This is a genomic window from Nonomuraea glycinis, from assembly GCF_014646515.1.
In the GTDB taxonomy this organism is placed as follows: domain Bacteria; phylum Actinomycetota; class Actinomycetes; order Streptosporangiales; family Streptosporangiaceae; genus Nonomuraea; species Nonomuraea glycinis.
Genome location: NZ_BMNK01000002.1, coordinates 1 through 54,062, shown reverse-complemented (window position 1 = coordinate 54,062; position 54,062 = coordinate 1). Strand labels below are relative to the sequence as shown.

At 67.5% G+C, this 54,062-nt stretch carries 64 protein-coding genes and 2 tRNA genes (1 of these 66 running past the window's edge); 32 read left to right on the top strand and 34 right to left on the bottom strand.

What is annotated here, in order from left to right; all coding sequences use genetic code 11:
- The 3 genes from IEY87_RS05325 to IEY87_RS05320 all read right to left on the bottom strand — a co-directional run.
- Positions 1–477, bottom strand: partial view of an FAD-binding protein gene (locus tag IEY87_RS05325; RefSeq protein ID WP_225277171.1) — the 5' end (the start) only. 552 nt of this gene lie to the left of the window's left edge; the window shows 477 of its 1,029 coding nt (coding positions 1–477); the start codon lies at positions 475–477; its stop codon lies beyond the left edge, outside the window.
- A gap of 134 nt (positions 478–611) precedes the next feature.
- Entirely contained in the window at positions 612–941 is a 330-nt protein-coding gene (locus IEY87_RS46585; RefSeq protein ID WP_225277172.1) for an FAD-binding protein, read from the bottom strand.
- Between the two features lie 8 nt (positions 942–949).
- Positions 950–1,783 carry a helix-turn-helix transcriptional regulator gene (locus IEY87_RS05320; RefSeq protein WP_225277173.1) on the bottom strand — a complete coding sequence of 278 codons (834 nt, stop codon included), beginning with the start codon at positions 1,781–1,783 and terminating at the stop codon, positions 950–952.
- Positions 1,784–1,966: 183 nt separating this feature from the next.
- On the opposite strand from IEY87_RS05320, the gene IEY87_RS05315 reads away from it, so the two are divergent.
- Both IEY87_RS05315 and IEY87_RS05310 read left to right on the top strand, forming a co-directional pair.
- Complete coding sequence (locus tag IEY87_RS05315; RefSeq protein WP_189137378.1) at positions 1,967–3,376, top strand: aldehyde dehydrogenase family protein; 1,410 nt, start codon at positions 1,967–1,969, stop codon at positions 3,374–3,376.
- A 135-nt stretch (positions 3,377–3,511) separates the two neighbouring features.
- A complete protein-coding gene (locus tag IEY87_RS05310; protein WP_189137377.1) occupies positions 3,512–4,414 on the top strand; it encodes an RNA polymerase sigma-70 factor in 903 nt (300 codons plus the stop codon).
- Here the strand turns inward: IEY87_RS05310 and IEY87_RS05305 are convergent.
- Positions 4,377–5,570 carry a low temperature requirement protein A gene (locus IEY87_RS05305; RefSeq protein ID WP_225277174.1) on the bottom strand — a complete coding sequence of 398 codons (1,194 nt, stop codon included), beginning with the start codon at positions 5,568–5,570 and terminating at the stop codon, positions 4,377–4,379. The genes IEY87_RS05310 and IEY87_RS05305 overlap by 38 nt on opposite strands.
- A 239-nt stretch (positions 5,571–5,809) precedes the next feature.
- Between IEY87_RS05305 and IEY87_RS05300 the strand changes: the two genes are divergently transcribed.
- The 3 genes from IEY87_RS05300 (at position 5,810) to IEY87_RS05290 (ending at position 7,423) form a co-directional block, all read left to right on the top strand.
- Complete coding sequence (locus tag IEY87_RS05300) at positions 5,810–6,514, top strand: DUF4097 family beta strand repeat-containing protein (protein WP_189137376.1); 705 nt, start codon at positions 5,810–5,812, stop codon at positions 6,512–6,514.
- A gap of 103 nt (positions 6,515–6,617) precedes the next feature.
- Complete coding sequence (locus IEY87_RS05295; protein WP_189137375.1) at positions 6,618–7,091, top strand: hypothetical protein; 474 nt, start codon at positions 6,618–6,620, stop codon at positions 7,089–7,091.
- Positions 7,091–7,423 carry a winged helix-turn-helix domain-containing protein gene (locus IEY87_RS05290; RefSeq protein ID WP_189137374.1) on the top strand — a complete coding sequence of 111 codons (333 nt, stop codon included), beginning with the start codon at positions 7,091–7,093 and terminating at the stop codon, positions 7,421–7,423. The genes IEY87_RS05295 and IEY87_RS05290 overlap by 1 nt, the downstream gene beginning before the upstream one ends.
- Before the next feature lie 34 nt (positions 7,424–7,457).
- Here the strand turns inward: IEY87_RS05290 and IEY87_RS05285 are convergent, their stop codons facing one another.
- Entirely contained in the window at positions 7,458–8,633 is a 1,176-nt protein-coding gene (locus IEY87_RS05285) for a cytochrome P450 (protein ID WP_189137373.1), read from the bottom strand.
- A 127-nt stretch (positions 8,634–8,760) separates the two neighbouring features.
- Between IEY87_RS05285 and IEY87_RS05280 the strand changes: the two genes are divergently transcribed.
- Positions 8,761–9,405 carry a TetR/AcrR family transcriptional regulator gene (locus tag IEY87_RS05280; protein ID WP_189137372.1) on the top strand — a complete coding sequence of 215 codons (645 nt, stop codon included), beginning with the start codon at positions 8,761–8,763 and terminating at the stop codon, positions 9,403–9,405.
- 68 nt (positions 9,406–9,473) lie between these two features.
- Here IEY87_RS05280 and IEY87_RS05275 read toward each other — a convergent pair whose 3' ends face one another.
- Entirely contained in the window at positions 9,474–10,337 is an 864-nt protein-coding gene (locus IEY87_RS05275) for a LysR family transcriptional regulator (RefSeq protein WP_189137371.1), read from the bottom strand.
- A gap of 91 nt (positions 10,338–10,428) precedes the next feature.
- On the opposite strand from IEY87_RS05275, the gene IEY87_RS05270 reads away from it, so the two are divergent.
- Entirely contained in the window at positions 10,429–11,163 is a 735-nt protein-coding gene (locus IEY87_RS05270) for an SDR family oxidoreductase (RefSeq protein ID WP_189137370.1), read from the top strand.
- 44 nt (positions 11,164–11,207) lie between these two features.
- Here IEY87_RS05270 and IEY87_RS05265 read toward each other — a convergent pair whose 3' ends face one another.
- Both IEY87_RS05265 and IEY87_RS05260 read right to left on the bottom strand, forming a co-directional pair.
- On the bottom strand, positions 11,208–12,224 hold the full coding sequence (locus tag IEY87_RS05265) for a radical SAM protein (RefSeq protein WP_189137369.1): 1,017 nt from the start codon (positions 12,222–12,224) through the stop codon (positions 11,208–11,210).
- Complete coding sequence (locus tag IEY87_RS05260) at positions 12,221–12,430, bottom strand: hypothetical protein (protein WP_189137368.1); 210 nt, start codon at positions 12,428–12,430, stop codon at positions 12,221–12,223. Before IEY87_RS05260 ends, IEY87_RS05265 begins: the two co-directional genes overlap by 4 nt.
- A gap of 230 nt (positions 12,431–12,660) precedes the next feature.
- On the opposite strand from IEY87_RS05260, the gene IEY87_RS46580 reads away from it, so the two are divergent.
- Together IEY87_RS46580 and IEY87_RS05250 are read left to right on the top strand one after the other, a co-directional pair.
- Positions 12,661–14,106, top strand: coding sequence for a multicopper oxidase family protein (locus IEY87_RS46580; protein WP_268241352.1), 1,446 nt, complete (start codon positions 12,661–12,663; stop codon positions 14,104–14,106).
- Between the two features lie 33 nt (positions 14,107–14,139).
- Complete coding sequence (locus tag IEY87_RS05250) at positions 14,140–16,140, top strand: WD40 repeat domain-containing protein (RefSeq protein WP_189137366.1); 2,001 nt, start codon at positions 14,140–14,142, stop codon at positions 16,138–16,140.
- 58 nt (positions 16,141–16,198) lie between these two features.
- Here IEY87_RS05250 and IEY87_RS05245 read toward each other — a convergent pair whose 3' ends face one another.
- The 6 genes from IEY87_RS05245 to IEY87_RS05220 all read right to left on the bottom strand — a co-directional run bounded on the left by IEY87_RS05245 (position 16,199) and on the right by IEY87_RS05220 (position 20,204).
- The gene (locus tag IEY87_RS05245) at positions 16,199–16,771 is read right to left on the bottom strand and encodes a helix-turn-helix domain-containing protein (RefSeq protein WP_189137365.1); all 573 of its coding nucleotides are present in this window, start codon (positions 16,769–16,771) and stop codon (positions 16,199–16,201) included.
- Between the two features lie 10 nt (positions 16,772–16,781).
- The gene (locus IEY87_RS05240; RefSeq protein WP_189137364.1) at positions 16,782–17,435 is read right to left on the bottom strand and encodes an SAM-dependent methyltransferase; all 654 of its coding nucleotides are present in this window, start codon (positions 17,433–17,435) and stop codon (positions 16,782–16,784) included.
- Between the two features lie 109 nt (positions 17,436–17,544).
- A complete protein-coding gene (locus IEY87_RS05235; protein WP_189137363.1) occupies positions 17,545–18,543 on the bottom strand; it encodes an NAD(P)/FAD-dependent oxidoreductase in 999 nt (332 codons plus the stop codon).
- A gap of 87 nt (positions 18,544–18,630) precedes the next feature.
- Positions 18,631–19,194 carry a hypothetical protein gene (locus IEY87_RS05230; protein WP_189137362.1) on the bottom strand — a complete coding sequence of 188 codons (564 nt, stop codon included), beginning with the start codon at positions 19,192–19,194 and terminating at the stop codon, positions 18,631–18,633.
- 143 nt (positions 19,195–19,337) lie between these two features.
- Positions 19,338–19,940 (bottom strand): hypothetical protein, encoded by a 603-nt coding sequence (locus IEY87_RS05225; RefSeq protein WP_189137361.1) that lies wholly within the window; start codon positions 19,938–19,940, stop codon positions 19,338–19,340.
- An 87-nt stretch (positions 19,941–20,027) separates the two neighbouring features.
- Positions 20,028–20,204 carry a hypothetical protein gene (locus IEY87_RS05220; RefSeq protein ID WP_189137360.1) on the bottom strand — a complete coding sequence of 59 codons (177 nt, stop codon included), beginning with the start codon at positions 20,202–20,204 and terminating at the stop codon, positions 20,028–20,030.
- 491 nt (positions 20,205–20,695) lie between these two features.
- Between IEY87_RS05220 and IEY87_RS45345 the strand changes: the two genes are divergently transcribed.
- From IEY87_RS45345 to IEY87_RS05210, 3 genes are all read left to right on the top strand, one after another.
- Positions 20,696–20,857, top strand: a complete 162-nt coding sequence (locus IEY87_RS45345; protein ID WP_194511307.1) for a hypothetical protein — start codon at positions 20,696–20,698, stop codon at positions 20,855–20,857.
- Positions 20,858–20,976: 119 nt separating this feature from the next.
- Complete coding sequence (locus tag IEY87_RS05215; protein WP_225277175.1) at positions 20,977–21,816, top strand: S1 RNA-binding domain-containing protein; 840 nt, start codon at positions 20,977–20,979, stop codon at positions 21,814–21,816.
- A gap of 150 nt (positions 21,817–21,966) precedes the next feature.
- Positions 21,967–23,316 carry a DUF4303 domain-containing protein gene (locus IEY87_RS05210; protein ID WP_189137359.1) on the top strand — a complete coding sequence of 450 codons (1,350 nt, stop codon included), beginning with the start codon at positions 21,967–21,969 and terminating at the stop codon, positions 23,314–23,316.
- Positions 23,317–23,366: 50 nt separating this feature from the next.
- On the opposite strand, the gene IEY87_RS05205 is transcribed toward IEY87_RS05210, so the two are convergent.
- Positions 23,367–23,981, bottom strand: a complete 615-nt coding sequence (locus IEY87_RS05205) for a TetR/AcrR family transcriptional regulator (protein WP_225277176.1) — start codon at positions 23,979–23,981, stop codon at positions 23,367–23,369.
- A 144-nt stretch (positions 23,982–24,125) separates the two neighbouring features.
- On the opposite strand from IEY87_RS05205, the gene IEY87_RS05200 reads away from it, so the two are divergent.
- From IEY87_RS05200 to IEY87_RS05185, 4 genes are all read left to right on the top strand, one after another.
- Positions 24,126–24,491 (top strand): nuclear transport factor 2 family protein, encoded by a 366-nt coding sequence (locus tag IEY87_RS05200; RefSeq protein ID WP_225277177.1) that lies wholly within the window; start codon positions 24,126–24,128, stop codon positions 24,489–24,491.
- Positions 24,492–24,741: 250 nt separating this feature from the next.
- Positions 24,742–25,956 (top strand): helix-turn-helix domain-containing protein, encoded by a 1,215-nt coding sequence (locus IEY87_RS05195; RefSeq protein ID WP_189137357.1) that lies wholly within the window; start codon positions 24,742–24,744, stop codon positions 25,954–25,956.
- Positions 25,957–26,141: 185 nt separating this feature from the next.
- A complete protein-coding gene (locus IEY87_RS05190) occupies positions 26,142–26,339 on the top strand; it encodes a hypothetical protein (protein WP_189137356.1) in 198 nt (65 codons plus the stop codon).
- Positions 26,329–26,613, top strand: coding sequence for a hypothetical protein (locus tag IEY87_RS05185; RefSeq protein WP_189137355.1), 285 nt, complete (start codon positions 26,329–26,331; stop codon positions 26,611–26,613). Before IEY87_RS05190 ends, IEY87_RS05185 begins: the two co-directional genes overlap by 11 nt.
- A 409-nt stretch (positions 26,614–27,022) precedes the next feature.
- Here the strand turns inward: IEY87_RS05185 and IEY87_RS05180 are convergent.
- Positions 27,023–27,111, bottom strand: a tRNA-Ser gene (locus IEY87_RS05180).
- A 160-nt stretch (positions 27,112–27,271) separates the two neighbouring features.
- The gene (locus tag IEY87_RS05175; RefSeq protein ID WP_189137354.1) at positions 27,272–27,832 is read right to left on the bottom strand and encodes a YceI family protein; all 561 of its coding nucleotides are present in this window, start codon (positions 27,830–27,832) and stop codon (positions 27,272–27,274) included.
- Positions 27,833–27,941: 109 nt separating this feature from the next.
- Between IEY87_RS05175 and IEY87_RS05170 the strand changes: the two genes are divergently transcribed.
- Positions 27,942–28,430, top strand: coding sequence for a MarR family winged helix-turn-helix transcriptional regulator (locus IEY87_RS05170; protein ID WP_225277178.1), 489 nt, complete (start codon positions 27,942–27,944; stop codon positions 28,428–28,430).
- Here IEY87_RS05170 and IEY87_RS05165 read toward each other — a convergent pair.
- Positions 28,387–28,893, bottom strand: a complete 507-nt coding sequence (locus IEY87_RS05165) for a SigE family RNA polymerase sigma factor (RefSeq protein WP_189137353.1) — start codon at positions 28,891–28,893, stop codon at positions 28,387–28,389. The two genes, IEY87_RS05170 and IEY87_RS05165, sit on opposite strands and share 44 nt — an antisense overlap.
- A gap of 219 nt (positions 28,894–29,112) precedes the next feature.
- Here IEY87_RS05165 and IEY87_RS05160 point away from each other — a divergent pair, with 219 nt between their 5' ends.
- Both IEY87_RS05160 and IEY87_RS05155 read left to right on the top strand, forming a co-directional pair.
- Positions 29,113–30,045, top strand: a complete 933-nt coding sequence (locus IEY87_RS05160; RefSeq protein WP_189137352.1) for a hypothetical protein — start codon at positions 29,113–29,115, stop codon at positions 30,043–30,045.
- Between the two features lie 5 nt (positions 30,046–30,050).
- Entirely contained in the window at positions 30,051–30,842 is a 792-nt protein-coding gene (locus tag IEY87_RS05155) for a MauE/DoxX family redox-associated membrane protein (protein WP_225277179.1), read from the top strand.
- A 114-nt stretch (positions 30,843–30,956) separates the two neighbouring features.
- Here IEY87_RS05155 and IEY87_RS05150 read toward each other — a convergent pair whose 3' ends face one another.
- Positions 30,957–32,138, bottom strand: a complete 1,182-nt coding sequence (locus IEY87_RS05150) for an ATP-binding protein (RefSeq protein WP_189137351.1) — start codon at positions 32,136–32,138, stop codon at positions 30,957–30,959.
- A gap of 234 nt (positions 32,139–32,372) precedes the next feature.
- Between IEY87_RS05150 and IEY87_RS05145 the strand changes: the two genes are divergently transcribed.
- From IEY87_RS05145 to IEY87_RS05125, 5 genes are read left to right on the top strand one after another with little or no spacing between them, the layout of a single operon-like run.
- Positions 32,373–32,843, top strand: a complete 471-nt coding sequence (locus IEY87_RS05145) for a SigE family RNA polymerase sigma factor (RefSeq protein ID WP_225277180.1) — start codon at positions 32,373–32,375, stop codon at positions 32,841–32,843.
- On the top strand, positions 32,840–34,075 hold the full coding sequence (locus IEY87_RS05140; protein ID WP_189137350.1) for a TolB family protein: 1,236 nt from the start codon (positions 32,840–32,842) through the stop codon (positions 34,073–34,075). Before IEY87_RS05145 ends, IEY87_RS05140 begins: the two co-directional genes overlap by 4 nt.
- Before the next feature lie 11 nt (positions 34,076–34,086).
- Positions 34,087–34,548, top strand: a complete 462-nt coding sequence (locus IEY87_RS05135) for a MaoC family dehydratase (protein ID WP_189137349.1) — start codon at positions 34,087–34,089, stop codon at positions 34,546–34,548.
- Between the two features lie 54 nt (positions 34,549–34,602).
- Positions 34,603–35,088, top strand: a complete 486-nt coding sequence (locus IEY87_RS05130) for a SigE family RNA polymerase sigma factor (protein WP_189137348.1) — start codon at positions 34,603–34,605, stop codon at positions 35,086–35,088.
- Entirely contained in the window at positions 35,085–36,473 is a 1,389-nt protein-coding gene (locus IEY87_RS05125) for a hypothetical protein (protein ID WP_189137347.1), read from the top strand. Before IEY87_RS05130 ends, IEY87_RS05125 begins: the two co-directional genes overlap by 4 nt.
- Here the strand turns inward: IEY87_RS05125 and IEY87_RS05120 are convergent.
- The 7 genes from IEY87_RS05120 to IEY87_RS05090 form a co-directional block, all read right to left on the bottom strand.
- Positions 36,457–36,714 carry a hypothetical protein gene (locus IEY87_RS05120; RefSeq protein WP_189137346.1) on the bottom strand — a complete coding sequence of 86 codons (258 nt, stop codon included), beginning with the start codon at positions 36,712–36,714 and terminating at the stop codon, positions 36,457–36,459. The genes IEY87_RS05125 and IEY87_RS05120 overlap by 17 nt on opposite strands.
- A complete protein-coding gene (locus tag IEY87_RS05115; RefSeq protein ID WP_189137345.1) occupies positions 36,711–38,264 on the bottom strand; it encodes a radical SAM protein in 1,554 nt (517 codons plus the stop codon). The genes IEY87_RS05120 and IEY87_RS05115 overlap by 4 nt, the downstream gene beginning before the upstream one ends.
- Positions 38,261–38,995: a prolipoprotein diacylglyceryl transferase gene (locus tag IEY87_RS05110; protein ID WP_189137344.1), complete on the bottom strand. Its 735-nt coding sequence runs from the start codon at positions 38,993–38,995 to the stop codon at positions 38,261–38,263. Before IEY87_RS05110 ends, IEY87_RS05115 begins: the two co-directional genes overlap by 4 nt.
- 2 nt (positions 38,996–38,997) lie before the next feature.
- Positions 38,998–39,306: a hypothetical protein gene (locus IEY87_RS45500; RefSeq protein ID WP_225277181.1), complete on the bottom strand. Its 309-nt coding sequence runs from the start codon at positions 39,304–39,306 to the stop codon at positions 38,998–39,000.
- Between the two features lie 338 nt (positions 39,307–39,644).
- Positions 39,645–39,965, bottom strand: a complete 321-nt coding sequence (locus IEY87_RS05100) for a hypothetical protein (protein ID WP_225277182.1) — start codon at positions 39,963–39,965, stop codon at positions 39,645–39,647.
- Between the two features lie 10 nt (positions 39,966–39,975).
- Entirely contained in the window at positions 39,976–40,611 is a 636-nt protein-coding gene (locus IEY87_RS05095; protein WP_189137343.1) for a response regulator, read from the bottom strand.
- A gap of 61 nt (positions 40,612–40,672) precedes the next feature.
- Positions 40,673–41,821 carry a histidine kinase gene (locus tag IEY87_RS05090; protein WP_225277183.1) on the bottom strand — a complete coding sequence of 383 codons (1,149 nt, stop codon included), beginning with the start codon at positions 41,819–41,821 and terminating at the stop codon, positions 40,673–40,675.
- Between the two features lie 118 nt (positions 41,822–41,939).
- Here IEY87_RS05090 and IEY87_RS05085 point away from each other — a divergent pair, with 118 nt between their 5' ends.
- The 3 genes from IEY87_RS05085 to IEY87_RS05075 all read left to right on the top strand — a co-directional run bounded on the left by IEY87_RS05085 (position 41,940) and on the right by IEY87_RS05075 (position 43,255).
- Positions 41,940–42,500 (top strand): hypothetical protein, encoded by a 561-nt coding sequence (locus IEY87_RS05085; protein WP_225277184.1) that lies wholly within the window; start codon positions 41,940–41,942, stop codon positions 42,498–42,500.
- Positions 42,501–42,557: 57 nt separating this feature from the next.
- Positions 42,558–42,630 (top strand) — tRNA-Arg (locus IEY87_RS05080).
- Between the two features lie 121 nt (positions 42,631–42,751).
- Complete coding sequence (locus IEY87_RS05075; RefSeq protein WP_189137342.1) at positions 42,752–43,255, top strand: DUF4265 domain-containing protein; 504 nt, start codon at positions 42,752–42,754, stop codon at positions 43,253–43,255.
- A 40-nt stretch (positions 43,256–43,295) separates the two neighbouring features.
- Here the strand turns inward: IEY87_RS05075 and IEY87_RS05070 are convergent, their stop codons facing one another.
- The 3 genes from IEY87_RS05070 to IEY87_RS05060 all read right to left on the bottom strand — a co-directional run bounded on the left by IEY87_RS05070 (position 43,296) and on the right by IEY87_RS05060 (position 47,335).
- A complete protein-coding gene (locus tag IEY87_RS05070) occupies positions 43,296–44,081 on the bottom strand; it encodes a hypothetical protein (RefSeq protein ID WP_189137341.1) in 786 nt (261 codons plus the stop codon).
- 199 nt (positions 44,082–44,280) lie between these two features.
- Complete coding sequence (locus IEY87_RS05065; RefSeq protein ID WP_189137340.1) at positions 44,281–45,345, bottom strand: site-specific integrase; 1,065 nt, start codon at positions 45,343–45,345, stop codon at positions 44,281–44,283.
- A 712-nt stretch (positions 45,346–46,057) separates the two neighbouring features.
- On the bottom strand, positions 46,058–47,335 hold the full coding sequence (locus IEY87_RS05060) for an FAD-dependent monooxygenase (RefSeq protein ID WP_189137339.1): 1,278 nt from the start codon (positions 47,333–47,335) through the stop codon (positions 46,058–46,060).
- Positions 47,336–47,400: 65 nt separating this feature from the next.
- Here IEY87_RS05060 and IEY87_RS05055 point away from each other — a divergent pair, with 65 nt between their 5' ends.
- Complete coding sequence (locus tag IEY87_RS05055) at positions 47,401–47,991, top strand: TetR/AcrR family transcriptional regulator C-terminal domain-containing protein (protein WP_189137338.1); 591 nt, start codon at positions 47,401–47,403, stop codon at positions 47,989–47,991.
- 83 nt (positions 47,992–48,074) lie between these two features.
- On the opposite strand, the gene IEY87_RS05050 is transcribed toward IEY87_RS05055, so the two are convergent.
- Together IEY87_RS05050 and IEY87_RS05045 are read right to left on the bottom strand one after the other, a co-directional pair.
- Positions 48,075–49,001: a hypothetical protein gene (locus IEY87_RS05050; protein ID WP_225277185.1), complete on the bottom strand. Its 927-nt coding sequence runs from the start codon at positions 48,999–49,001 to the stop codon at positions 48,075–48,077.
- Positions 49,002–49,050: 49 nt separating this feature from the next.
- Positions 49,051–49,554: a hypothetical protein gene (locus IEY87_RS05045; RefSeq protein ID WP_189137337.1), complete on the bottom strand. Its 504-nt coding sequence runs from the start codon at positions 49,552–49,554 to the stop codon at positions 49,051–49,053.
- 177 nt (positions 49,555–49,731) lie between these two features.
- Between IEY87_RS05045 and IEY87_RS05040 the strand changes: the two genes are divergently transcribed.
- The gene (locus IEY87_RS05040) at positions 49,732–50,379 is read left to right on the top strand and encodes a TetR/AcrR family transcriptional regulator (RefSeq protein ID WP_189137336.1); all 648 of its coding nucleotides are present in this window, start codon (positions 49,732–49,734) and stop codon (positions 50,377–50,379) included.
- A 185-nt stretch (positions 50,380–50,564) separates the two neighbouring features.
- Here IEY87_RS05040 and IEY87_RS45495 read toward each other — a convergent pair whose 3' ends face one another.
- Together IEY87_RS45495 and IEY87_RS45490 are read right to left on the bottom strand one after the other, a co-directional pair.
- A complete protein-coding gene (locus tag IEY87_RS45495; RefSeq protein ID WP_225277186.1) occupies positions 50,565–50,936 on the bottom strand; it encodes a hypothetical protein in 372 nt (123 codons plus the stop codon).
- Between the two features lie 163 nt (positions 50,937–51,099).
- Positions 51,100–51,414, bottom strand: coding sequence for a hypothetical protein (locus IEY87_RS45490; protein WP_225277187.1), 315 nt, complete (start codon positions 51,412–51,414; stop codon positions 51,100–51,102).
- Positions 51,415–51,485: 71 nt separating this feature from the next.
- Here IEY87_RS45490 and IEY87_RS05030 point away from each other — a divergent pair, with 71 nt between their 5' ends.
- The 3 genes from IEY87_RS05030 to IEY87_RS47110 all read left to right on the top strand — a co-directional run bounded on the left by IEY87_RS05030 (position 51,486) and on the right by IEY87_RS47110 (position 53,446).
- Positions 51,486–52,046, top strand: coding sequence for an RNA polymerase sigma factor (locus IEY87_RS05030; RefSeq protein WP_189137335.1), 561 nt, complete (start codon positions 51,486–51,488; stop codon positions 52,044–52,046).
- Positions 52,043–52,723, top strand: a complete 681-nt coding sequence (locus IEY87_RS05025) for a hypothetical protein (RefSeq protein ID WP_189137334.1) — start codon at positions 52,043–52,045, stop codon at positions 52,721–52,723. The genes IEY87_RS05030 and IEY87_RS05025 overlap by 4 nt, the downstream gene beginning before the upstream one ends.
- A gap of 456 nt (positions 52,724–53,179) precedes the next feature.
- On the top strand, positions 53,180–53,446 hold the full coding sequence (locus IEY87_RS47110) for a CPCC family cysteine-rich protein (RefSeq protein WP_373294326.1): 267 nt from the start codon (positions 53,180–53,182) through the stop codon (positions 53,444–53,446).
- Positions 53,447–53,500: 54 nt separating this feature from the next.
- On the opposite strand, the gene IEY87_RS05015 is transcribed toward IEY87_RS47110, so the two are convergent.
- A complete protein-coding gene (locus IEY87_RS05015) occupies positions 53,501–53,797 on the bottom strand; it encodes a tyrosine-type recombinase/integrase (RefSeq protein ID WP_229699295.1) in 297 nt (98 codons plus the stop codon).
- Positions 53,798–54,062: the final 265 nt, after the last annotated feature.

The window sequence follows — 54,062 nt, the reverse complement described above, 5'->3', positions numbered from 1 at the left end:
GATGAGTGAGTTGCCGCCGAGGCGGTTGGCGCCGTGCAGGCCGCTGGCCGCCTCCCCGATCGCGTACAGGCCGTCGACGCCGGTGCCATGGTCCTCGGGCCGCACCCAGACGCCGCCCATCGAGTAGTGCGCGGTCGGCGCGATCTCGATCGGTTCCTTGGTGATGTCGAGCATCTGCAGTTCGAGGAGTGTCTGGTAGACGCGAGGCAGCCGCGTCATGATCGTCTCGCGGGGGAGATGGGACACGTCCAGCCACACGCCTCCGTCCGGGGTGCCGCAGCCTGCCTTGATCTCCGTATAGGCGGCCAGCGCGACACGGTCGCGGGTGGACAACTCCATCCGTTCCGGGTCGTACCTCGACATGAACCGCTCCCCGAGCTGGTTGCGCAGGATTCCTCCCTCGCCCCGTGCGGCCTCCGAGACGAGGGTGCCGGCGGCGTTCTCGGGCGCGATGAGACCGGAAGGGTGGAACTGCACCAGTTCGGGGCCGCATCGGCGTGGATGACATGGCGGGTGCCGTCGGTCAGGTCGAAGCCGTACGCGCCGAAGACCGCGTTGTCGCGGACGAAGATACGGGTGATGTGGACGCTGTCGAGAATGGGGACGTCGAGCTACGCCGCACGGTTGATCAAAGTGCGCTGGATCTCGAGCCCGGTGTAGTCCCCGGCGTAGGCGGTGCGCCGGTAGGTGTGGGCGCCGAAGAAGCGCTGTGAGATGCGCTCGTCCTGTTCGCGGGCGAACGGCATGCCGTAGCGCTGCAGGTCTTCGATGCCGCGCGCGGCCCCTTCGGTGACGATGCGCACCGTCTCCGGGTTGGCGAGGTGCCGATGACCAGCACGGACGTGGCTATCTGGGTCTCCGGCGCATGCATGGTGTTCCTTCCCCGCGCTACGAAAGCAGTTCCCGGAAACAAGACCGGACAGCGGCGTGAGTTGTGACATCCCGCCTGTCAGACGCGCTGGTCGCCGATCACGGACAGCAGGCGCAGCTTGTCGTAGCTCTCACTGCCGGACGGCGCGGTGTAGACGACGAGCATCTGGGACTGATCGGGGTCGATCAGCGTCTGGCAGTGCAGTTCGAGCAGGCCGAGCTGCGGGTGCTGGACGCGCTTGGGCGGGCAGTACAGGCGGCTGACCGGATGCTCGCGCCACAGCGCGGCGAACTCAGTGCTCTCCGCCAGCAGAGCGTCGACGATCGCCGCCACGCGCGGGTCCTTACGGTCGCGGGTGTACAGCTCGTGCAGATTCGCGGCGATCAGTCTGCTGTGCGGCGCGTGGTCGTCCTCGGGATGGATCGACCGCGCGGTGGGGTCGGTGAACCATCGGTAGTGCGTGCTGCGGGCCATCCCGGTGCGTACTGTCTCGTCGCCGAGCAGCGCCTTCGACAGCCGGGTCTGCTTCAGCGTCTCTCCGAGGTAGTTCACCACCTGGGCGGCGGCGTCCTCAAGGCCGTCGAAAATGCGCATCATGCCCGGGTTGATGTGATCGGCGCGCAGGGTTCGCTGCGGGATGGCGTAACCCGCGAGACGGAACAGGTGATCGCGATCCTCCAGAGACAAGCGCAGGCCACCCGCGAGGGCGGCGAGCATCTGCTCGGACGGGTGCGGACCGCGTCGCTGCTCAAGTCTGCTGTAGTAGTCGACCGACATGTCGGACAGTACGGCGACCTCCTCGCGCCGCAGCCCGTCCGTACGCCGCCGCCCGCCACGAGGAAGCCCCACGTCCTCGGGCTGCAACGCCTCCCGGCGGCGGCGCAGGAATTCGGCGAGTCGTGCCCGGTCCACGATGGCCGACCCTCCTCTGCGCGACGACGGTGTCGAGTGACGACGGTTCGAGTATCGACGCGTCGGCCCCGCGTATCCATGTTCTGCCAGTCCCTGGATAGGCAGAACGGGGATCGGACCCCGCGGGATTCCCCGGATCGGGAGAACATTCCTCCGGCTTCGCCCGGCTGCCACGGTTCTCGCATGAACACAGCAACGCACTGGATCGGCGGCCGGCACGTCGCCGGAACCGCTGCCCTGATCAATGTGGTGAACCCGGCGACCGGCGAGGTCATCGCCCAGGTGCCGGCCGGCACCACCGTCGACGTCGACCACGCCGTCGCCGCGGCGAATGCGGCCTTCGCCGGCTGGGCCGCCACCGACCCCGCCGAACGCGCGCAGGTCGTCGGCCGTATCGCGGACGGACTGCGCGGCCGGACCGAGGAGATCGCCGCCACGATCACCAGCGAGATGGGCGCTCCCATCACCCTGTCCCGCACCGCGCAGGTGGCCTTCCCGGTCGCGGTGGCGGCGTCTTTCGCCGCGCTCGCCCCCGACTTCGCCTGGACCGAGCAGATCGGCAACTCGCTGGTGGTACGCGAGCCGATCGGCGTCATCGGCGCCATCACGCCATGGAACTTCCCGCTTCAGCAGATCGTCTCGAAGCTGGCGCCCGCTCTGCTGGCGGGCAACACGATGGTGTTCAAGCCCTCCGAGATCGCGCCTCTGACGGCGGCGATCCTGGCCGAGGTCGCGGCCGAGGCGGGGCTGCCCCCTGGGGTGTTCAACGTCGTCCATGGCACGGGCCCGACCGTCGGCGCGGCCATCGCGGCTCATCCCGGCATCGACATGGTGTCCTTCACCGGCTCCACCCGCGCGGGCAGGCAGGTCTCCGCCGCGGCCGCGGAGACCGTCAAGCGCGTCACGCTGGAGCTCGGCGGCAAGTCCGCCAACATCATCCTTGACGACGCCGACTTTCCCGAGGCGGTCACGCGTGGCGTCGCCATGGTCCTCACCAACGGCGGCCAGGTCTGCGGCGCGTGGCCGAGGATGCTGGTGCCGGCCGCGCGGCAGGACGAGGCGATCGAACTGGCCGTTGCCGCCGCCGCTGCCTACACCGTCGGCGACCCGACGGACGAAAGCGTCCACCTCGGCCCGATGGCCTCCGAGCAGCACCGGCAGCGTGTCAACGGTTACATCGAGCGAGGCCTCGCCGACGGCGCCCGGCTGGTCTTCGGCGGCCCCGGGAGGCCCGGCGGGCTGCCCGAAGGGGCCTACGTACGACCGACGATCTTCGCCGACGTCGTGCCGGACGCGGTGATCGCCCAGGAGGAGATTTTCGGCCCCGTCCTGACCATCACCCCGTACACCGGCGACGACCAGGCCGTGCAGATCGCCAACAGCACGATGTACGGGCTCACCGGCGCCGTGTTCGGCAGCCACGACCGCGCGATGGCGATCGCCCGCAGGCTGCGCACGGGTCAGGTGGACGTCAACGGTGCCCACTGGAACGTCCTGGCCCCGTTCGGCGGGTACAAGCAGTCGGGCAACGGCCGCGAGTTCGGCCGGCACGGCCTGGAAGAGTACCTCGAGACCAAGTCCATCCAGGGCTGACCCTCCTGCCGCCATGCCCGGCTTAGGGGGAAATCCTCCCTGGACGGTAACTTGACACTGGCCTGTCCTCGCTGCTCAAGCGGGAGGCAGGAGCAGTCCAGGGTCGGGCACTGCCGGGACAAGGGGATGACAGTGATGAGCGATTCCGGCGGACCGGGAGATCTCGAAGAGGCCGTGGCGGTGTTCACCGGTGTCCGGCGGCGCCTGTTCGGCATCGCCTACCGGATGCTGGGCAGCGCGGCCGAAGCCGAGGATCTGGTGCAGGACGTCTGGCTGCGCTGGCAGGCCTACGACCGCGCCACGGTGGACAGCCCGACCGCGTTCCTGGTGACGGTGACCACGCGGCTGGCGATCAACGCCGCCCGGTCCGCCCGCGCGCGCCACGAGACGTACGTCGGGCCCTGGCTGCCCGAACCCGTCGACACCGGCGCGGACCCCTACCTCGGCGCGGAGCGCGGCGAGGCCCTGGAGTTCGCGGTGCTGCTGCTCCTGGAGCGGCTCTCGCCCACCGAACGGGCGGCGTACGTGCTGCGGGAGGCGTTCGACTACCCCTACCGGCAGATCGCCGACATCGTCCGGCTCAACGAGGCGGCCGTACGCCAGCAGGTCAGCAGGGCCCGCAAGCGGGTGCTCGCCGAGCGTCGCGCCCCCGTGACGGGAGCCGAACAGCGCAGGCTGCTGACGGCCTTCGTCGCCGCCGCCCGCGCCGGCGACCTGACCGCGCTGGAGGAGCTCTTCACCGCGGACGTGACCAGCTACTCCGACGGCGGCGGCGTCGTACGCGCCTCTCGCGTCCCCGTGGCGGGGGCGTCGCGGGTGGCGAAGTACGTCAAGGCGTTCGCCGGCCACTTCTGGGCCGGCGTCGAGGTGACGTGGGCGAGCACGAACGGCCAGACCGCCGCGGTGCTGAGCCGCGACGGACAGGTGTTCGCGGTTCTCACGGTCAACGCCTCGGAGCAGGGCATCGACCAGGTGCTGTGGATGATGAACCCGGCCAAACTCACCGCAGTCTCCCCTGGCCGTGGGCCGCGGTCATGATCGTGACGGCGAGCAGCAGGACGCAGCTCGCCGTGATCGCCGCGACCACGGCGGCCAGGCCGATCCGGGACGCCGCCAGAGGAACCGACAGCATGACGGCGACGCAGCCCAGCACCGCGGCGGGACGGATGACCGGCTCTGCGGCGATCAGCGCGTGACCCGCCCACAGCAGGGCGAGATACGCACCGGCCGGGATGGCGACGGCATAGCCGAGTGCCACCGGTGATGCCGCCACGGCGTGCCCGGTCTGCTCCACCGCCACTTCGAGCCCGGCGCCGAGGGCCGCCAGGGCCGCGAAGATGCCGTAGTGGCCGTACCCCCACAGGTAGGACCGATTACGGCGATGATGGAGAGCTTCCCCCGCCTCGATGAGGAAGTAGAGCCACCAAAGAGCGAACAGCAGGACGAGAGAGCAGACGGCGATGACGACGAACGGACCGCCGATCCGGTCCGCTTCGAGCGCTCCTCCGACTCCCCGGCTCGCGGCCAGCACGCTCTCGCCGAGCACAATGATCGTGAACAGGCCGTAGCGCTCGGCGATGTGGTGCGGGTGCCAGTTGGTGGTCCGCACCCGCTCCGCCCACCGGGGCACCGCCAACTCCAGGACGACCAGGCAGAGGAAGAGCGGCAGGCCGAACGACGCGGGCAGGACGCCGGTGTCCACGAGGAAGTAGCGAAGAACCCATCCCAGCTGCGCGATGGTGATGCCGGCGGCGTAGCGCAGCGCGGTGCGGCGACCGGCCGGGTCTTCGCGACCGGCCCGCAGCCACTGGACGACGAGCCCGCTCCGCATGATGACGTAGCCCAGGGTGACGATCCCGTAGTCGGAGTGGTCGGCCGCGGTGGGCACCCCCGCGGCGAGGACCAGCACCCCGGCCATCTGCACCAAGGTCAGCAGCCGGTAGGCGACATCATCGGTGTCGTAGGACGAGGCGAACCAGGTGAAGTTCATCCACGCCCACCAGATCGCGAAGAACACCTGCAGGAACGGCACCAGCCCGGCCAGGCCATGACCATCGGCGATGCCGTGCGCGAACTGCGCGGTGATGGCCGCGACCGCGATCACGAAGGTGAGATCGAACAGCAGTTCAAGCTGACTCGCAGCACGGTGTGGCTCATCGATCGCACGAGCCACCATCCGGACCCGGATCCGCACGGTCTCGCCTCCTGTCGTTTCGTAACATTCCCTCTGAACAGACAGGGCGACAGGCCGATCTGTGACAACGCCACGCCGGGGTCACGGCACCTGTCTGCGGGGGCGGACACCACCAGCAAGTGACATGCCAGCCGCAATGTCGCAGCCGGCCTGTGCTTCTAGGGTTATCCCCATGAGCTGTGAAGCTCTGCCGCAGGTGGCCAGGCGGTCTTGACGTGACCCTCCGGAAGTGAGCGCTGATGAAGATGAAGAGAACGGCGATGATCGCGGGTCTTCTCGGCCTCGCGGCGCTGGTGACCGGGTGCGGCGGCAGTGGGCCGGCCCAGCAGGACACGGTGTCGTACGACGTCACCGGCAAGGTGGCGGCGCTGCACGTCGAGACCGACTCCGGCTCCGTGGCGGTGGTCGAGTCCGACCGCCAGGGCATCCGCGTGACCGAGCGGCTGACCTGGCACAAGAGCAGACCGGAAACCAGCCACGAGGTACGGGGCGACACGCTGGAGTTGGCGTTCACCTGTCCCAACACCTGGGGGTGGGGCGCCATCGGCACGTCCTGCGACGTGAGCTACCAGGTCGAGGTGCCCAAGGGACTCCGCGTCCAGGCGACCTCCGACTCGGGAGACCTGACGCTGAAGGACCTGTCCGGCGACCTGGAAGTCACGTCCGACTCCGGAGCCATCGAGACGAGCGGGCTGACGGGCAAGCAGGTCGTCACGAAGACCGATTCGGGCGACATGACCCTGGCCTTCACCGGGCGGCCCGACAAGGTCACCACGTCCACGGATTCGGGCAAGACCGTGGTCCACCTGCCGCAGGGGCCGTACGACATCGTGACCGAGACGGACTCCGGGGCCAAGGACATCAAGGCCGTCGCCGACTCCTCGGCGGCGAGCTCGATCGACCTGTCCAGCGACTCCGGGGACCTGTCGGTCGTGACGCCCTGACGTGGGTGCCTGATCGTGCGGACGCGGACACCGACCACTTGCCTATGAGGAAAGTAGTTGCTACTTTCCTCATAGGAAAGTAGTCGACCCTCAGGGATGGCCCATGAATCCTCAGGACGCTCAAGCCTCGCTCGACAGCATCCGCCGCCTTCAGGACAGGACGCGCGAAGAGATCGCCCGCCAGGTGTTCCCACTGCCCTACGTGATCATTTCGAGCCTCGGGATCTTCGCCGGGTTAGCCGCAGCCGACCTCCCCCGCCCATGGTTGACCGTCGTCACCCTGCTCGGATGGGGACTGTACGCGGGCATCGGAATCGCGTACGCGCACTGGGCCTCCGTCCGCCGGAAGCCCAATGGTCAGGAGGCGGGAATCTACGTGGCGTTGACGATCGTTCTCCTGCTGGTCTTCTTCGTGTCCCGGATCGGCGCCTTCGCCCTGTTCGGCGTGCCGGCGTACGGATTCCCGTCGCAGGCGGTCGTCGCCGCCGCCGTGACGGCGGTGGTGTACATCGCGATCGTGCCCCTGGTGCGCCGCGCCCTCAGGGCGATCATCCAGCGGGATGGCAGGCGCGGCTGATGGATCCGCTCTTCGACGAGTTCCTGCACGTCCCCGCGAGGCTGTCCGTCGTCGCGCTGCTGGTCCCGGCCGACCAGGTCGACTTCCGCCTCATCAGGGACACGATCGGCACCAGCGACTCGGCGCTGTCCAAGCAGGTCTCCGCCCTGGCCGCCGCCGGGTACGTCACCGTACGCAAAGACCAGGACAAGCGGGCGCGGCGTACGTACGTGCAGCTCACCCCCGCGGGGAGACAGGCCTTCCAGCGGCACGCGGCGGCGCTGGAACGGATCGTCGCGCTCGCCCGCACCCCGGCGGACCCGCCCACATCGGACGAACCCGCCGCGACCTGAGAACGGCCTCCCATCGCGGGTGTGCCGCGTCCTCTTACCAGGTGACCGGGAATTCGTGGATGCCGTAGATGTTCGCGTCGTTCTTGTACGGCAGCGTGTCGAGCGGCACGGCCGGGCGCAGGTCCGGGATCCTGCGGAACAGCGTGTCGAACACGATCTCCAGCTCCATCCGCGCGAGGTTCTGGCCCAGGCACTGGTGCGCCCCGAAACCGAACGCGAGGTGGTTGCGCGCGCCGCGTTCGATGTCCAGCTCGTCCGGCCGGTCGAACGCCTCGGGGTCCCGGTTCGCCATGTTGCCCAGCGTCACCACGGCCTCGCCGGCGCGGATCGTCACGCCGCCGAGCTCGACGTCGGCGAGCGCGACGCGGGAGGTCACGTATTCGGCGATGGTGAAGTAACGCAACAGCTCATCGACGGCGGCCGGTGTCCTCGCCGGGTCGTCCAGGATCTTGCGGATGTCCTCGGGCCGTTCGAGCAGGGCCATCGTGCCCAGCGAGATCATGTTCGCGGTGGTCTCGTGACCGGCGACGAGCAGCAGGAACGCCAGGCTCTTCACCGCCTCGCGGTCATCCTGCTTGGCGAGCTGGCGGCTGAGCAGGTCGTCGGCCGGCTCCTTCCCCTTGGCCGCGATCAGACTGTCGAGGTATCCGAGCAGCTCGGCGAAGGCCCGCATGCGCTCTTCCTGCGGGATCGTCCGGCTCAGCAACTGTGACGATCGGACCTGGAAGAAGTCGTGGTCGGCATAGGGGACGCCGAGCAGCTCACAGATGACCAGGGACGGCACCGGCAGGGACAGCGCCTTCACCAGGTCCGTGGGGCGCGGTCCGGCGAGCATCGCGTCGAGGTGCTCATCGACGATCTCCTGGACGCGCGGGCGCAGCGCGGCCAGCCGCCTGACGGTGAACTCACCGACGACCGCACGACGTGCCGGGCCGTGCTCGGGCGGGTCCATGCCGACGATGGACGCCTTGAAATCCTTCGGAATCGGGCTCTGTCCGGCGAGGAGCCGCGGGAAGTTCGGATGTCGCCGGTTGGAGCTGAACCTCGGGTCGGTCAGCATCGCGCGGATGTCCTCAAGCCGCGTCATCGCCCACACGGTCATGCCGCTGGGCAGGGTCACGCGCGAGATCGGCGCCTCCTCCCGCAGTCGCCGGTGCTCCTCCGGGGGTGCGTAGGGGCAACTGCGCGTGATGGGCAGGTATGTGGTCATGGCTCCATCCGATCTAGACGGCAGCGTATCCGGAAGAAAACCTTCCGGATGCGTTCACGGTACATAACCGGAGGTTTGTCGTCCACCTATGCCGACAGATACCTTCTGGTGAAGAAAGAGGAACAGGATGACGGCTGACCCAGAAATCCGGATGAGGGCCGACGCCCGGCGCAACCGGGACCAGATCATCGCCGCCGCTCGCGAGATGTTCGTCGCCAGAGGCGCCGACGCCCCGATGGAGGAGATCGCGCGTACCGCCGGAGTCGGCGTCGGCACGCTCTACCGGCGCTTTCCGGACCGGGAGTCGCTCATTCGGGCGGTCGCCAAGGAGAGCTTCGCCCAGGTGCTCCAGGACGCGCGTGCCGCCCGAGCCGACGAGCCGACGGGATGGGACGCGCTGCAACGGCTGATCGCCCGGTCGCGCCAGCTCCAGGTGAGCTTTCTCCTCGCCTGGAACTCCACGTGGGTCCAGGGCATCCTGCAAGCCGACCCGGAGATCGGTGAGATCCGGAACACGTTGATGGTCGAGATCTCCCATATGGTCACGACCGCGCAGGCGGAGGGGACGATGCGCACGGACATCGGCACCGGGGACATGGCGGTCCTGTTGCTGCTGATCCTGCGCCAGTCGCCGGTCGCCGACGCGCTTGGTCCGTTCGCGGCCGAGCGCACCATCGCCATCATGCTCGACGGCCTGCGGGCGACCGCGAACGGCGGGCTCCCCGGCCACCCGATCACCGTCGAGGCCCTCCGATGGCCGGGAAGGGCATGACCACCGTGCGGTCCGCCCACGTACTCACCCGTCGGACCGCTCGCCGCTGAGCGGCGCACCTCAGATCTTCACAGACGCGTGGCCGTACGGATCAGCCCGGCCAGGGCGAGGGAGCGGCTGTGCGCGGGCCAGACGATGTGGGTGACGATGGGGTGCGCGTCGGTCAGGGGGACAGCGGTGTGCTCGGCCCACAGCCAGGCGCGGGCGGATTCGGGGAAGACGGCCATGGTGCGTCCGAGGGCGATCAGCTGGGCCAGCTGCGTCTGGTCGCGGATCTCCGGGCCGGGGCCGGGCGGATACGTGCCGTTGCGGGGCCAGCGGGCGAGCGGAAGATCGGGGACGTCGCCGACGTCGGCCAGGGTCAACGTCCTGTGCGCGGCGAGGGGGTGCCCGGCGGGCAGGATCGCGATCTGCCCCTCCGTCATCAGCTCCTCGCTGTCGAACCCGGCGAGGTAGTTGTACGGCGTGTGCATGAGCGCCACGTCGGCGCGGCCGTCGCGCAGCATCGCCTCCTCCTCGCACGTGCCGCTCGGCACCACCTCGATCTCGGCGGCGTCGGGCTCGGCCGCGTAGGCGTCGAGGAGCTTCTGCAGCAGCTCATGTGACGCGGCGGCCTTCACCGCCAGCGCCAGGCGGTTGCGGGAGCCGCCCGTACCGTCGGCGCCACTGGCGCGACGGGTGCGGCGAACGGCGGCGGTGGTCGCGTCGAGAGCCGCGCGGCCCTCGTGCAGCAGCACCTCTCCGGCGCCGGTCAGGGCGACGCCGCGGCGGTTACGGTTCAGCAGGGAGACGCCGAGGCGCCGTTCGAGCTGCTGGATCGCCCGCGACAGCGGCGGCTGGGCCATGCCGAGGCGCTCGGCGGCCCGGCCGAAGTGCAGCTCTTCGGCGACGGCCATGAAGTACCTCAACTCGCGCATCTCCAAGGCATCCATGGCCACAGAATACGTGTGATACCTACCGGGTATGACAGGGCACCTTATCGGTGTTGGCCGCACCGCTCGTCCGCGAGGGACCATCGACGGCATGAGCGAAACGAAGATTGCGCTGGTCACCGGCGCGAACAAGGGCGTCGGGTACGAGATCGCGGCCGGGCTGGGCGCCCTCGGCCACCGCGTGGGCGTGGGAGCCCGCGACGAGGCCCGGCGCGCGTCCGCCGTGGAGAAGCTGCGCGCCGCCGGGGTGGACGCGTTCGGGGTGCCGTTGGACGTGACCGACGACCAGAGCGTCACCGAAGCCGCGGAACTGATCGAACGCCAGGCCGGGCGCCTGGATGTCCTGGTGAACAACGCCGGCATCTCCGGAGAGATGGGGACGGGGTGGGTGCAGGATCCGACCACGCTCGACCTCGACGTCGTCCGGAAGGTCATGGAGACCAACGTCATCGGTGTCATCCGGGTGACCAACGCGATGCTGCCGCTGTTGCGGCGCTCGGCGTCGCCGCGCATCGTCAACGCCTCCAGCACCGTCGGCTCGGTGACCTGGCAGGCGGACCCGAACGTCGACGTCGGCCCGATCATGGCGGCGTACGCGCCGACGAAGTCGTACCTCAACGCCGTCACCGTGCAGTACGCCAGACACTTCGCCGGCACGAACATCCTGATCAACGCCGCCTGCCCGGGCTTGGTCGCGACCGATTTCACCGGCGGATACGGGCGCCCTCCCCAGGAGGCCGCGGCCACAGCGATCCGCCTCGCCACCCTGCCCGACGACGGCCCGACCGGCTCGTTCTTCAACGACGAGGGCGTCATCCCCTGGTGACCCCGCACCATGACGACCGGGACAGGCCCGCCACCTGGGCTCTCCTACGCGCCAGGCCGTTCGCCCACCTGCAGCACCGGCAGACCCCGGCTGCCGAGCGCCCGGTAAGGGCAGCGGGTCGACTCCTGGTCACCCGTCTCCCAGCCCTGTAGCCACTGCCGGAACCGCGGCTGGTCGATGTCGAGAGTGCCGTCGGGACGCAGCCGCCCCACCGTGTTGCGCGGCTCCGACATGCCGACCGTGCACTTGCCCAGGCGCCCGTCCGCCCGGACCATCAGCGAGTTGGCGCGGGCGGCGTAACAGAACGTCACCGGTTCCGGCAGGCTCCCGCGAACGATCTCGCGAAGGGCGGCGAGCCGCTCGTCATCGCCGGCGAGCACGTCCATCGACGCATCGCCGGGCCCGCCGAGGCGAGCCACCCGCTTCAGGGCCACGACGAACCGCTGATCGGCGAGGAACGCGTCCTTGACCCGGTGGAGGAACGCCGGCATCGACGGCAGATTGGCGGGCGTCACATGGATGCGCAGCAGCACCCGAACGTCCACGCTGCTGTCCCGGATGGACAGCAGATTCCCCCAGATGCGGTCGAACGTCCCTCTGCCGTCCGCGCGCAGCCGCGTGTGGTCATGACAGTGCGCGGGCCCGTCCAGCGACACCTGGAACGTACGGATGCCCAGGTCGGCCAGGCGTCCGGCCGCACTGTGGTCCAGCAGCCATCCGTTGGTGGTCATGTCGCTGACGTACGTGAGCCGCCCCGCCGTGGAAACCGAGCTCGCGTGCGAGGCGATCTCCTCGACCACCGAGCGCGCCAGCATCGGCTCCCCGCCGAACCAGGAGATCTGCAGGTGCGCCAGATCGCCGCCGCGCCGATCGATGAGGCGTTTGACACCCTGCACGACCTCGGGGCGCATCTTCCCGATGGCGAAATCCTCGTAGCAGTACGTACACCGGAAATTGCACTGCTCGGTCGGGAGCAGGATCAGGTGGAGCCGATCATTGCGGAACGACTCCACCATTTCCCTGTCGAACGAGGAGACGTCCGCTCGCGCGGAGACACTCATTTGAGGACGCCACAGCCTGCCACGAGATTCGGGCAGATGTTGTTGGTGACACCCCCACCCCCGCCCGTATGGCCGGGGTTGGGCGTGTACCGCAGCATGGCCGTCATCATCTCCGCGGTCTGGGGATTGTCGATCGTGACCTTGCCCTCGTCGTCGACGCTCACGTCCCGCGCCCGGACGATCACGCAGGGCTCCTGCTCACCCATCGTTTGGCTCCTCTGCCGAATGCTCGACCGGACCTCCATGGCAGCCGCGAGATCGGCAGCGCGTGCGTCCGGTAAGTGACATGCGGCATCTACCCGGGCCGATCACGGGCCATGACCAAGACGCTGTCAAGAAGGAACCGGCCGACTACGCAACGCATCGCTCAGCTAGCGTGGCGCGGCGCATTCCCGATGACTCTCGGTTACCTTGCGGGTGGATGAGGGGATTCGCAGTGAATGATTCGCGTGGGATCGTGTCCCGCAGGTTGTTCGTCAGCGGCATGTTCGCCGCTCTCAGCACCGCCCCCGCGGCCGTCGCCGGAGCGTCCGCGAGCCGGGCCGCCGTGGCGTCCAGGAGCGGGGTGCTGTGGGCCCGGCCCACCACCGTGTCCCTCGGCCGGCGCACCGTGTCCACCTGGGCGTACGACGACCTGCTGCCCGGCCCCACCATCCGGACCACCGCCGGCGACACCGTACGGGCCAGGCTCGTCAACGACCTGCCCGCGCCGACCACCGTGCACTGGCACGGCATCCGGATCGCGCCGGAGATGGACGGCTCTCCCGGCTTCTCGCAGCGGGCGACCCCGCCCGGCAAGACGTTCGACTACGTGTTCACCGTCCCCGACCCCGGCACGTACTTCTACCACTCGCACGTGGGCATGCAGAGCGACCGCGGCCTGTACGGCGCGCTCATCGTGGAGGACCCGCACGAGCCGCTCGGGTACGACCACGAGTTCACGGTCGTGCTCGACGACTGGCTGGACGGCGTCAACGGCACCCCCGACGACGCACTGCGCCGGGTGAACACCACCATGCACGACGAGAGCCTGACCAGCCCGGCCCTCGGCGGCACCTCCGGTCACGTGCGCTACCCGTACTACTTGGTCAACGGCCGCACCACGGACGATCCCATGACGTTCACCAGCCGTCCCGGCGCACGGGCCAGATTCCGGGTGATCAACGCGGCCGCCGACACCGCCTTCCGGGTCGCGCTCGGCGGGCACCGCATGACCGTCACGCACACCGACGGCTTCCCCTGCGAGCCCGTCACCGTGGACACGTTCCTGATCGGCATGGGCGAGCGCTACGACTTCGTCACGACGCTGGACGCGGGCGCGTTCCCGCTGATGGCGACGGCGGAGGGCAAGAGGGGCAGGGCGTTCGCGGTGGTGCGGACCACGCATGGCGCCCGTACGCCGTCGCCGGACGGCAAGGTGCCGGAGCTCCAGCGACAGATGCTGAAATATCAGGATCTGCAGGCGGAGCGCGCCGACCAGCTCCCCCCTCCGTCCAGAACCGTCACCGTCACCCTCGGCCTGCGCATGCGCCGCGGCGGCAACCAGTGGATGATGAACGGCCGCCTCGCCAACGACCCGATGCGCCTGCGGGTCGACCGGGGCGAGACGATCAGAATCGTCCTGCACAACGACACCCACATGTGGCATCCCATGCACCTGCACGGCCACACCTTCCAGGTGAGGACGAGCGACCGGGGCGGCCCGAGGAAGGACACGGTGAACGTCATGCCGCGCAAACGCGTGAACATCGACGTGCACGCCGACAACCCCGGCGAGTGGATGTTCCACTGCCACACCCTCATCCACCAGGAGCAGGGCATGATGGGCATCCTCGGCTACGGCAAGCCCCCACAGCACAAGCACGGCATGGCACACGGCTGATCTTTGTCAGGTGCGGCGGCTAACATGCCCGCCATGTCTTCTTCCCGATCGGGCGCGGCCCGGATTCCGCTCGCCGAGAATGCCCAGTGGACTTTGGCGTGGACCAGCCGGCCGGCGAGTGACCTGGCCTTCGGCGAGCCGGTCGGGGTCCAACGAACTGGCCACACCGATCGGGCGTGGGCGATCGCGACCGCGGTCGTGGACGGGCTGCCGGTGGCGGTCTCCGGTGGTCGTGATCGGACCCTACGCCTGTGGGACCTGACATCAGGCCGGCAGATCGGTCAGCCGTTCACCGGTCACGCCGCCTACGACTACCCGGAGTCGCTGGCGACCACGGTCCTGGACGGGCGTCCGGTGGCGGTCTTCGCCGGTGGTAACAACGGAATCGTACGAGTGTGCGATCTGATGTCCGGTCAGCAAGTCGGCGAGCCGTTCAGAGATCACACCAACGAGGTCACAGCGGTTGCGACCACGGTGGTGGACGGCCGGCCGGTGGCCATCTCCGGCGGTCAGGACAGAACCGTGCGTATGTGGGATCTGAGGTCTGGCGAGCAGATCGGCCAGCCGTTCAAAGGTCACACCGATCGGGTCTCAGCGGTCGCGACCACGGTGGTGGACGGGCGCCCGGTGGCCATCTCCGGCGGCCACGACCGCACCTTACGCGTGTGGGATCTGACGTCGGGCCGGCGAACCGGCAAACCGCTGAGGGGCCACACGTACTTCGTGCAGTTGGTTGTGACCACGGTGGTGGACGGGCGGCCGGTGGCGATTTCCAGCGGTCAGGACGACGGGACCCTGCGCTTGTGGGACCTGAGGTCACGCGAGCAGATAGGCGAGCCGTTCAGCGGCGACACCGGCTTTGTGCGGGCGGTCGCGACCACGGTTCTCGACGGGCGGCCGGTGGCTGTTTCCGGCGGCATCGACGGAAATATACGGATCTGGGATCTGAGGTCACGCCGGCAGATCGGCAAGCCGCTCACCGGGCACACCGATCAGGTTCGGGCGATCGCGACGACGGTGGTGGACGGGCGCCCGGTGGCCGTCTCGGCCGGCGACGATCACACGGTACGGATGTGGGACCTGTCGTCAGGGCAGCGAGTCGATGAGTCCACCAACCGCCACACCGGCTATGTCTGTGCCGTCGCCACCACGGTGCTCGACGGACGTTCTGTCGCCGTGACCGGCAGCGACGACACGACCCTCCGGGTGTGGGATCTGCCTACCGGCGAGCAGGTCGATGATCCGCTGACCGGTCACACCGACATGGTCACCGCGGTCGCCACCGCGTTTGTCGGCGGCCGACCGGCGGCGGTCACCGGCAGCTTCGACAAGACGGTCCGAGTATGGGATCTCAGCTCGGGGACGCAGACAGGCGGGCCGTTCACCGGACATACCGGCGCTATCTGCATGGCTGCCGTAGTGGAGGTCGATGGGCAGTCGGTGGCCGTGACCGGCAGCTACGACAGAGCGATCCGCCTGTGGAGCCTGCACACAGGCGAAGAGGTCGATGCGTCCGCCGCCGGCCGGCGGCGCTGGACGGGCGGAGTCGGCGCCACCACCCTCAACGGCCGGCCGGTCGCCCTGACCGTCACCCAAGACGACACCCTCAGGGTGCTCGACCTCACCACCGACCGGTCGACCACTACCTCCCCCGCCGATCCGGACGGCGGATCCGTGCGAAACCTCGCCGTCACCACCATGGGCGATCGGCCGGCCGCGATCATCTCCAGCGCCACCAGTTCAGACCCCGTGAAAATATGGGACCTGGCCACAGGCGACGCCCTCGGCGAACTTCCCACCGAAGCCACCGGAGCGATCGCCGCCGCCACAGTAGACGACCAACCCCTCGCCGTGACCACCAGCTATCAGACGGTACGCGTATGGAGTCTCGCCACCCGCAGGCAACTCGGACCCGACCTGCACTTCCCCAAACCTGTAACTGAGGTGGCCATCAGCGAAGACGGCCACGTCATCGTCTGTTTCGACCGCGACATCGCCGTCTTCACCCACACCCCACCGCCGCACAAACAGTGAGGTGCCCTCAGCGAACAAGTTCGCGCAGCCGGTGGCCACGACCTTCCGCAACCCTGACTCAGGTGGTGCGTGCCTTGAGATGAGCCCGCTCGCCTTGCTGCCCGAAGAGCACCAGCAGTTCCGCGGGGCGGTCGTCGTCGGGACCCATCGAGTGCGGCATGTGGGTGTCGAACTCGGCGGCCTCTCCCGGCCTGAGGACGACGGTCCGGTCGCCGAGGGCAAGCCGTAGCCTGCCGGTCAGCACGTACACCCATGAGAAGCCTTCATGGCTCATCGGCTGCGGCTCGGTGCCCGACCAGGGTGGGAGCAGCAGCTTGTAGGCCTGGACCCCGCCGGGGCGGCTGAGCGGCACATAGGTTGCCCCGTCGCGGATGACCGGACGCAGATGGATCCGGGGATCTCCGGTGCGGGGCGCGCCGACGAGTTCGTCGAGCGGTAGCGCGTAGACGTGCGCCAAGGGCAGCAGCAGCTCCAGGGTCGGCTTGCGAATCCCGCCTTCGAGCCGCGAAAGGGTGCTCTCGTTGACCCCGATCCGCTCGGCGACACCGACCAGGGTCATACCGCGCCGACGCCGCAGCTCCCGCAGCCGCGACCCCACCGATTTCAGGACATCCCCGGCCGCACTCCCCATGGTCCGGGCCTCAGGACGTACGCCGGGCGAACAGCGTGGAGTCGTGCACGTCCACCGTGACTCCGTCGCGAACCATCGTCCGCGGCCGCTGCTCGACGGCCAGGGCCTCGAAGTCGTTCGGCAGGCCCGGCAGCAACTCCTCGGCGAGGAACATCGCCTTGCGATGGCTCTCCGTCAGGCGGGTGAACACCTCCGACGGCGCGTGGCCGACGACGAGCAGATGCCCGCCGGGCGCGACGGCCTCGGCCAGCCGACGGGTCAGGTCCACCATCCCGCCGTCCGGCAGGTGCAGGAAGTGGCTGGTGACCAGGTCGTACGTCCGGCCGTCCGCAACGAAGGCTCTGGCGTCGACCTGCCACCAGTCGACGCGGCCGGCGACTCCGGCCTGCTCGGCGTGCCGGGCGGCGCGGGCCAGGCCGTTGGCGGAGAAGTCGGCCCCGGTGACGGTCCAGCCCTGCTCGGCCAGCCAGATCACGTCCCCGCCCTCGCCACAGCCGACGTCGAGTGCCGTGCCCGGCGTCAGCCCGGTCACCTCGGCGACGAGCTGCGCATTGGGATTGCCGCTGAAGACCGTCTCCGGCCCGGAGTATCGCTCGTCCCAACTCGGCGGTTCGAACATGGCGGCAGCCTCATCCTCGGTGAGCCGGTGGTCGTGTCCACTCATCAGGTGGTCCTTTCCGATGCTGTGCCGCAGTGGCCATCAAGCCGCAGGACGCGTCGTCGCCCCCGCGCACAAGCATCCTGAACCCTTCCGCCGATGACAATTCTTCTTGCTACTTCGGCAAACCGAGCACCCGTTCGGCGACCTCCCGCTCCAGCTCAGGGGTGAACGGGTGCAGCGCGACCGCCTCGCGCACGTCCTCGTAGACGAGGTCGATGTTGATCATCGCACCGGCCTGCCCGCCCTGAGCGGCCGCGTCGATCGCCTGCGCCCGGTGCCCCCGTACGTTCCCCGCCACCCACACGCCCGGAACATTGGTGGCGCCCATGACGTCCGCAGCCAGCGTGGCGCCGACGACCTGGTCGTCCATCAGCTGCTCCTCAGTCTGCAGCCCCAACTGGACGAGCAGGCCGCTCCTGGCCGCCGAGATCGGGAACACGACGGCGGCGTCAGCGCCGATCACAGTGTCACCGACCCGGATTCCGCTCAGCGCGTCATCGGTGACCTCCACCCCGGTGACCCGGCCGGTCACCACAGCGATCCCGCGCGCCGTGAGCTCGGCACGAGCGGTGTCATCCAGCTCGACCGCATCGTTGGCGAAGAACGTGACCCGATCGGTCCACTGCCGCCACAACTGCGCCTGGTGCAGCGAGGCCGCGCCGGCGGCGATCAGCGCGACGGCCTTGTCCCGCACCTCCCAAGCGTGGCAGTACGCGCAGTGCAGCACGTCCCGGCCCCAACGCTCGGAGAGACCGGGGATGGCGGGCAGCTCGTCGACGACACCCGTGGCGACGAGCACCCTCCTCGCCTCCACCGCCGCCCCGTCAGCGAGCGTGACCCGCAGCGTCGCGGCGTCGACCCGGTCGACGGCCACCACGGTGCCGCTGCGAACGCTGCCACCGTACTGCTCGACCTCGGTACGGCCGATCTCCAGCAATTCCGACGGCGCGATGCCCTCGCGCCCGAGGTAGCTGTTCACCTGCGCGGCGCGTGCGTTGCGGGGCGCACCCGCATCGACCACGAGCACATCCCGCCGAGCCCGCCCCAGAGTCACCGCCGCACCCAAACCGGCCGGCCCACCACCAACGATCACCACGTCGTAACTGTTCATGCCGCGATGCTGACCCACCAGGCGAAACCCTGTCCCCAGAAGATGCCGAAACAGCAAGCCCAGGGGGCGACCAGAAGGTTCCGCCGGTCAGCCGACAGAGGGAATGCCCACCTTGGCCGCGAACTCGGCAGTGAAGACGACCATGACATCGTCGGTACCCAGGTGATAAACCTCGGCCGGCGGCCATTCCGCCGGCCTCGCAGCGGCTATCCACACGACCTTCTCCAGTGAGCACAACCTGATCGCGTCCGGCCTCCGGAGGCCGCCCTCAGAGTCTTGGCACCAAGCGATATCGACGCAGGTGAGCTCTCTGCCGACCAGGCTCGACCAGCGCGGGTGATCGGTCACATCCACCGCCGCCGACCCGCCTGGCTCTCCGATCATCCGCAGCTGAGCGGTCATCGGCACAGGGAAGACCTCAAGCCCGTAGCGGTCGAAGCTGCTGCCCCACACAGCCGAGAAACAACCGCCGTCGTCGGTGAACAACTCCACCCCCATGGTGGGCTGGTGCCACGCCCCGAAGTCCCACTCCTCAACGTCGCAACCACCCTTCCCGCCCATCAAGGGGTAGTAGACGACCCTGTGGATACGCCTTCCTCGCAACACGGCGGCCGTACGTTCATACTCCACCGCGCTCAGCAACGACGACATCGGCACAGCATCGCCCAGAACAGACCACCTGAGCCATCGCTTTTATGCAGTCCCACGAGCCGACGAGCGATCCGGCCACAGCACGAGCAATTTCGACATGGGCAAGGCTTTCCATAAATTGATCGCTGAGGTGTCGAGCCAGCTCAGTTGAGCCGCAAGGGTCGAGCAAGGGGATCCCACTCGATGGCGATGAGCCTGCCATATTGCTTGGCCAGCCTGCGGCGTAGGTCCTGGTCGAAGGCGTTCGTCGAAAGGACCACTTGGTTGAGCTCTGGTCGGATTCCCATGCCGATAACTTGGGGCTCGTAGATGGGCCCCCCTTTCATCTCCATCAGCGCTTCCAGCGCGGCCTGGCTGTTCTCCGCCGGCCGTACCTGGGGCATGACCGCATAAGGGGTGGTCACGCCCTCCGGCCAGTCCACTCCTGAGATCAGTGGTGAGGCCAGTTCGCGTCCTCGCGTGGTGACGTAAGGGGCGATCAGCCGGTACGGCTCATGCAGGATGTACGGCGGGGCGAGATCGTGCGGGAATGCCTTGGCCCGCCGCTCGGCGGCTTCCAGGGCTCGCTGGAACGGCCGGATGCCCTCGTACGATCTGAGCAGCACAGGGGACACAGGTTGGTAGTAGACCTCGACCGCGTCCTCCGTAGCGGGTTGCACGATCACTTTCCACTCGCCGGGCAGGAACGCGGGCGCCGCCGTGACGGCGTAGACAGCGAACAGCGCGAAGATCGCCTTCAGTCGCATGCGCGATGAGTGTAAGGCAAAGGTCAGGTGCAGTACATCAGGCCCGGCACCCAAGGCGTCCTTGCACGTGGCCCCCGCTGCCCGCTCTCACGCTTCTCCGGACCTGCGGGTGGCTGCGAGCGCGTACGAGAGGGCGACTCCGAGACACACGGACAGTGCGATGCCGAGAAGGAGGTTGTGCTGCGTGACACCCAGCCCCATGCCGAGCGCGATGCCAGGCCACATGCCGATCTTCCAGTTGGGTGGGTTCTTGCTGTTCGTCATGCTTCGATCTTCGTATGCAGAGTGGGTAGCAGCGTAGACATCGCAGTCACGAGTCCGGCATGACAGCTGTCACCAATCGATGCCCAAGCGATCGGGCGGGTACGGCGAACGTCCTGGTCGAGTACATCCCCAGGTGATGACGGGCGCACCGGGACGAATGCGGTTCCGCCTCGTTCATAGAGCAGGCGTCCAGCCGCGAGGAGGGGTGTCCGAGGTCGCAGCGGACGCCGGATTCGGCGCGGTTTTAGGTGCCGTCCATCCCGGCGAGCGAGGAACGGAGATCCTCGACAGTGCTGGGGTCGCCGAAGCGGGGCAGGCAACTGCTGCACCTGCGGCCGATGTGGTGTTCGTTGATGGACAGGTCCCGGCCACGCCCCGACGGTCTCCTAGGAGTAGAAGCGTCGCCCGTACCCCTCGCGAGACTTCGTGAAGTCATCGGGCCGCACCTCCCGGAGGTACTCGTAGCGCGAGGCGAACCTGTCGATAGCGTCATGGATCGTGTCACCGAACTGGTCCCGCATGATCATCAGGACTGGAAAGATACGTCCACGGACGATGTGATCATCAATAGCGCCCCAGAGATCTCCCACAAGAGCATCTTCCCGAGCTATCAGCTTGGGAACTGCATCGATCACGGCCTGATGAGGCGCTGAGCTGGGCGCGGACCGGTCCTGAGTGACCGTGGTTGACCCCTCGTCACCCCTTCTAATGGCGCTAATGGCCCGGCACTTGCGGCGGGTGACATCAGTGCGGTTATGACAAAGTGAGCAGTGTGGCCAGACCGACGAACGATCAAGACATAGTGGAGATCTTGAGGGCGGTTCGGGTCGGCGACATCGTCTCGGGGACGATCACGCAGGTGGGACGTCCTCACGGGGCCGCGGTGAGGCTCGACGGGCGGCTGAGTCTGGCCTCGGCGGACATCGGGCCTTTGGACGTCTCCTGGTGTCGTCTGCCGGACGGGGTCATACAGGTCGGCCGGCGCGTCACCGCCGAAGTGATCGATGTCGATGAGGAACGGGGAAGGATCGGCCTGTCTCTGGCCGCGACCGAGAATCCCGAACTCTGGGCATTCCTGAAAGGACTCCGCCCTGGCGAGGTACTCAGCGGCAAAGTGGCAGAGGTGCAGCGCTTTGGTGTGTTCGTGGCGCTGGATGATGGGCCGCCGCATCCCGTCTATCCAGGAGTAGGTTTCATCTCGATCCCTCAGCTGTCCTGGCGACATTTCGATGAGGTCTCTGAGGTCGTCGAGGTAGGACAGCGGGTCACCTGCTCCGTTCTCTGCTTTGATACCACACACGGCGAAGCCAGGCTCTCCCTTCGCGCACTTCAGCCTGATCCTTTCCAGAGGTTCGCCGACGCGGCTCGCGAGGGACAAGAGTTCTGCGGAACCGTAACCAAGCTCGTCCCGTTCGGAGTCTTCGTCAGAGTCGTAGAAGGCATCGAGGGCCTGGTGCCCTTGGATGAGCTCGTCTCCATGCCTGTCGAGACCCCGGAACAGGTCGTTCAGGTCGGCGACCGCGTCAAGGTGACCATCATCAGCCTAGATCGCGACGCCCGCCGATTGCTCCTCTCACGCAAGAAGGCTGGTTCTGATCCCCTATCGCCTTGATGGCACCTGGACGGGGGCAGCACGGACAAGGGCCTGTCCACAAGCACAATCCTCAAGGTGCACCGCATCGTTTTCGGCGGCATTCTCAAAGATGGCCTAGCTTGTGCGGCACGGTTTGTGGATGCCTGATCTGCAGGCTGCGGCGAGAGCATGAGGATGGTGGCGGGCTTGGATTGGGCGGCGTTTGAGGACGAACTGGTGGCAGGCGTCGTCGTGAAGGTGGCTGAGCGCGCCTCCGCGGGTGATCGGCTGTATGCGGCTGGGCTGGCCGAGATCTATGCCGAAACCGATGGTGTGATCGGGCTGCCGATGCTGGGCGCCGTCTCTGAGGAGGAGGTGGCCAGGGATGAAGATCTGCTCTGGAGCGTGCCTGATTGGGACACCCAGTGGTTTGAATGGTTGCCGGAAGGCCGCTGGAGGCAGTGGGAGCAGACGCTGACCGACGAGGCCGGTCGAAGCTCGACACGGCATTGGGAACGGACCTTCGCCAGGTACCTGATGGTCCTCACCCGGGTGTGCACACGCGCCCGCAAACAGTTGCTCGCAGCTGGGGCGACCGACCGGCAGTTCGTGGTGGTGCTACTGACCGACGACGATGAGGAGGAACAGCTCCTGCGCCGCATCCTGGGCGAGCGCGAGCTGCAGCGTCTATTTCCCGGCTACGACCAGGCGGCAGCCGTGACCACCGAACTGGAGGCTAAGGAACCAGCGGACCGTGCCGTCCACTACGCCCGAGCGCTCAGCGATGGGGGCGGCCTAATTGGTCCGGAGAATGCAGAGAGGAGGCTGCGCGACCTCGGCCCTGTCGCGCTCCCGGTTCTGACCGACCTGTTGATCCAAGGCCCGGACCGGTGGAGGGCAGCGAAGCTGCTCGCTGACATCGGCTACGCCTCCGACGAGGTGATCGAGGCACTTACCCACGCACTGAGGCGCACCACTGGCGCAGACCAGAACTGGGTCGCGGCTGCCCTGTCGCGCCTAGACCGGCTGGACATCGTACTGGTCGCCCCCGACCTTCCCAGCGAGGTAGTGGTCGCCGCAGTGTCAGCGCCGTATTCGTCATTTCGCGATCAGGCGACATCGCCACCTCTCCTCGACTACAGCCCGCTGGAGAGGTTCCTGACGGACCACGTAGAGCTGAGTGAAGCCGTTTCCGAGCGGCTGAGCCCGGGATCGAGCTATTGCACGATCCGGGCCGAGGAAGTCGGGACCGCGATCGACGCTCTGCGCTCGCCACACCCTGTGGTCCGTCGCCATTCCGTCTGTGTCCTCGGTGAACGCGCCCTCGGCGCCGTTGTAGGTCGGCAGGTCATCCCTTGTCTCACCGCGGTCGTCGTCAACGATCCCGACTCTGCTACTCGCCGTCTTGCAATCTTGTCCCTGCAGTGGTGGAAACACGACGCCCGGCACTGCGCCGAGACAGGCCGCCAGGCGCTCCACGATTCAGATCCCAACGTACGCGCCACCGCGCAACGCTGGCTGGACGAACTGAGCCAATGAGCTGCGGCGGCTGGGAGTGACCACCGGCGGCGGAACCCCGGTGGGCGAAGTCATTCGTTGATGTGCTGCGGATTGGCCGTCATGTACAGGCGCCGGACGCTCTCTCGCAGTGCTTTGCCGGCCTGCGCGGAGGTCATCCGGCCGGCGGCCACCTCGTCCCCGGCCGCATGTCCAAGGGCCATCGTGGCCGTCAGCAGCCAGATTGGCGAGAGAGCGGGGTCGAACTCCCCGCTGTCCTGGCCGCGTCGGATCAGCCTCTGCAGCCGGTCGGTGATCGGAACGTGCCTCTCGTAGGACTTCTGCGGGTCGATCGTCGCTACCGACGGGTGCAGCAGTAACGGATATCGCTCCAAGAGGTGCCAACTGGTGTCCAGCCATCGCAAGAGAGCTGCGGTCGCCGGGCCGGCGTCGATGTCGGCGGCGTCGATCGCGGCGATTGCGTCATCCGTGATCTGGTCGATCACCGCGCTCAGCAGCGCTTGCCGCGAGGGGTAGTGGGCGTAGACCGTTTGGCGGGCCACCCCCGCCGCGGCCGCAATCTCTTCCACGCTCGCGTCGGGCCGCTGACCGAGCACCCTTACCGCTGCCCCGAGCACGGAGGTGGCGCTGCGGTCGGCGTCGGAACGGCGACGACGCCTGGGCCTGTTGCTGCTTATCTCAGACACAGTTGTCAAGGGTAATCTATGGCGATACCTTGGACATGGCTGTCAGAGATAAGCAAGGGGCGCGCTCGCATCGCGCCGACCACACTTCCGGAGGTACGCATGGCCGGCCCGCACATAACGCCCGCGACTGATCTGGCTGGGTACTTGACCCGCTACCCCCACGAAGTCACCTTCGGCGACGAGGAGCCGGAAACGGTCATGGATCGGTATCACACATCCGATTACGAGCTCGTCAACGATGGGATTCTCCTTGACCGGAAGCGGCTGCTCGACCACATCCGCCCCGCTCGCAAGCGGGCGACTGCCGTTCAGGTAGAGGTGGACGAGGCAATTGTCGATGGCGACCGGGTCGCCGCGCGTTACCGGCTGATCGCGTCAATGCGCAAGGGGAACGTCATCGCCACCGAGATCTACATGTTCGGCCGACTCGCCGATGACGGACGGCTGCGCTGGGTCACCCAACTGACTCGCACGAGCCCGGCCACGGATGACCAGGCCATTCGGGGGTGATTTGCATGAGCGAGTCACAGCTGAGAGGGCGACTCAGAAGTGCGAGGCCGCAGAACGGGAAGCTCGTAGGCAGGAAACAGGAGAGCGAGGCAGCAAGCTGTAGCGGCGGGTCTGCTCCTGGTGCTCGTCCTCGAAGTCGCCCGTGGGTGAGGCGGTGTCGGCGAAGACCCGGCACTTCCCCATACCGAGAGCCCCATAAAAGAAGGCTCTGCGCCCATACTGAGATTGGAGCCTCAGAAGGAGCGGAGCCTTGAACGACGGCAACACGCCGGGCACCTTCGGCGACCGAGTCCGTTACTACCGCGACCGCGCGGGCATGACCCGATCCGTCCTCGGCGAGCTGTGCGGACGATCCGCCGAATGGGTCAAGGCGATCGAGACGGGCCGGTTGCTGATGCCGCGGCTCCAGCTGCTGATCCGCCTGGCCGAGATTCTCGACGTGACGGACCTTGGTGACCTGACCGGCGAGCAGCGCATCACCAGCACTGTCTACGGCAGGCGACGCCACGAACAGATCGACCGCATCGCGGCCGGTGTCGTCGACTACCCGTTCGTCTCCAGAGACCAGGAGCCGGTGCTGCCGGCGACGTTGGCCGCCAACGTCTCCCAAGCCTGGATGGTCTGGCACGGATCGCCCCAGCACCGCAGCGCCGTCGCCACCATCCTGCCGCGCCTGCTGCAGGACGCCCGGATCTCAGCGCGGCTGCTGGAGGGCCCTGATCGACGGGCAGCCCTGGTCGCGCTCGCGCAGGTGTACCACCTCGTGCAGCTCTACCTGTCCTTCCAGCCTGTGCCCCACCTGATCCTGCTGGCCGGCGACCGCGCCATGCTCGCCGCTCAGGAGGCTGACGACCCCCAGGCGGTGGCCGCCGCAGCCTGGTACATGAACCATGTCTACCGCGACGCAGGCGAAGCAGCCGAAGCGCGCATCGACCTCGCCCACCACGCCGCAGCCGAGTTGCGGCCGGACGACAGTGAGCAGGACCGGTCCCTGTGGGGGCTGCTCCACCTGGCCATCGCGTTGTCGTACGCCAAGACCGGGCACCGAGGCGACGCCGAGCGCCATTGGGATCACGCCGACCGCGCGGCCCGCTCGCTCAGCGCACATCATCCGTGGCTGCTGTTCGGGAGGGAGACAGTCGACGCCTACGCGGTCACGATGTACGCCGATCTCACGGACGCTCATGAGGCCGTACGGCAGGCTGACCGGCTCGCCCTGACAATGCCCTCGGCGACGCGCCGGTCCTTCCACACCATCGAGATCGCCCGTGCCTATCACCTCAAGCGCGAGCCACTGGCCGTCGTGCATCTGCTCAACAGGGCCTATGCCATCGCCCCGGACACGATCGCCTACAACCTGTTCACTCGCGCTGTCGTACAGGAGTTGGTGACGGTAGGCGGCGCGACGGTCCGCGAAGACGCCCGGGAACTGGCACGTAAGCTGCCCCTCGATCCCGTAGCGTAACTGCATGGGTACGTACTGTACCTATCTGCCTATGGGTATGGTCCTTACCCGTGCCCATGGGGAGTTGGCGCGACAGTGGCAGCGTGCCAAGCCATGAAGTGACGCCCCTTACGAGCATCGTTGGTGAGCCAGGAGGCCTGTACGTCTGGGACGCCTGCGGCAGCACCGGCCGTACCGTCCTGGGCGTGACCGATCAGCCCCTGGTCGCTCGTCTGCGCCTCGTGACCGCCATGCTGTCCATGCCAGACAACGGGGCCTACGGTGTCATCCGATCTGCCCGGCTCGACCCGATGGTCGGCTATCCCCGTTACGTCTATGGCCGCGTACTGGTCCGCGTGAGGCGTGGTGCGGCGGGCCTGATCGAGGCCGCCGATGACTGCTGACCCGGTCGTCATGTGGGAGCCCTACCAGCCCGGATACGGCCGTCTGCGGGTCACGGAGACGTCCTGTTGTGGTGCCTTTGAGTGGGTGTGCCAGGGTGGCCTGTTCGTCATCCTCCGCTCCATGGGGAACGGCGACGAGGAGACAGGGCGTGGCGTCTACAGCGAGACGCGGGCGGTCTGGGACAAGCTCGTCTTCGCCCACCACAGCGAGAATCACGCGCCTCGCGACGCTCCACGAACGTGGCGCGGTGTGCGTACTGACTCCCTCCCGTGAGTAGTTCGGCCGTCCCGCATCCCATCGTCGTGGCGGTCGGGTACGTCGAGCTGCCCGACCGCATGGTGCCCTTCGGACGGCGGCTCGATACGTGGGTGGCAGACAAGAAGCGCCTGAAGGACTCCACCGTGACGCGGAGGCCATTCGGCTTTACGGCAAGCCGGGGCTCGGTCATTGGGCTGCCCCATCCCTTACGGACGGGTCATCGAAGATCCTTGACGCTCTGAGTGGATATTTGATCAGCGTCAAGGAAGGCAGCGCGCCGACGGCGCGCCCAAGAAGGACAGCCCGAGCGCCAGCGAGGCCCTCGCGGGCGGGTGGGCGTAGACGGCCAAGGGCTCAGATGGTCAAGGGGTGGGGGAGCAGGGCACAGCAAAAAGGCCCTTCCGAAGAAGGGCCCTTCGACCTGCGGAGGATCGGGGATTTGAACCCCGGATGGTGTTGCCACCAAACCGCATTAGCAGTGCGGCGCCATAGACCTGACTAGGCGAATCCTCCCGGTAGCCACGCGGCTCAGGACAGCGTACCGGCCTTCTGGCAACGCAGCAAAGCGGTTGGCAGGCGCGTCTCCCTCAACAGTTGTCCACAGCCTGTGCATAAGTGGCTGTGGACAAAGCCCGCTCCTGCTGGAGCGGGCTTGAGGCTGTGGATAACCAGCTTAGGCGGGGTTCGCCTCGCCCTCGATCTCAATCTTGATCTTCTTGCCCACCAGGACGCCGCCGGTCTCCAGGGCCTGGTTCCAGGTGAGGCCGAAGTCCTCGCGGTCGATCTCGGTGGTGATCGAGAAGCCCCAGACGACGCCGCCCCACGGGTTGGTGCCGACGCCACCGTGCTCGACGGTGAGCTCGACTTCCTTGGTGGTCTCGCGGATCGTGAGGTCGCCGACGACGGTGAACTCGTCGCCCGAGTGGCTGGTGACGCGGCCGTTCCGGAAGGTGATCTCCGGGAACTTCTCCGCGGACAGGAAGTCGTCGCTGCGCAGGTGGCCGTCACGGTCGGGGGCCTGCGTGTTGATGCTCTCGGTCTTGATGGTGAGCTCGGCCGTCGACTCAAGCGGGTTCTCGGCGACCGTGACCGAGCCGGCGAAGTCGGTGAAGTCGCCACGTACCTTGCTGACCATCATGTGCTTGACCGTGAAGCCGACCCGGGTGTGGGCGACGTCGATCGTGTAGGTGCCTGCGGCGGGGATGGTCAGGCCGTTCCAGGTGGTGGTGCTCATAGTGGGGTCCCTCCGAGGAACAAGAAGCTTGCGGTGCGGATGTTTGCTACAACGAACTTCTACACGAGGAATATTCCGCACGTCAACTAACGTCGGTTAGAGTGTGAACGTGACGCACATTGACGACCCCCGGCTCACGGCCATGGGCCTCCTGGCGGAGGTCCATGCCGGAGTGACGGCCCGGATGCAGCCCGTTTTCGGCGCGGCCGGACTGTCAGAGATCGATTTCGAGACGTTGATCAGGCTCGGACGCTCGCCACAGCAGCGGCTCCGGATGACCGATCTATCAGCCCAGACGGGCCTGTCCACCAGTGGCGTGACGCGAGTCGTCGACCGTTTGGAACGTGACGGTCTGGTCCGCAGGCAGGGCTGCGACACCGACCGGCGGGCCTCCTACGCCACCCTCACCGACGCCGGGCGGGACAAGCTCCAGGAGGTGCTGCCGCGACACCTCGCGGACATCGACGACATCCTGACCGGGGTGCTCGGCTCGGCGGAGCTGGAGTCGTTCCTCGCCACTCTCCGTAAGATCAGGGACGTCGTACGGCCCTGCGCTACGGCGGGGGCGGGCGACGCGGAATCCCCAGCTCGGATCTGAGCTTGGCCATCGCCCGCGACACCGTGCTCTTCACCGTGCCGACGCTGATCCCCAGAGTGCGCGCGATCTCCGGCTCCGTCATGTCCTCGTAGTAACGCAGCACGATCGCGGCGCGCATCCGCTCAGGCAGCCGCTGCAACGCCTGTTCGAGCCGTTCCTGCATGTCGCAGGGGGTTTCCACCACGCCCGCGACCTCGGGCAGTTCGTCGGAGGGATACTCCTCCAGCTTGCGCCGGCGCCACTGGGAGATGTTGATGTTGACCATCGCCCGCCGCACATACCCGTCGAGCGCGCCCCGGTCCTGAATGCGATCCCACGCCAGGAACGTACGGGTCAGCGCGTTCTGCAGGAGATCCTCCGCGTCCAGCGGATGACCGGTGAGCTGCTTGGCGGCGCGCAGCAGTGCCGGCCCGCGCGCCTGTACGTACGCACGGAACTCCTCGTCGAAGCCGGTGGTCTGCATCGTGGCCAGAATCGCAGCCGGATGCTCTGTTCTGACTGAACCGCAATTCAGGATTCGGCCCGCCGACGATAAAGGTAGGTCAAGGTTGGTGGCGGTTTGTACGTCGCCGGATGTCATCTCCTTCCCTGGGGGATGCGTATTTTGCTCTCTTCTGTGCCGTACGGCGCGAGCCCCTTCGGAGTCGTGTGACCCTAGTACCCGGGACGAGGGGAGGAGCCGATGAGCCATCCGAGCGTCGAGCATCGCCGGGTGCTCGCGGCAGCGGTGCTGGGCCGGGAGCCGGCCGCCCCGAGCACGGGGGCCGAGGACGGCGAGCCGCTGCGCGCGGTCACAGGGGAGATTCGCGACATCAGCCCTCATTTGATCGTGGTCGAGACCCCTGAGGGCGGCGAAGAGCGGTTGATCATCGCGCCGTGGGCGACCGCCTGGCACGGCGGCGACACCCCGCCCGGAGACCTTCCCGTCGGGGCCCGCGTGACGATGCGAGCGCTGCGCGACGGCCGGGTGGTGGAGCGCATCTGGGCCGACACCATCCGCCTGACCGGGACGATCGTGTCAATCGACGGCCGTAAGGACATCACGGTCAAGCTCGACTGCGGCCCGCATCGCGGCCGGCGGACGGCCATCATCCCCTACCGCGCCAGCGGTCGCCTGCGGGTGCGCCATCCGCAGTTCGAGCCGGGCTACCTCTTCGATGCGATCGGCGTGCGGAAGGACGGCGTGTCCCTGGCGCTGCTCCCGGCGACCTCGCAGCCGTCGCACCCCGCACCCCCGCCTCCCTACACCGGGATGCAACCGAACATCTCCGGCACCATCACCTGGTCCGACATCTTCGACGCCGAGGAGCGGGGCGCCGCCTACCCGATGGTGGAGCCCTCCGACGCCGCCTGCCCCGATGCGGGCATGTCGTGCGCGGGCCTGCCGTACCTTGCCATCGGGTCACTGCTTCATGTGCGGAACGTGTGCGCGAGCCGGTCGGCGAGCATGCCGATCGTGGCGTGCGGCTGCGTGGCGGGCCGCTTCTGCGACCGATGTGTCCAGTGCGGCACCTCGCCGCGCGGCCGGATCGCGGAGCTCGCCCCCGCCTCCTTCGTGGAGCTGGGCGGCGAGCTGATCGACGGGTGTTTCAACGCGCAGATCGGATGGGGGTGACGCACGTGCTGGCATCACAACTGCCGGTCCTGATCGTCCTGCTGAGCCTGGGGACGGTCGCCAAGATCGCTGCCATACGGTCGGGCTCGCCGGGGACGTTGGCCCAGTTGGGTCCCGCGGTCCTGGTGCCCGATCGCTTCCGGCGGGCGGCGCTGCTCTGCTGCGCGGTGGCGGAGGCCGGGCTGGCCGCCGGGCTGCTGGTCACCGCCCACCCGCTCTTCCGATGGGCGACGGTGGCTTTCTGCGCCATGTCCACGTACATCCTCCTCGAGCTGCGCAGGCGGCGGCCCGATGCCGGCTGTGGGTGCTTCGGCGAGGTCAGCTCGGCGCCGGTCGGGTGGCGGTCGATAGGCCGGACCGTCGTGCTGACCGGTATGGCGGGGATGTCGGTGTGGGCCGAGGGGCCGGGCTGGCTGGCCTTCGCGCATCCGTCCTGGGAGTATCTGCTCGCCGGCGTGGTCGTGCTCGCGCTGCTGTCGCCGGAGATCGAGACGCTGGCCGAGCGGGCCCGCTATCGAGCGCCCTGCGAGCAGCGCCGTGGCCCGGCCGAGAGCGTCACGCTGACGCGGCTCAGGTCGAGTGAGGCCTGGCAGGCCCACGAGGCGCACCTGAGCACGGCCGAGCCGTACGACAGCTGGCGCGAGTTGTGCTGGCGCTTCTTCGCCTTCCGCAACCACGACGAGCACGACGTGGTCTTCGCCGTCTCGCTGGCCGGGCGCCGGCCGACGGTGCGGGTCGCGGTGGTCGGCTCGGAGGACAGCAAGCCTCTGCCGGTGTATAAGCCCGTATCGGTGTGACGCTAGAGCAGGCTAGACATCCCTCGACGGTCCCTCGACGGGCATGACGATATAGCTCTATTGGGCTATCTAGCTTCCCCACTAGACAGCCCAATAGAGATCTAGGGGTGCCGCTCAGACCGGTTGGGCACGCAGGAACCTCCCGAAGTGCGGCACGGTGAACGCGATCAGGCCGCGCTCGGCACTGTAGATCAGCCCCTTCTTGATGAGGCTGTCGCGGGCGGGGGACAAGCTGGACGGCTTGCGCCCCAGCGCCTCCGCCACCTCGGCGGTGGGGACCGGCTCGTCGCCGATCTCCGCCATGGCGTGCATATAGTCGCGCTCGGCGGGGGTGGCGCGCTCGTAGCGGCTGCCGAAGAAGCCAACGGCGAGCTCCTCCTCGGCCTCGGGGGTCGACACCTTGACGTCGTCGAGGGTGATCGGGGTGCGCGGCGCCAGGTCCCAGGCGACCTTGCCATAGGCCTGGACGAAGTAGGGGTAGCCGTCGGCGGCGTCGTAGAGGGCGTCTAGCGCCTCCTGGGTGAACTCGACCTCCTCCTCGCGCGCCGGCAGGATCAGCGCCAGGTCGGCCGCCTCACGGTCGAGCTTGTCGATGCGCGCGTAGCGGAAGAGCCGCTCGGAATAGCTCTTGCTGGCCGACAGCACGCTCGGCAGATGCGGCAGCCCGGCGCCGACCACGATCAGCGGGCCACCCGACTGGGACAGCTCGTGGCAGGCGGCGCAGAGCGCCGAGACGTCGGCGGCCTGCACGTCCTGCATCTCGTCGATGAACAGGGCGATGCCGACGCCGAGATCGGTCGCCACGGCCGAGGCGTCGACGAACAACTCGGTGAGGTCGATCTCCAGGTCGCCGGAGTCGGCCCGGCCCCGGCTGGCGGGCACCTCGATCCCGGGGGACCAGTGCGAGGTGCCCTTGGCCGCGGCCGGATCGCGCATGGCGAACGCCTTGAGCACACCGAGGAACTCCTCGATGCGCTCCGGCGCGCGATGCCGGGGGGCCAGCTCGCGGATCGCCATGTGCAGGGCGGCGGCGACGGGACGGCGGATCGACTGGTCGGGCCGGGCCTCGATCTTGCCCGTGCCCCACAGCCGCTGGATCGCCATGGACTTGAAGGTGTTGAGCAGGACGGTCTTGCCGACGCCGCGCAGGCCGGTGATGACCATGCTGCGCTCGGGACGGCCGCGGGCCACCCGCTCCAGCACGACCTCGAACTGCTGCAGCTCGCGATCGCGCCCGGCGAGCTCCGGCGGACGCTGACCGGCTCCGGGGGCATAGGGATTGCGCACAGGGTCCACGCTCTCGGACTCTATTGCCGGATATAGCGGCCGTCTTAGATTCGGGAAGAAAGGCCTACGGCGTGTCCGGGCAGGGGCGAGCGCGAGCGCCGTCATCGAACACACCCCCTCCCACCAGGCCGAACCCTTGTTCGAGTCGAGTACCTAAGACTGTAGCGCGCACTCGAACACCTGCGCGATGTTTTCGAGTAAAGAAGTTTGCAACGTGGCGCCCTGTTCAAACGTCTGGGTGGTGTGGAGTTCGAGGATTTCGTCCGCGCCAGGGGGCCCGCCCTACTCAGATACGGCTACGTGCTCTCCGGCAACCCCGATGACGCCGCCGACCTGGTGCAGGAGGCGTTGCTCAAGCTGAGCGACACCTGGAGGAGGGTGCGCAACAAGGACAATCCCGAGGCGTACGTACGCACGATCATGGCTCGTCAGCACATCAGCTGGTGGCGGCGCAGACGCCGGGAGCACCTGACGGACGACGTGCCCGAAGGCTCCTACACCGACCGTCACGCGACCGGCGAGCTCTGGCGGGAGCTGGCCTCGCTGCCGAGGAAACAGCGCACCGTGCTGGTGCTGCGCTATTTCGAAGACCTGCCGGACCAGGAGATCGCCGACATCCTTGGTATCTCCTGTGGAACGGTGCGAAGCCAGGCATTCCGCGCGCTCCAAACGCTGCGGGTCAGACCTGCGATGCTCGAAAGGAGACGGACATGAGGACCGAGGACGACCTGATCACTGCGCTGCGTGGGGGGGCGGACGATGCCCCGATGCCCGACCTGATCGCGGGCGTGGCACGGCTCAGGCGGCGGCGCGGCAGGAGACGTACCCACCTTCTGGCCGCTGCGGCGGTGATCGCGGTGGCGAGCACGGGCACGGCGGTCACCCTCAGGGGCGGCGAGGTCGCTCCCGCGCATCCCGCCGTGACCACGTCCGCGAGCGTCGCGCCGCCATCCGGCGGCCCGATCGCGCCGGCTCCGGCGAAGATCTCGACGGTCCGCGCCGCCGACATCTGGCCCGAGGCGCTGTTCACGATGCCGGCGAAGAACGCCGATGGCTGGCGCTACCGGCCGATCACTGCGCTCAGCGCCACCGAGGTGCTGCTCAGCGCGGAGTCGTCGTTCGAACGGGCAGGGAGATTCGAGATTTACGACAGCAGCTCCGGCAAATCCAGAGTAGTAACGGAAGTGCCGAAAAATCCGGACCTGGAGGGGTACATAACGCAGACCGCCGCCGTCGATGGGCGGACCATGGCCTGGTTCTCCTTCGGCCAGCAGGCTGATGGGACGCCGGTACGCGACATCTGGACGGCGCCCCTGGCAGGCGGGCAAGCCAGGCTCGTCACCACCCGCACCGGCCCTGACGCGGACATCGACGAGATCGCGGTCAACGGCGACAGGGTCATCTGGTCGCTGGCGCAGGGTGGCGTCTGGGAAGTCCCCTCGACGGGAGGAACCCCTCGACGGTTGCCGGGCAGCGACGGATTGCACCTGATCAGGTGGCCGTGGGCCGGCGACGTGGGCTCCGGCCCTGGCGACAGAGAACGCGGCCAGACCAAGGTCGTGGACCTGACGAACGGCTTCGTCTCCGAAGTGGCCGCCCAGAAAGATGTGACGGGCTTGCGGTGCGCCCCGTTCTGGTGTGTCGGCCGCGCCAAGAGTGGCGGTTTCGTGCAGCGCATCGACGGGACGGGCAGCCTGCGAACACGAAAGCTCGTCCATATCGGACCCCTGACGCCGTATCCCATCCTGGACCGGTTCCTGTGGACAGGCAGCAGTGTGTACGACATGCGGACCGGCAGGCTGGCGACCATCGACAACCCCAGCACCTGGTACGGCTCCGGAACGTCCTCCGAACCCAGCACGATCCTCTACTGGGGAGCCAGCAAGGGGGACAACCCGGACAAATTCCGGGTGCTGAACTTGGCAGCCGTGCCGCCCGCGCAATAGCGTTCGACCTCATGCGGACCTTCGCGAACGTACAAGAACTCAAGGCGAGCGTCGGCGAGAAGTTCGGCCCGACGGAGTGGCGCACGATCACCCAGGAGCAGGTCAACCTCTTCGCCGACGCCACCGACGATCACCAGTGGATCCACGTCGACGTGGAGCGCGCCAAGGAGGGGCCGTTCGGCGGGACGATCGCGCACGGCTATCTGAGCCTGTCGCTGCTTCCGGCGTTCATGTTCGAGCTCATCCGGGTCGAGGGCATCGCGATGGGCGTCAACTTCGGCCTGAACAAGGTCCGCTTCCCCCGGCCGGTGCCGGTCGGCGTGCGGGTCAGGGCCACCGCGGAGCTGTCCGACGTCAAGGGCACCCCCGCCGGCTACCTGTCCAACCTGAAGATGACGATCGAGATCGAGGGCGAGCGGCGTCCCGCCTGCGTCGCCGAGACCCTCAGCCTGTACGTCCCCGCTCCCGAATAACTCCTCTTTCGCCTCTCATGCAACACAAGGGCGCGCTCGACAGTCCCTGGGTTCGTGGACCAAACAGCTGAAACGGCTGCCTTCGACGAGTTCATCCGAACCCGGGGCGACGCGCTCCTCCGGTACGGCTACGTGCTGGCGGGCAACTCCGAGGATGCGGCCGATCTCGTCCAGGAGGCGCTGGCCCGCCTCGGAGACGCCTGGCCTCGCGTACGCAAGAAGGACAGCCCCGAGGGCTATGTGCGCACGATCATGGTCAGGCTGCACATCAACGCGTGGCGACGGCGGCGCCGGGAGGACCTGGTGGCCGCCGTGCCGGAGAGCGGCCGTGTCGACCAGTACGGCGACGCCGACCTGTGGGCCGAGCTCCAGGAACTGCCGCGCAAGATGCGGGCCGTGCTCGTGCTGCGCTACTACGAGGACCTGCCCGACGCGGAGATCGCCCGGATCCTCGGCGTCTCGCGCGGGACCGTACGCAGTCAGGCCGCCCGTGCCCTGGACAAGCTCCGGATCAAGCGAGTGCTGCAGGAGGCGCGATGAGAAGCGAAGAAGACCTGATCAGGACCCTGCGCACCGCCGCCGACCAGGCCGCGCAGCCGCCCGCGGCGCCGGGCTCGCTGCCGCCCGGCTCGCTGCGGCCCGGCTCGCTGCGGCCCGGCTCGCTGTCGCACGCGGTCGCCGCGCGCCGCCGCGCCCGGCGGTTCCGGCAGCGGGCGCAGGTGGCGCTGGCCACCGCCGCGGTGGTGATCGTGGCGGGGGGTACGGCGGCCGTCCTGTCCGGCGGAGGCTGGCAGGCGCAGCCGGCCGTCACGGTGGACGAGCCCACGGAGGACAAGCCCACGGTGGGGGAGCCGCGTCTGCAGGTGCGGCCCGCAGGCGAGGTGTGGCCCGGGGCCGTCGTCAAGATGCCCGCCAAGGCCGCCGATGGCTGGAAATATCGCCCGGTGACCGGCATCAGCCCGACCGAGGTGCTGGTGACCGCCGAGTCGTCCTTCGAGAAGGCGGGACGCCTGGAGGTGTACGACACCTCGACCGGGACCGCGCGCGTCGTGGGCGAGATGCCCGCGCCCGAGGGGGTGAAGGGCTACTTCTCCCAGGCCGTTGAAGTGGGGGAGAAGTACTACGCCTGGTACGGCGAATCACCGAACAACCGCGATAAATGGGCAGATTTCTGGATCATGCCAAGAGAGGGCGGGACGGCCCGGCAGGTAGGGGAGGTCACCGGCGACCTGTCCCGAGTGGAGCGCATCGGTGTCACCGACGATCACCTCGTCTGGTCCGTGCGCCAGGGCGGCGTCTACCGCATCCCGCTGGCCGGCGGCGCTCCCGAGAAGATCGACGACACCGACGGCCTCCACCTGACCTCCTGGCCCCTGGCGGCCGGCTACGCGCCCGGCAAGAGCGGGGAGAAGAACCAGAACCGCGTCGTCAACCTGGAGACCGGCCAGTCGACGGCCGTCGAGGCGGCGCCGGGTACCACGCAACTGACCTGCGCCACCGACTGGTGCTTCGGCGCGCAACGTGACCGCACGGTCGTGCAACGGATCGACGGGTCCGACCAGGAGCAGCTCCCTGAAGGCATGGAATTCTTCGGCGGCGAGCTCCTCGGCGAGCGGTTCGCGCTCGTCTCACCCTCTTCTGGCGGTGACCCGGCCGGCGACTACATCCCGGTGAGAATGGTCTACGACCCCGCGACAGGCCAGATCGGCGGCGTCCACAGGAGGTCGCCGGAGGGCTCGACCAGTTACGGCTTCGGCACCTCCTCCTCGCCCACCACGATCATGTACTGGGACGAGGACAAGAAGGGGCATCGGGAATGCCGGACGACGTCCCCTGCGGGGAACGTGTCCTGCCAGAGCACGGAGAGGGGCGGCGGCAAGGAGTTCACGGTGCTGAACACGCTGGCCATCAAACCAGCGAGTTGACGATCGCGGCCGCCGCCACCAGCGCGAGCAGCCCCAGATAGCCCAGCACGAGCCGGGTGTCCCGCAGCACGCACTTGCTCCGGGTCAACCCGGCTCGCCGCGCCTTCCAATAACCAGCGAACCCCAGCCCCGCGAACCCCAGCAACGCCCACGGCCCCAGCAGCCAGGCCAGCAGCGCGATCGTCGCGTACACACACAACCGGAGCGGATCGTACGGCTCCGCCTTCTGCTCGGTGGTCACGTGATCACCTCCAGCGGAAGCCGTACCCTCGGCTCCGACGCCACCGCGGACAGCCGCTGGGCCGACAGCTGCGGCCACGCCTGCACCGCGCAGAACGGCGCGCACTGATCCTGGGCGGCCCGCGTGCCGACGTGCACGCAGCACTGCGTGAGCCGCTCCTCGATCATCGTCGAGATGTCCATGAACGGCTTGACCGTGATCCGCACCACCCGCTCACCGAGCATCCGACGCAGCTTCTTGCGCCTGCCGGGCAGCGCCGACGAGGCCAGCGTGAGCAGGGTGGACACGCCGAGGTCGCAGTTCTCGCAGATGTTGCGCCACAGGTCGCCCACCTGCGGGTGCGACAGCGACGACTGCTCCGACAGCAGCCCGAGCAGCGACTCCTGTACGGCCAGCCGCAGCTCGCGGGGGATCTCCGTGTCGGCGATCCGGTTGGAGACCAGGCCCAGGTTCTCCTTGAGCCGGTCGTGGCCGATCAACGCCACCAGCGAGCGCCACTGCTCGGCGTCGTCGCGGATGAGGTAGCCGACCGAGCAGCAGTGCGGGTGCGAGCACGGCAGCGCTGTCAGGTCGCGCCAGGTCACCAGGCCGTTGGTCTGCGGGCCGAGCCGCTTGAGCACGCCGGTGTGCGTGAGCCGGTCCATCGCGTCGATCGCGCCCGACCTGCCCGAGCCGAACTGCGGCTGCAACGACACCCCGCCGATGAACGGCGTGTCGAGCGCGAGCCGTACGACGTCGCCGATCTCGCCGTCGTTCACGCCCAGGGCGGCGGTCATCACCAGCGTGGTGAAGATCTCCCGCTCCGACAGCCGTTGTACGGCCTGTTCCTTGAGTCTGCGCAGGTCACCGCCCCGGTGGTGTCGCGACGCCTCGGCCGAGGAGCCGTCGTACTGCAGGTAGACCTCGACCCGCTCGCGGTGCTCGGTGAGCAGGTCGAGCAGGGAGTCGTCCCTGGCGATCAAGACGCCGTTGGTGTTGATCAGGATGCGGGTGATGGGCCGCTCGTGCAGCTCGGCGAGGAGCGTCTTCAGCTCGGGGTGCAGGGTCGGCTCGCCGCCGCTCAGCATCAGCACGTCCAGCCGGCCGTTCTCTCTGGCCAGCCGCTGGTCGATGTTGGCGAGCACCTCACGGACCGGGACGATGCCGCTCAGGTCGGGCGAGCTGCCGGCGAAGCAGGTGGGGCAGCGCAGGTTGCACGCCTCGGCGATGTCCTCCAGGAGGATGCAGGTGTGCTGGGTCTGCATCTCGGGCAGCCCGTCGAGGTAGGCCGCCGGAACCGGCGCGAAGTTCCCCGAAATATCCGGCAGGTGCTCCTTGGTGGGAGCGGTCCATTCTTCGAGGTACGCGAGAATCTCCGGATCCTCGTCGTAGAGCGTGCGCACCAGCCCGTGCTCGCGGCACCCGCGCTCCAGCCACACCTTGCCGTCCCTGGCCGCCAGATAGCCGCTCAGCCGCTCCACCTGGTCGAGGTCCTGGCCATGGCAGTGCGGGCAGAACGCGTTGACGTAGCGGAGAATGCGGTCACCCCGCAGTCCCATTCCTGAGCTCATGTCATGACCTTTCGCTGGAAAAGTGGATCGTAGTGGCCGCGTCGCCAGCCGTACGCCACCCGCAACCCGAGCAGCAGCAGGCCCGGAACGAGGAAACACTGCGGGCCGGTGAGCTCCAGCCACAGGATCTCGTTCGCCCGGGTGAACTCCACCAGGAACCGGAAGGTGGCATATCCCGCCAGATAGAGCGTGAACAACTCACCCGGCACGGTAAGCCGCTTACGTGCCCAGACCAGGGCGGCGAACGCGGCCAGATGGAAGACGATCTCGTAGATGAACGACGGATGCATCGCCTGCCCGGCCAGGCAGCCGGGGCACTCCGGTGTCGATGCCGGTGCGTGCACGCCCCACGGCAGGAGCGTGGGCCGTCCCGGCGCTTCGGTCAGATGGCAGCCGATCCGGCCCACCGCCATGCCGAGCGCCACCGCCGGGGCGAACAGGTCGCCGGTGCGCTCCCGGTAGCCGATGATCTTCTTGGCGATCAGGACGCCGACGTACGCGCCGGTCAGGCCGCCGAGGATGCTGCGGGAGCCGTACATCCACAGGTCCGCCAGGCTCAGCGTCTCCAGCCAGCCGGCCAGTCGCATGCCGATCGCGCCGCCGACCAGCGCTCCGGTGACGGCGACCAGCGACTGCTCGTTCAGCGCGCCCCGGCGGCGGGCCTCACGGACGAACACCACCGAGGCGACGAGCACCCCCAGGCCGACGAAGATTTCGTGAAGGGGGAGCATGGTCAGCCGTACAGGCCCGGGTTGATGCCGGTGCAGAAGCCGGCCGTCGTGATCGACCACAGCGCCCAGCCGATCATGAGCCCGAGGCCCATGCCGGTCGCCCAGGGCTTACGGACGAACAGCAGCCCGATCCCGGCGACCAGGCCGACGACCACCAGGATCACGGCCCCGACCGCGACCAAGACGGAGGGGCTGGGGCCGCCGCTGGTGGAGGTGCCCTGGCTCAGGGCGGCGAAGAAGATGAAGAACCCCAGCACGGTGTTCACGGCGCTGTAGATGCCGACACCGGCGAAGGCCATCCCGACAGCCACGCCTGTGGAGTTATTGGAGGGCGGGGGCGGCGGCCCCCACTGCGGCCCTTGCCCGTACGGAGGAGGCGGCGGCCCTTGCCCAGGATGTCCCTGACCAGGAGGTCCTTGCCCGTACCCCGGGGGCGGCGGCCCTTGCCCGGCCATGCCTTGTCCGTACGGGGGTGGCGGTCCTTGTACGGGGGGTCCTTGCGGAGGCGGCGGTCCCTGGGGGGCCTGGTGAGGCGGGGGCCAGTCCTGGCCGTGGTCGTCCGGCTCCCGAGGTGGTGTGCTCACGTGATCTCCCCTCCGATCCCGTACAGGCTAGAGGGCGTGGATCGCCGCCCGATCGATGCCGTCATCTAGACGTACAGTCCGGGATTGAGCCCTGTGCAGAAGCCGGCCGACACGATGGACACCAGCGCCCACCCGATCATCAGCCCCATCCCCAGCCCCTGCGACCAGGGCTTACGCATGAACACCAGCGTCAGCCCGAGCCCGAAGGCGAAGGCGGCGAGGAACGCCGCCGCGATGCCGACCCCCACGCTCGACCCCGTGGCCACGGCGATGAACCCCACCACCACATTGACGACCACGTAACCGAAGAGCCCCGCGAACGCCAGCCCGACGATCAGTCCCGTTTGACGAGGCTGCTGGGGCGGCGGAGGCGGTGGCGTGCTCACGGCGTTCAGACTACGGCCCTATATCCCCCTCTGAGTAGTAGATGGCGGCTTGGACTCGGCTCCTCAGGTTGAGCTTGTTCAGCACCCGGCTGACGTGGGTCTTCGTGGTGGCCTCCGCCATGTCGAGCTCTCTGGCGATCTCCGCGTTGGACATCCCCCGCCCGACGCAGGCCAGCACCTCCCGCTCGCGCGGCGTCAGCACCGTCGTATCCGCCTGCTCCCGGCGCGGAGCCTGCTCGGCGAAGGCCGAGATCAGCCGCCGGGTCACCCCCGGCGAGATCAACCCATCCCCCTTGGCCACCAACCGCACCGCGTCGATCAGCGAATCGGCATCGGTGTTCTTCAACAGGAACCCGGCAGCCCCCGCCCGCAGCGCCCCGAACACATACTCGTCAATGTCGAACGTCGTCAGAATCAGCACGTCGGCCACCCCGGCCAACTCCCTGGTGGCGGAGATCCCGTCCATCCTGGGCATGCGCACATCCATCAACACCACGTCAGGCCGCGTCTCGCCGGCCAGCGCGACGGCCTCCACCCCATCGGCCGCCTCACCCACCACCTCGATGTCGTCCACCCCATCGAGGATCATCACAATCCCGGCCCGGACTGCCGCATGATCGTCAGCCACCAGCACCCTGATGGTCATCGTTCCTCCAGCTGGGTCATATCGCCTTCACCTCGCCACACGGATCCGTACAGGAGGACGATCACGGAGGATCCTTGTCCGACGCAGGCTTGTCCGAGGTGGGAAGAGCCGCCGTGACGCGCCAGTCGCTTCCGCGAGGGCCGGCCTCGAACGTGCCGCCCACCAGTTTGGTCCGCTCCCGCATGCCGATCAGCCCCACCCCGGCGCCCGGCAGGCTCGTCTTCCTGCCGTTGACCGGGTTGTCGACGATCAGCGACACCTGGTGAGGCTGATAGCGAATGCTGACGGCGGCCGGTTGCTCGCCGTGTTTGAGCGCATTCGTCAGCGCCTCCTGAACGATGCGATAACCGGCCAGATCGACCGCGGGAGAGAGCTCGCGCGCCTCGCCCTCGACCTGGAACTCGACGGCCATCCCCGACTGCCGGGACCTGTCCACCAGGATCTCCGCGTCGAGCAACCGCGGCCGCATGGCCTCCCCTTCGTCACCTTCCTGCCGCAGCAGCCCGATCATGGACCGCATCTCGGCCATCCCCTTCACGCTGTTCTCGCGTACGGACTCCATGACCTTGCGGACGGTGGCCTGATCGAGGTCCTTACGGGAGAGCGCGGCGGTGGACTGGATGGCGATGGCGCTGAAATGGTTCGCGATCATGTCGTGGAGCTCGCGGGCCATCCGGGTCCGCTCGGCGGAGATCGCCGCCTGGCGGTCGAGCTCGGCCAGCCGCGCCACCTGCTCGGCCTTGGCCCGCTCGATGACCACTTGATCACGATGCTGGCGCAGAACCAGCGCGGTCGTCACCGGCGTCACCAGGACCAGCGCCAACTGGAAGCCGACCAGGGCCAGCAGCCGCCAGTCCCCGGCGATGAACCAGCCGGCGGCTCCCGCCCCCACCGCCAGCACGGTGGTGATCCCCAGCAGCCATCGCGAGAACCGCGCCGGACCGTACAGCGCGGCGGCGTACAGATTGTCGGTGTAGACGAGGACCGTCCCCAGCGACGGCCCTATGAACGCGTCGAGCACGACGCCCAAAGTCCCCAGCCCGAGCGACCAGAGCGGCGCCCGCGTCCGCAGCAGGACGGCCGCGCACACGATCGCCAGCGGAACCACGAGCTGCCCCATGGGAGCGTCGCGGCGCAGGGAGGCCCCGGCCGCGATCAGGATCAGGCCCATGAGGAAGGCCAGCCCAGCCCACAGGGCCACGCGTTTCATGCCCCCATCCCACCACCGAACGCGACCGTTTCCCTCCTTCGCCGGTCCGCCTGTGGATACACCCTTCGATGTATCCACAGGCTCGTCTTCCCTGGGGATGAAAACCACCAAAGCGTCCATGACCATGGATAAGGTGATTCTCGCCATCATCGTCGCCTGCGAAGTCGGCTTCTGGGTGCTGCTCGCCCTCGGCCTCGCCAGCCGCTATCTGTGGGGCCACCGCCGGCTCAGCAACGTCCTCCTGCTCAGCGTTCCGCTCCTGGACGTGATCCTCCTCGCGGCCGCGGTGATCGACATGCGCGCCGGTGCCCCGGCCGACCTCAGACACGTCCTCGCCGTGGCCTACCTCGCCTATTCGCTCGTCTTCGGACACCGCACCCTGCGCTGGGCCGACGCCAAGTTCCACCACCGCTTCGCCGACGGCCCCCCACCCCCACGTCCTCCGGCCGGCGGCACGGCCAGAGCCCGGTACGAGTGGGTGCTCTGGTTGTGGATCGTGGTGGCGTACGGGGTCGCCTGGATGATCGGGCTCGCCCTGGTCTGGCTTGTGGGCGATCCGACCCGTACCGAGCCATTGCTGGGCATGGTGGGAGGACTCAGCAAGATCGTGTTGATCGCCCTTCTCTGGCCGGTCAGCTACACCCTCTGGCCCAAGAAGGTGGAGCAGGCGGAGTCATGATTGCGGAAACCGGTTCGAGGCACGGCTGAAGACCCGCTATGCTTGTTCCAGAAACGAGCGGCCGTAGCTCAATGGATAGAGCATCTGACTACGGATCAGAAGGTTACGGGTTCGACTCCTGTCGGCCGCACTCCAGTTCAAAGGCCCTTCGGGATGATCCCGGAGGGCCTTTTTCGTGGCCGTACAGCAGCGTTCTACAGCAACGCGAGCCCACACAGCCGGTCTCCTACAGACAACGCGATCATGTGGGCATGATCCTCGCAGCCCCCTCCGAACGTGTTCCTATAGAGCCCGGCCTGATCAAGGTGTGGTTTCAGTTCGTGCCGCGGGAAGGCTGGCTTCCCTACGACACCGAAGGGCTTTGGGCCACGCGCTTGAGCCGGGACACCGCCCGTGTGGCGAACGTCCCGTTTCTGCAGGACGGGGTCGCCGAAGGCGACGTGGTGCGCTTCATCACCGACGACGACGGGCTTCACTGGGCCTGTGAGCGGGTGGAGGCGTCGGGCAATTGCACGATCCGGGTCCTGCCGGTGCCCGATGGACCGCTCGGGCGAAGCGCGCAGGCCGTGCGCGAGCGATTGGCCGCGTTCGGCCTAGGCGGGGAATCCTTCAGCTCGGAGCTTTCTCTAATCGCCTTCACCGTGCCGGCTGACGCAGACCTTGGGCAGATAAGGACGCTGCTGACACGCGGTCAAATGGATGGCTGGTGGCACTTCGAGGAGTCCTGCATCACCGACGCCTGGCGAAGCGCTTAACGATCGGTTCGTTCACGGGGGCGGAAACCAGCAGCCTTGCTCAGGCACCGCCGAGGCCCTCCCGCAGACGGTGAACCCAGTCTGCGGGGAAGACCTGCTCAAGTCGCTCTTTGCTGATCTCCAACATGCCCTCCTTTGCCAGGGGCAGGAGGGCGCCGTTCTGAACTGCCGCGTGATTTTCGGGAGCCGGGCAGATCAGGACGGCAAGGATCCGACAGGTCCGTTGCAGGTCCTCGATCCCGCCGGTTTGGATCATGCTCTTGATGGGCTCCCACGCTGTCCGTACGGCAAGGGCTATCAGTGCTTCGAGGAGAGGGCTGCGATGCTCGACATCTCTGGACTTGATGATAGCCGTCGTAACGTATGTGGGCATTTGGTCCATGGCTTTCGAGAATTTCTCGATGCCTTCAGCCAGGGCGATGAGGAGATCGCACCAGAAATGATCGGTAAGGCGTCGTCTGGTCTTTCGTGGATCGCCGCCGCCGAAGCTCTTATCTAGTTCTCTGATCACAGGACCGGCGAGGAGGTCGCCGACTTCCTGAATGTGTTCGATAGTGCTTGGATTTTCGACCAGCCAGTCAATGAGATCGACTGTGGCACTGTCGGTGGCTGCTGCCTGCCGCCCCTTGGAGGGCCCTCGTCGCCCCCTGGGTGGTTGGGTCTTAGCCCAGTCAGCGTCGCTGCGGTCTCTCGCTTCTTGGCGGCTGGTGGGGGAGGGATCGCGAGCCAACGTGAGGGCATTGGTCCAACCATGCTGTGCCCCGCCGCAGGCGGAACATCCACAGTGATGCCCCTTGGCGCGCTCACAATTCACAGGATGCGTCATTCGCTCTCCGTTGCGCTCGGTGTGAAGGTGAACTGAGCAGCTCGCACGAAACCTATTCTTTTCTTTCACAAACAAGGAATAACGAAATTATCGCGGTGGCCAGTTCGATATAACCTTTCAGCTATGGCTAGAACTGGCGCATAACTAAAAGCCCTTTGGGGTGATCCCAAAAGGGCTTTTGTGGCAACGGATTAATGAGCTATGTCTTGGCCTGGCCGTCGAGGCTCTGATTGAGCCGGTCGAGCGCCTTGCGCGTCTCGGGGCTCGGGATCTGGGTGTAGACGTCCATGGTCATCGAGATCTGCGAGTGCCGCAGGATGCGCATCGCCACGCGTGGATGTACGTCGAGGGCGGCCAGAAGCGAGGCGCAGGTGTGCCGGGTGTCGTGGACGCGGATTCGAGGGACGCCCGCGTTGCGGCAGTGGGTTTCGAAGGCGCGGTTAAAGTTGCGCGGTTCGATCGGCGTGCCCGTCCGCGTGGTGAAGGTCAGGTCAGAAGGCTTCCACCTGTCTCCGGCCGCCTTGCGCGCCTCCTCCTGGACGCGTTGACGGTGCCGGAGAGCCGAGACGCAGAGGCCGAACAGAGGGAGGGAGGCCGTTGAGTCGTCCGTCTTGGTGGTCTCGCGGTGGAGAAGCCGGCCACCGACTCTGGTGAGCTGACGGGAGATCCAGAGCTGTTCGCCGCCGAGGTCTACGCAGTCCCAGGCCAGGCCGAGGACCTCCCCCCGACGAAGGCCCAGGACGAGGATGAGGACATAGGCCGCATAGAGCGGGTCGTCGACCTCCCGGAGATGCTCCAGAAACCTACGGGCCTCGTCGACCGTCCACGCCGTGTGCTGGCGTTTCTTCTTGGTCGTGCTGGGGCTTGGCAGGGTGGTCAGCGATGCGACGTTCTTTGAGATCATTTCTTCCCGCAGGGCGTGACCGAGGGCGGAGCGCAGGACGCGGCGGAGGCCCGCGATGGTGCTTCGGGACGGGTAGCCCTTGCAGCACTTACCGAGTGAGCAGCACCGCCGTTTGTGCGCGGGCCGCTGATGGTCCTTCTTCTGGTCGCAGCAGGTGCAGAGGGTGGGCAGGGTGTTCAGCCAGGTCTGTACGTCGCGGACGGTCAGCTTGTCCAGGCGCTTCTTGCCCAGGCCGGGGACGATGTAGAGCCGGACGAGCGGCTCGTAGGCGACGTAGGTGGTCGGCTCCCGGTTGGGTTTGATCACTTCTTCCAGCCAGCGGGACAGGAAGGCGGCCAAGGTGGGGTTCTTGGTGGGCACCGGCCCTTTGCGGGACTGCTCGTGGAGGCTGAGCCATTTCTCGTGAGTCTTTTCGCGGGTCTTGCCGTACGCCCACTTGCGGGTCCTCTTGCCCTCGGGAGCAATGGCCTGGTGTCCCTGCAGAAAAGATGGATGAGGCTCCTGAGGTCGAAGCGTAATACCTCGCTTACTCGCCTTTTCTGGGATCGGTAGTCACGTAGAAACGATCTGTGGGTCGGACCGAAGCGCGGTGTCAACCGGACAGGACGGCCACCTGGGCGTCGTCTGGACGTCAGTGGTGCGTGTCATTTTCATGACTTCGGCCTCAATTCGTTCGGAAGGCGGTGCAAGGATGACGGCGGCAGCTGGTCACGTTGGTTGAGCCGGGGATGATGTTGATCTGCGACCAGCTGTTTTACGGTTTCGCACTGTGGTATCAGGCCGCGGACACCGGTGCCGATCTGCTGTGACGTCTCGGGGACATCATGGACCTGCCGATCGTGGACAGTGACACCCAAGACGGCAAACCGGCAGGCCACAGCCCTGGCGGACACAAGCGAAGTGGTATTGCCCCTAGCATCACCACGGTGGCGGGAACGCTATTCGCCGCCGCGACAAGCACGGCGTGCAGCTCGCGTTCACGTCTGCGTATGTGTGTCCGTGCGGGACAGCGAACTGTTCGAGCGTGCAGACGCACTTTCGCGGAGCTGGCTCAAGCCTGGGTCACGACGGTTTACGGGATTTCCGTTCCGGCGGGTTGTCCAGCGGCATCGAGCGGTGCCGGGTTGTCGGGGAGTTGCCAACTGCCCCCGCGGTCTTCCTTGGCGAAGCGTGCGGCGATGTCGGGGACATGCAAGAAGCCGGCCAGCGCGGTGGCGGCCTGGAAGGCGTCGATCGCAAGTTGGGTCGTCGGCATGACCAGGCGCAGGAGACGCGGATTCACTTGGTCCTGGATCTCGTTGACGAAGGGCCGCAGCACCCTGTCGTAGTTCGCCAGAGCAGTCGGCAGATCGTCCGCGTGCCGGTTGATCTCACCCGCCAGGACGTGGGCGCCGACCAGGCCGCCGGAGATGCCCATGCCGCTGTAGGGGGAAGCGCAGTGTGCTGCGTCGCCGGCCAGGACCACGCGGCCCTGGGACCAGGTGTCGGTGCGCACCTGGACGATTTCCTGGGAGTAGAAGAACGGGCTGGTGCCCATGCCGTCGATGAAGCGATCGACCTGCCACCCGGCGTCGCGGAACCTGTCGGCCCAGAACGCCTGCTGCCGCTCAATGGGGGCGTCATGGATCGCCGATGCTTCCTCCGACTCCTCCCGCATCACGAAGTACGCCTGCGTCTCGGTCGGGTTGTGGCTGCGGCGCATGATCTGGCGACCACCCGGAACCATGTAGGTGTCCCGGATGTTGCCGTCGGACGCGATGCGCGGGACGAACCAGTACGCCATATGGATCCCGACGCGCCAGTAGGGGTCCGAGCCCTCCGCGAGGATCGACCGCCGGATGCGTGATCCCTGCCCGTCCGCGCCGACCAGGAGGTCGAATTCGCCGGAGGATCCGTCGGAGAAATAAGCGGTGACCTCGTGTTCGTCCTGCTCGAAGTTGTCGACGCTCTTGCCGAAGACGTAGTCGGTGTCCTTCTCCGTCGCGTAGTTCAGGATGCGGACCAGGTCTCCGCGCATGATCTCGTACTCGGATGTGAGGGTCTGCCTGCCCTTTCCGGAGGTGTTGGCCATGATCGTCGCTTTGGCCTTGCCGTTGGCGTCGATGAAGGCGACCCCTGCCTCATCGACGAGTTTGCTGCGGACGGCGTCGAGGAGTCCCATCCGTTTGACGGCCTCGATGCCTTGGCCTCGGAGGTCGACCTGCGCCCCGGTTGCCCGTAGCGCCGGGAAGCGTTCGACGACGGTCACTTGATGACCGCCCCGCGTGAGCCAGAAGGCCAGAGCCTGCCCAGCGACCCCGCCGCCGGCGACGAGGATCCGTAGGGGCTGGGTGCGTGATCTCTTCGCCATGACTACCTTCCAAAAATCTATCGGTGAATGATTTTAATGTGATCTATCGGCGATAGATTGTCAACATGACCAAGATGAACCGGGAGATCGTCATCGCCGAGGCGCTCGGCCTGCTCGACGAGGTCGGCCTGGACGCCGTCAGCACGAGGCGACTGGCCAAGCGGCTGGGTGTCGAGCAGCCGTCGCTCTACTGGTACTTCCGCACCAAAAAAGATCTCCTCGCCGCCATGGCGGAGGCGGCCATGGCACCTCATGCGACGCAACCGCTGCCGACGCCCGATGACGACTGGCGCACGTGGTTCCTGGAGAACACCCGCAGCTTCAGGCACACGCTGCTGATGCGCCGGGACGGCGCACGACTCCACGCCGGCAGCACCCCGACCGGGGACCTCGAGCGGCTTCGCCACAAGTTCGAGTTCCTCGTCACCTCCGGCGTGCCCGAGCGGGAGGCGGTGATGGCGATGCTGGCCACCAGTCGCTTCACGCTCGGCAGCGTCCTGGAGGAGCAGGCGGACCCCGGCCTGGACGACAGCTCGGATCTACCGACCGACCTGCCTCGGATTGATCACGACTCCGCGTTCGAGTCAGGCCTGGGCCTTCTCCTGGACGGCTTGGTGCACCGCATCCAGACAGGAGAGCCGACTACCGACACATGACCGTTTTCCCATCACGCGGCACGCACACGAGCACAAGGCAATCCGGTGTCCCGGCAGGCTGATCGACCAAGCCGCGTTCACGATTACGACATCGAGGTCCACGTTCCCAGCACACGCCGGGTCCGTCGTGCTCGACGACTGCCCCAGACCTGGTCGTCATCCCGCGACCACGCGTACGCGGGATGGTCACCGTGGATCAAATCGAGCAAGGCGGGCTGGCCGAGGTCGCACGCGGCGTGCTCGTACAACTGGCGAGCACGCGGCAGGATCACCCCGTAGTCGAGCAAGTGGCCCAGGTGGTTCTCGGCCTCGAGCAGGTCGACGAGATCGACATCATCAAGCGGGTACCGCGCGGGCAGGATGTTGCGCAGGGCCAAGAACACGTCGGTGGCGTGGCGCCGCGGGTCTCCGAGCAGGCGGCCTACCGGGGCGAAACGCCCCAGGGCGAGTCGGGGGTCGGAGACCAGACAGTCGGCGTACAGGACCCGCAGCAGCGCGGCGTTCATGAAGAACCGCTCGGCAGCGTTCTCCAGGTAGGCCAGGTCGCGGTGGGCGAGGTAGCCGGCAACGATGCTGGAGTTGTGCGCCCGGTACCAGGTCCGCGGAGAGGGGTCGCGCAGGAAGCGCATCCACCGACCCACTCGCGTGGGAGTCGCGGAGCGGTCGTCCTCACGCAGTCGGATCTCCGCCTCCACCGCGTCGCGCAGCAAACCCTCGTTGACTGCGCGCCACCACGGGCTTCCCCCTGCCTCGGGGGCGAGCGGGTCGAGTACGCCGCGGCCGATCTGCCACCGCATGAACGCCAACTCCGCACGCCGGTACGGCCGGATGGCACGCCCTCCCGTGGCGCTGTCATAGAACCGGGCGGCCAGCGCCAGCCGGGCCGAGGGATCGTCGCGAACGGCCTCCACGACGTCCGTCGCCGCGCTCGCCGCGGAACCGACCATCCGTCCCCTGGAAGCAGGGGATCGGTGCCATCGGATGTCCATCGCCACGTCGGTCGACATCACGATTCCCATTCCCTTCGGTCCGGCGGCATGGCCACCACTCGTTGCGCGGTTACGCGCCCGCTGATGAAGAGCGGGAGGTTCCGATCTTCCGGACGATGTCGTCGCCGAAGAGCTTCGTCTCCTCCAGCGTGTGGGCGCGGATGGCGACGCCGAGCAGGGACAGGGCGCCGAGGACTCGCAGCAGGGGGCTCATGGTCAGCTCGACGGTGCAGCGGAACTCGGAGGTCTCCGCGTCGCGGGCGGTCGCCGACATCGTCCAGCGGACCTGGATGGTCGCCGGGACGAGGTGGAACAGGTACACCCGGCTGCGCTTGGACAGCATCTCCACTCGGGACGGCTTGGCGGACACCTCCTGGTAGTGCTGGACGATGAGGTGTCCGCCGATGGCCTCGACGTTGACCGTGCCGCGGACGCCGTTCTGGACGAACGTCCCCGCGGCGCGATGCCCCCGTGCGCAGGCCTGGTACTCGGCGTCGGACAGCGTGAAAAGCCAGTTCTCCAGGTCGACCTGGTCGGCCGGCGCGTCGAGGACCGCGGTTCCGGTGTGCTTCATGTCTTGTCCGCCTTTTCTCGTCAAGTGGGCATGCCGACAGCGCGACGCCATGTCGAATTCGACGGACTTCGTGTTGTTCGGATGATCGAGACACGGCGGAACAGGCCCGCCGAGCGCATCGCTAAACGACCGTTAGGCGAACAGTACCGGCAAGAAAAACACATGTAAAGTACGAGCATGGAACACATCGCCGGCCAGCAGCGCAAGCCCAATCCGCGAGGCGCAGGCGGCGTGCTGGCCGAAGAGATCGTTGGGGCCGCCCTCCGCCTCGTGGAGGCCACCTCCGACCCGTCCGGCATCACCCTGCGGGGCGTGGCGCGCGAAGCCGGGATCACGGCGCCCTCGATCTACCTCCACTTCGCCAACCTCGACGCCGTCATGGCCGCCGTGGTCGACCGGGCCTTCGACAAGCTGCACTCAACCCTCGAAGACACACGAGCCGAACACGACGACCCGGTGGCCAGACTGCGCGCGCTGTGCCGCGGGTACGCGTCCTTCGCCGTGGCCAATCCCCAGCTCTACGGCCTGCTATTCAGCCAGGAGAAGGTGTCCCTCCTCCGCCAGGTGGAATCCGGCCTGCTGGCCCCGAAGTCGGTCGACACCATGCCCGGCGCCCACGCCTTCGGCCTGCTCGTCCACGCCGTCGCCGCCTGCGTCGAGGCCGGCACATCGACCAGCACCGACCCGCAGTACGACGCGACCCTCCTGTGGACGGCGCTGCACGGCTACGTCACCCTGCTGCACTCCTCGGCCGACTTCCCGTGGCCATCGCACGACAGCATGCTCGACCAGTACGCCGGGCGCCTCGCCCTCCTCACCCCATGACGACGTCCGCCACGGCACACATGTCGTGGCGGCAACACGCGTAGCTGTCGATGAATTGTCCGAAGACCTCGGAGCTACGCTCTGGAACCCACACGTAGACGTCAAGACTCGTCGATCGCCTGAGCGAAGACGTCAGCGGGTGATGGGCTTGCCGTGGGCGGTGTGGTGTTCGTCGGCCACTTTTTCTACGTCCCCACTCGTTCGGACAATCCTCGCAGCTCAGACGAGGCGGGATCCTGCATGGAGAGCAGGTCTGAGGCGAGCCGGCGTACGATCCGGTGGTTACGGATCTGTTCCGGGGTGATGGTCTCGGCCTCCAGCAGCGCGGCAACCGCGTCGTCGATCTGACGACGCTGGGTGTGTGCGCGGGCGAGATCGACACACAGCCGGGCACGTCGCTCAGCCGAGAGCGTCGAGGTGTCCACCGCGGTTCCCACTCGTAGTGCGTGCCCGGCGTCGCCCAGCTCCACGGCGACGGCTACTTCGTGGAGCGCGACGTTGGCCGATCCGAACTCGGTGTTGTAGTCGTTGCGTCCGTCGCCGACACCCTCGGCCATCTCGCGGGCCTTCGCCAGGTGGTCATAGGCGGTGTCGGCCTAGTTGAGCCGGGAGGCGGCGACGGCGCGTTGCAGGGTGAGACCGCCCCACAGCGACATCGCCTCCGGCTTGCCCTGATCGGCCAGGAACCACAGCGCCTCCGAAGCGGTGCGGGTGGTCTCCTCAGCCTGATCGAACAGGCGCGCCCAGAAAGACGAAGCCGAGCTGGAAGGCGTCGGCCGCCATCATCAACGGGTCGCCCGCGCGCTCGGCCGCGCCGATGGCCCGGTCGGCGGCGATCCGCGCGGCTTCCGGCTCGCCGAGATTGGCCAGTGGCGCCGAGCAGGCCTGGTAGGTGGTGGCCAGCAGTTCGAACAGCTCGGGCTGGTGTTCGGCCGGGGCTGAGCGGACGGCGTTCTCCAGCGTGGGCACCAGACCGCGCAGCAGATCGGCCAACTCGTCGTTCGACCGCCTCCCAGCGGAAACATTTGGCCCCATCTGTTCACTCTCATAACGTTTTCCCGGCCGCTGACCAAGAAGGGGTGTAATCGACGAAGGGAGCACGGCCGGTGCGTCGCAGACAGGCGAACATCGCTACGGACCCGGAGGCTTTCGAAGCCTTCTACCGGCGCCACGTCGACGCGATCACGTGGTTCCTCGCCCGCAGGGTCGATGATCCGAACACGGTCGCCGACCTGGTGGCGGAGGTTTTCGTCGCGGTGCTCGACTCCGCCCACACCTACCGGCCCGGACTTGGTAGCGAAATCGCGTGGTTGTACGGCGTGGCTCGCAACACCCTCTCGGCCGAGCGGCGGCGGGCGTTCAAGGAGACGAAGCTGGCCGATCGCGTAGGCGGACGAAGGCCGCTCGACTCCGACGACGTCGCCCAGCTCGAAGAGCGGATCGACGCGGAGAGCGTGGCCAGGCGGGCCTTCCAGGCCATGGCCGGACTACCAGACGGTGATCGCGCGATGCTCGAACTGGTCGTCATCGACCAGCTCACGATCAGCGAGGCGGCCATCGCTCTGGGCATCCGGCAGGGGGCCGCCAGGGCCAGGCTGCACCGCGCCCGCCGCGCGCTCAGGAACGTGCCGGGGATAGCTCCCTTCGTCATGGAAGGAATGCGATGAAATTCAAGGAGCACGTGCTGATGGAACTCAAAGCCGAGATCGTCGCCCGGAACAAGGCTCGGCGCCTGCTCGTCAGGCGGCGCCTGCTCGCCGGAGCGGCGGTGGCCGGGATCGCGGCGGCGGCGGCCGTCGCGGTGCCGTTCCTGAACGGGTCAGGGACCCCGGCCTATGCGGTCACCAAGAACACCGACGGCACGATCACCCTGAAGATCAACGAGTTCAGGGACTCCACCCAGGTGGAGAAGGACCTGGCGGCACTCGGCCTGACCGCCGACGTCTCCTACGTCAAGCCCGGCACCCGGTGTGCCCCCGACCGCGGCCACACCGACGCCGGCCCCTCGTTCTCCAAGGAGGAGCTCAACAGCAAGGATCCCGAGGTCCGGAAGAGGATCAGGGAAGCCATCGACAGCTCGCCGAACGGCAAGGCATTCAGGATGGGCGGTGGCGAGGTGCGGATCAGCCCGCAGCACATCAAGCCGGGGCAGACAGCCGTCATGGAGTTCACCGAGAACGAGGACCAGACCTCGGGCCCGGAGAAGCCCAGAGCCCTGTGGCAGTTCAGCGGCTACCTCGTCACCGGCCCGGTCAAGCCTTGCAAGGTCGTCGACGACCCGTCCTGGAGCAAGATGCCCGACCCCAGGACGAACCCCGGGGCATACCCGCCGCCCGGTAGCTGACCCTCGCTGGGCGAGAGTACGGCAGGCGCCACGTGATCCGCCGGGGCGAGCGACTGGCAAAGGGAACGTTTTTCTATCCAGTTCAGGAGATAGGTGCCGACCGTGGTGGCTGTGGTCCCGGCTCATGATCGAAAGGCGTCCACGATGATGAGCCGTGATCCCTTCTTGGGGATCGCCATGAAGCGGCCTTCTTCCCTGTTTCGGCACTGCTCATGAGAGCGCCGAGTCCAATTAGAAATGCCGCGAGTCGCTCGCAACCGTAATCCCAGCTCACCGCGCTGATCGACACAGCAGCGCCGTACAGCAACATCACCTTAAACGATCACCCACCACCGACCCGCGTGTAGGGCCCGACCAGGGCACGAGTCCGCCGACCTGGGACGTGCCGTTGACTCGTACGGAGATGGTCGTTGTGGGTGCCTTTAGGCCGGCGAGCGCGGACGTTACGGTGTCCGGGTGGAGTTCGTGTCCGTTCACCGCTCCAAGAGAGATAAGCCGTATCCATGCCCTTGCTGCGGTTTCCTCACTCTTAACGTGCGAGGTGGCTACGAGATCTGTCCAGTTTGTTACTGGGAAGACGATGGACAGGACGACCATGACGCCGACGAAGTCCGTGGAGGCCCGAACTACGAGCTGAGCCCTACGCAGGGGCGGCGGAACTTCGCCGAGTCCGGTGCGAGTCGTCGACAGGACCTTCCCCATGTCCGTCCCCCCTTGCCCTGAGGAGTATCCCGACGAGTGATCTTGCTAACGGCGTTGCTAACAGCGTGGTTCCCGCTACTCGTCGATGGCCTGAGCGAAGACGTCGGCGGCCGAGGCTTCCGCCGCGCGGATCACGTGAGCGTAGACCCTGAGAGCGATCGAGGGGTCGGCGTGGCCGAGGCGGGCCGCGACGACATGGACCCGCACGCCGGCCAGGAGCAGCGTGGTCGCGTGGATATGGCGGAGGTCGTGCAGCCTGGCATGAGGTAGCCGGTTGTTCGGGTGGGCCTGGTTGAAGAGCTTGATGAGGATCGGGAAGAGCGAGTTGAGTGTGTCCGGGTGGACGGGCTCACCCCAGCCGGTCGTGAACACGTAGTCGCCGCCACCTCGCCACTCGGGGGCGTGTCCAGTAAACGGTGCCTGTGGCGGACACCTCTGGACGATCATGAAGAACCTCGTAATGATGGGGCCATTGCTCTCGGTGGGGCATGGCTTGAGGTCACGATCCAGCACAGGCAGCGTGCGATTTATCAAAGACTCCAGGCATGGCTATTCTGCGAGCATCCGAGGCTAGCCTCGATCTTTCGTGATCAAGGTGTGGTCGGCTGAGCGGTTCGGCTGAAGGTTGAATTGCGTG

Excerpts from the sequence above, each read along its gene's own strand:
- IEY87_RS05245 (WP_189137365.1), bottom strand. The coding sequence starts at position 16,771 with ATGGGGAGTGCGGCCGGGGATGTCCTGAAATCGGTGGGGTCGCGGCTG.
- IEY87_RS05165 (WP_189137353.1), bottom strand. The coding sequence starts at position 28,893 with ATGCAGACCACCGGCTTCGACGAGGAGTTCCGTGCGTACGTACAGGCG.
- IEY87_RS05070 (WP_189137341.1), bottom strand. The coding sequence starts at position 44,081 with ATGACGCATCCTGTGAATTGTGAGCGCGCCAAGGGGCATCACTGTGGA.
- IEY87_RS05230 (WP_189137362.1), bottom strand. The coding sequence starts at position 19,194 with ATGTCGTCGTTGCTGAGCGCGGTGGAGTATGAACGTACGGCCGCCGTG.
- IEY87_RS05175 (WP_189137354.1), bottom strand. The coding sequence starts at position 27,832 with ATGAGCACCACCACCTGGAACGGCCTGACCATCCCCGCCGCAGGCACC.
- IEY87_RS46585 (WP_225277172.1), bottom strand. The coding sequence starts at position 941 with ATGTCACAACTCACGCCGCTGTCCGGTCTTGTTTCCGGGAACTGCTTT.
- IEY87_RS05125 (WP_189137347.1), top strand. The coding sequence starts at position 35,085 with ATGAGAAGCGAAGAAGACCTGATCAGGACCCTGCGCACCGCCGCCGAC.
- IEY87_RS05185 (WP_189137355.1), top strand. The coding sequence starts at position 26,329 with ATGACTGCTGACCCGGTCGTCATGTGGGAGCCCTACCAGCCCGGATAC.
- IEY87_RS05225 (WP_189137361.1), bottom strand. The coding sequence starts at position 19,940 with ATGCGACTGAAGGCGATCTTCGCGCTGTTCGCTGTCTACGCCGTCACG.
- IEY87_RS05260 (WP_189137368.1), bottom strand. The coding sequence starts at position 12,430 with ATGGGTGAGCAGGAGCCCTGCGTGATCGTCCGGGCGCGGGACGTGAGC.
- IEY87_RS05025 (WP_189137334.1), top strand. The coding sequence starts at position 52,043 with ATGAAATTCAAGGAGCACGTGCTGATGGAACTCAAAGCCGAGATCGTC.
- IEY87_RS05315 (WP_189137378.1), top strand. The coding sequence starts at position 1,967 with ATGAACACAGCAACGCACTGGATCGGCGGCCGGCACGTCGCCGGAACC.
- IEY87_RS05040 (WP_189137336.1), top strand. The coding sequence starts at position 49,732 with ATGGAACACATCGCCGGCCAGCAGCGCAAGCCCAATCCGCGAGGCGCA.
- IEY87_RS45495 (WP_225277186.1), bottom strand. The coding sequence starts at position 50,936 with ATGGCCGAGGGTGTCGGCGACGGACGCAACGACTACAACACCGAGTTC.
- IEY87_RS05115 (WP_189137345.1), bottom strand. The coding sequence starts at position 38,264 with ATGAGCTCAGGAATGGGACTGCGGGGTGACCGCATTCTCCGCTACGTC.
- IEY87_RS45345 (WP_194511307.1), top strand. The coding sequence starts at position 20,696 with ATGGATCGTGTCACCGAACTGGTCCCGCATGATCATCAGGACTGGAAA.
- IEY87_RS05270 (WP_189137370.1), top strand. The coding sequence starts at position 10,429 with ATGAGCGAAACGAAGATTGCGCTGGTCACCGGCGCGAACAAGGGCGTC.
- IEY87_RS45490 (WP_225277187.1), bottom strand. The coding sequence starts at position 51,414 with ATGGGGCCAAATGTTTCCGCTGGGAGGCGGTCGAACGACGAGTTGGCC.
- IEY87_RS05060 (WP_189137339.1), bottom strand. The coding sequence starts at position 47,335 with ATGGCGAAGAGATCACGCACCCAGCCCCTACGGATCCTCGTCGCCGGC.
- IEY87_RS05090 (WP_225277183.1), bottom strand. The coding sequence starts at position 41,821 with ATGAAACGCGTGGCCCTGTGGGCTGGGCTGGCCTTCCTCATGGGCCTG.
- IEY87_RS05095 (WP_189137343.1), bottom strand. The coding sequence starts at position 40,611 with ATGACCATCAGGGTGCTGGTGGCTGACGATCATGCGGCAGTCCGGGCC.
- IEY87_RS05110 (WP_189137344.1), bottom strand. The coding sequence starts at position 38,995 with ATGCTCCCCCTTCACGAAATCTTCGTCGGCCTGGGGGTGCTCGTCGCC.
- IEY87_RS05210 (WP_189137359.1), top strand. The coding sequence starts at position 21,967 with ATGAGGATGGTGGCGGGCTTGGATTGGGCGGCGTTTGAGGACGAACTG.
- IEY87_RS05280 (WP_189137372.1), top strand. The coding sequence starts at position 8,761 with ATGACGGCTGACCCAGAAATCCGGATGAGGGCCGACGCCCGGCGCAAC.
- IEY87_RS05290 (WP_189137374.1), top strand. The coding sequence starts at position 7,091 with ATGGATCCGCTCTTCGACGAGTTCCTGCACGTCCCCGCGAGGCTGTCC.
- IEY87_RS05310 (WP_189137377.1), top strand. The coding sequence starts at position 3,512 with ATGAGCGATTCCGGCGGACCGGGAGATCTCGAAGAGGCCGTGGCGGTG.
- IEY87_RS05240 (WP_189137364.1), bottom strand. The coding sequence starts at position 17,435 with ATGAGTGGACACGACCACCGGCTCACCGAGGATGAGGCTGCCGCCATG.
- IEY87_RS05285 (WP_189137373.1), bottom strand. The coding sequence starts at position 8,633 with ATGACCACATACCTGCCCATCACGCGCAGTTGCCCCTACGCACCCCCG.
- IEY87_RS05075 (WP_189137342.1), top strand. The coding sequence starts at position 42,752 with ATGATCCTCGCAGCCCCCTCCGAACGTGTTCCTATAGAGCCCGGCCTG.
- IEY87_RS05160 (WP_189137352.1), top strand. The coding sequence starts at position 29,113 with ATGAGCCATCCGAGCGTCGAGCATCGCCGGGTGCTCGCGGCAGCGGTG.
- IEY87_RS05295 (WP_189137375.1), top strand. The coding sequence starts at position 6,618 with ATGAATCCTCAGGACGCTCAAGCCTCGCTCGACAGCATCCGCCGCCTT.
- IEY87_RS05220 (WP_189137360.1), bottom strand. The coding sequence starts at position 20,204 with ATGACGAACAGCAAGAACCCACCCAACTGGAAGATCGGCATGTGGCCT.
- IEY87_RS05300 (WP_189137376.1), top strand. The coding sequence starts at position 5,810 with ATGAAGATGAAGAGAACGGCGATGATCGCGGGTCTTCTCGGCCTCGCG.
- IEY87_RS05235 (WP_189137363.1), bottom strand. The coding sequence starts at position 18,543 with ATGAACAGTTACGACGTGGTGATCGTTGGTGGTGGGCCGGCCGGTTTG.
- IEY87_RS05250 (WP_189137366.1), top strand. The coding sequence starts at position 14,140 with ATGTCTTCTTCCCGATCGGGCGCGGCCCGGATTCCGCTCGCCGAGAAT.
- IEY87_RS05045 (WP_189137337.1), bottom strand. The coding sequence starts at position 49,554 with ATGAAGCACACCGGAACCGCGGTCCTCGACGCGCCGGCCGACCAGGTC.
- IEY87_RS05135 (WP_189137349.1), top strand. The coding sequence starts at position 34,087 with ATGCGGACCTTCGCGAACGTACAAGAACTCAAGGCGAGCGTCGGCGAG.
- IEY87_RS05275 (WP_189137371.1), bottom strand. The coding sequence starts at position 10,337 with ATGGATGCCTTGGAGATGCGCGAGTTGAGGTACTTCATGGCCGTCGCC.
- IEY87_RS05140 (WP_189137350.1), top strand. The coding sequence starts at position 32,840 with ATGAGGACCGAGGACGACCTGATCACTGCGCTGCGTGGGGGGGCGGAC.
- IEY87_RS05055 (WP_189137338.1), top strand. The coding sequence starts at position 47,401 with ATGACCAAGATGAACCGGGAGATCGTCATCGCCGAGGCGCTCGGCCTG.
- IEY87_RS05085 (WP_225277184.1), top strand. The coding sequence starts at position 41,940 with ATGACCATGGATAAGGTGATTCTCGCCATCATCGTCGCCTGCGAAGTC.
- IEY87_RS05265 (WP_189137369.1), bottom strand. The coding sequence starts at position 12,224 with ATGAGTGTCTCCGCGCGAGCGGACGTCTCCTCGTTCGACAGGGAAATG.